Consider the following 57,671-nt stretch of genomic DNA (forward strand, 5'->3'; position numbering starts at 1 on the left):
CCGGGAAATTCCAGAGGGCTTAACCTACGAAGATTTGCTGTACACAACAGCAAATTATTCTTGATTATAGCTATACCTTGGGGCTAATGTTTACTCGTTTTCAGGACATTTTCCCTTTTCCTTGACACACTATCCGCTGCCTCTCATAACCCGGCCATGATTTGCCCGAACAAAGCAAACAGTTGTATAAACAACTTGGATAATATATCATTGATGATGAAAACAAAAGGCAACAGCGGATGATATTGACGCCAGGTACCTTGATTCATGGTATCTCCATATTGCCGATCATCCCCTCCGGGCCAACCTGGAAAATCGAAAACCCGCGGGACTGTGTCGAAGCATTCCCGGGAACCCGGACGGAGCAGAACTGATGCCGCAACCATCAGGATACAACTTCGCACAGGGTTCAGAATAATACAATATCGAAGGAGGAAGACCCGTGAAAGAAAACAAGACGAAGGTTTTACCGCTGTTGAACCAGATATGTTATTCCCTGGGCAGCCTGGCCTTCACCCTGCTGGAAAGAATGATCATTCTTTATGCCGTATTTTATTTCCTGCCGCCAAAAGAACTGGGACTACATAACCTCGTTTCCGACAGAACTTTTTTCGGCGTGATCACCATTACCGGAGCGGCCCTTCTGTTGGGACGGATCCTCGATGGCCTGGCCGACCCGGTCATCGCCACCCTGAGCGATAACAGCCGCTCGCGCATTGGTCGGCGCAAGGTATTCCTTCTTTACAGCGCTCTACCTCTTGCCCTGACAACGTTTCTGGTTTTTACACCGCCTCAACCGGGCCAGGAGTCGCTTTTGAACGGGATCTGGTTGGCATTGATGATGGGACTCTTCTACATCGCCTTCACCGCTTACGTGAACCCTTACCTGGCACTCATGTCCGAGCTGGGCCATACCCCCGAACTGCGCATCAACATCTCCACTTTCATGGCTCTGTTCGGTTTGTTGGGGATGGTCTGCATCACCATCCTGTTCCCCCAGATCACCACTTTTCTGGAAAACAGCGGCATGGGTATGCGCAGAGCCTACCAGTTTGCCATATGCGGGTTTTCCATCTTCTCCTGTATCATTCTTTATCTGATTACCCTTTCTTTTGATGAAAAAAAACACTGCCTGCCCAGCAGGCCTTCCGATATGGGCGTCTTGAAATCCTTTGCGAAGACTTTCGCCGTGCGGCCTTTCCGTATCTTTCTTGCCGGCGAGGTGTTCCTGCAATTTGCCCTGAACATCGTAACCCTCGGCCTGATGTACTATGCCGTGGTCATCTTCAAACAACCTCAAAGTTTCATGACCGTACTGGCCGGACTGACCATCGGGGTAGCTCTGCTAAGCTTCCCCCTGGTAAACATAGTATCGAAAAAGATCGGCAAGAAGAAGGTCATCATGGGTGGGCTGCTCGTTCTCGGAATAGCCACCATCGTGATTTTTCCGTTGAGTTTCAACATGACCCCTGTCGCCCATTACATTGCGCTGGCCATGATCGGTCTTTGTGGCCTACCTCTGGCCATCCTTTCCATACTCATCAACCCCACCGTCGGTGATCTGGCCCGTGCAGATCATGCCCGCACCGGTGAGAGCCGCGAAGCAATGTTCTTCGGCGCCCGCGCCATCCCGCTGAAGATAACCATTGCCCTGGCCGGCGTTACCTTCACCTACCTGCTTTCCGCTTTTGGCAAGGATATCGCCAACCCCCTGGGAGTTCAGCTCAGCATCCTGGTGATCGCACTGGCCAGCCTGGCCGGCTTTATTGCCTTTTCCCGTTACCCGGAGAAGCAAGTCCAGGAATGGCTGGAACAGGCCCCGGACACCCCTGACGCCCGGACGTCGGCGGAAAAATGATGGACGCCACAAAATGGACGCCGAAAACCGAAGCGCCTTTCAGCATGGGCCAATATATACAGGGGACCGCACTGCACCGTCAACGTGTCAATGGTTTCAGTTTCACGGCCATGATCAGCCCGAAAACCACGCACCAGAGATTGATGCCCCCGTTCAGCAGCAGCTCCGTCGTGGAAAGGGCGTAGACGCCGTTCTGGAAATTGAAGCTGAAATCCAGCAGTCCCAGAAACACCAGACTGCCCGAACAAACAAGTCCCAGCCACTTGCCGGTAGAATTCTCCTTCAACATCAGAATGCCGGCGATGATCAGAACCAGGGCCAGTATTATATCCGGCAGCGGGAAAGAATGCTCATACTCAAAATAACCCGGCGGCGGGTCTGCAGGTGCAAGCCCGATGGTGAAAAACCCAACCCAGAAAAGAAGAAGCCCGATCCCGGTCAGGATAGCCAGAACGGAAATCCAACTATTTTTGCCATTGCTCATCTTATTTGTCTCCTTCCACGATATTATGTTTTTTCTGGTAAGCAACCTTGTTCTTCTCCGCGCTTTTTTCAAGGATAGGCCATAGCTTGATGACTGTCTTCGGTGCATTCATCAATATTTTCGACATGATTCCCGAGGAATAAGGCACATATTGCTCGAGTTTCCGTGCCGTGATCGCCCGCAGCACCGCACGGGCAATATCTTCCGGTTTCTGCGGGGTGCTCAGGAAGGTGAGCGGCGAACCGCCATGGGCCGCTTCATAGCGCAACATCGGCGTATCTGTGGAATCGGGGAAAATGGTCGATACGGCAATGTTATGCTCCTCCAGTTCGAGCGCCAGGGTAAGATTGAGCCCGCGCAATGCAAATTTGGTGGCACAATATATGGAACTGAATGTCTCCGGAACGATCCCCGCCATCGAGGATATGGTCACGATGTTCCCGCCACCACCTTTTACAAGTTTGGGAACAACCTCGCGCGTAGCGTAGATTGCCCCCATCAGATTGATAGCCACCTGTTTTTCAATATTCTCATAGCTACTGTCCACAAACTCCTCGGGAATGATTATGCCCGCATTGTTGACCAGGACATCAATTTTGTTAAATCGCTTCTCCGCACGGGCAACGAGCTCAACAACATCTTCCCGCTTTGTAATATCACATTCAACCAGCAGCTTCCTGGAAAAACCCGCGGCAACCTTTTCCAATCCGGGAAAATCAATATCTGCCAGCACCAGGTTTGCACCGTGAGAATCCAGCAAAGCCGCCGTTGCCGTTCCGATACCCCCGGCTGCTCCGGTTATTATGACGGTCTTGCCCTGCAATTTGTTATTTTTCATCATTTCCCCTCCGCATGCAATCTTTTCTGCACCTTTTTGATTTGCGAATTGAGTACTGCATCAACAAGTGATGGTAAAACACGTTTGAGAAGCCACGTGAATTTCCCTTCCGTACCGGGGATGATCATTTCTTTTCCTTTTTTCAGCCCATCGATCAACTGGGAGGCCACCTCATCCGGAGACATCAGCTTCGCCCCCTTGGAAGCTTCTTTCGTTTCTTCCGGTTTGGTCCTGTTTTCGGTTGCAAAACCGGGCGTATCCGTATCCGGCGGGCAGAGCACCGCCACTTTGATCCCGTAACGGCGAAGCTCGCTGCGCAGCGCTTCGGAAAATCCGATCACCCCGAATTTTGAAGCGCTGTAGGCAGTATATCCAAAAATTCCTATGAACCCTGCCATGGAAGAAACATTTACAATGTACCCCTTTCCCCTTTTCATCATCGCCGGAACGAGCGCTGCGCAGGTATTCCAGATACCGTAAAGATTGGTTTTCATCGTCCCGTCAAATTCCTCATAGCTGATTTTTTCAAAGTATTGCGGGTATGCCCTGCCGGCACAGTTGATCAACAGATCGGGGGCACCGAATTCCTCGAGCGCTCCCGACATCACCCTGAAAACATCATCATGATTGCCCACATCAATTTGCCTTGAAGACACTCGTTGCGCCTCGGAAGCTCGCTTCGATCCGATCTCCGCCACCGCCGCCTTCAAACGTTCCTCATTGCGCGCAAAGATCATAACATCTGCACCCCGTGCCGCCAGCTGCTTTGCCGACGACAATCCGATACCGCTTGAACCCCCAGTGATATATACGTTTTTGCCTTTGAAAGAAGTTTCCATACCTTGCCCCCATTTCATCGGTATTATGTAACGGATACAGAACGCACAGAGAAAGTTGCTCCGGATACTTGTATTATATAACAGGAAAAAAGAAACCGGAAATCCGATTTGCTCGCGAGCAATGGCAATTCATTCCATCCGGGAACCTTCCGCAAAACAAGGCGACAACTTCAGGATATTGTTAAAAACATTCCATTTGGAAACAACCGTCAATGCAGCTATTCACCCATCATCGTGACCAGCACATCCGTATCGGCAAGGTTTATACACTTTGAAACGATCGAAGTCCTGACCACGGGTTTTCCCTTGCTGTCAATAAAAACGTCTTGCGGATCAAAGCGCCCGTAAGAACAGGTCACGATCATTCCATCATCAAGGACGACATTTCCGCAATAGCCCGTATCGGCATTGGCCGCCATCGCGGGAACTTCCTGGCCATCCAGATACGTATGAGCTATCTTGATGCGATACTGCCCCTCCGTTCCCTCCTTGAGGTCTTCGTAGGTACCCACCCAGGCAACCCAGCCTTCGCTGTACCAGTTGCTTTTCTTTTTCCCTTCTGCATACCTTTCAAGTTTCTCCGGGGCACGTTCTATCGAACGAAAGGTGATAAAGAGACGCCCATCCTTGGTATAGACCGCCTTGTGGCGCTCACCATTGAGCGCGGCCGGAACCTCCTGCGGCACGGACCAGGTTTCCCCTTCATCCTGTGAAAATGACACGAGCGAGTTGTTATTCTTGCGGCCATGCTTTCCGTTACTTCTGGCTATGAGGCAGAGCTCGTCCCCTTGCCCGCCATCGGAGCGGATGACCTCCACCTCACACATGGCTGCCTGTTTTTCGATATTGCGGAATTCGCCGAAATAGGGGCAAGGTTCACTCCATTGCATCCTTCCGTTTTCATCAAAAGACAGCACTGTCCTGTAATTGATAAAATTCCGGTCATGGAAAAGCCCCATCCATTTATCCACAAACTCCCCGTCCTCTTTAAGCCTGGTCAGCGAGGCCATGGCCACGATCGGCACAACCTTCCTGGAACTGGAATGGTCGTAAAACAGTTCAAACTCCGACCAACTCTGTCCTTCATTTTCCGATATGGAGCAGTTGAACCCACCTTCTGTGGACTCGCGCGGCCATTTGGGGTTCCCGGAGATCATGATCAACCTGTCCGTTGCCCGCTCATCGGAAAACTCCAAACGATAGACGGTGGGGGTTTCACGCGAGCCCACCCACGACCCGGGAGTTTTCCCCGGGCCATCTTTCCATGTTTTGCCCCCATCCGTGCTGATCCTGGTCCGAACAGGCCCCTTGCCATGACCCTCCGGGTACATGGTCAAAATATCACCGTTCTCGAGCAGTACACTGTCTGGATGCCCGAGATAATCACCGGAATTGTCGACGATCACGTTCTCGAAAAGGTAATCATATCGGGGATGCAGGTCATCGGGCCTCTGGCTCAGGTCAAGCTGGGGAATGGTATAGTCCTCTCCCGTCATGGCCCGGCTGGAATCGCAGGCAGCAATGAATACAAGCAAAAAAAAGACCATGAATAAAAATCCGACCGACATCGATCTATTTACTTTCAACAGAATTACCCCTGCTTTCGCTTTGAAAATTCATGATCAGGTACTTGTAAAACTTGACGCTGTCGCCAAGAGCCTTGATAAATATATTTTCATTTATGCCATGTGTGGAATTCAGCTGTTGCTGGTTCATGCGTATGGGGCTGAAGCGGATAGCGTTCTCCGAAACGGCCGTATAGAAACGGCAATCTGTCCCCCCCATCAGTATATAGGGAACAACCCCCAGATCGGGGAAACATCTGGCAATGCTCTCTTCAAGTTGTTTGTACACCATGCCCCCGGTGTCAACCTTGGGTGAAGCATTGCGTTTTTCAAGTATGGTATGCCGAAGATCGTATTTGCGAGCAATTTTATTCAGCACAGCCAGTGATTCATCGGCATCCTGATGATCACATACACGCAGATTGGCCGTAACATGAGCTTCCTTGGGGATCACATTGGGTGCATCGCTTCCTTTGCACATGGTAAATGCACATGTGGTGGAAATGAAAGCTAGGGCCTGTGCCGAAGCCAGGGGCAACACCACTTTTACCAGGGGTTTGAACAACCACATATTGCCCACCACCAGGCGCAAAGGAAATATCAGATCGGGAGCCATCTTCTTGAACATTTCCAGAACCTCGGGTGCAAACTGCTTCTTGAATGGTTTTTTCTTGCTCACCCTGGTAACGAAAGCGGCTATCCGCTCCAGTGGCGTATTGCGAGGTGGTGCACTGGAATGCCCCCCCTTCCCCGAAGCAGTGAAGGTTACGTCCACATACCCCTTCTCCATGATACCGATCACCGCCAGGGGGCGTTTCAGTCCGGGGAAAACATTCTCCACGATGGCTCCTCCCTCGTCCATGACCAGTGCACATTCCACGCCCTTGCTTTTCAGGTAATCGACCGTGTCCGGCGCACCAGTGCCCGAAATTTCCTCATCCGTGGAAGCGGCAAGATAAACATCAAAGTCCGGCTGGAACCCCTCGGCAAGGAGCTCCTCAACCGCTTGAAATTCTGAATAAACCGTGCACTTGCAATCCAGCGACCCACGGCCGTAAATTCGTCCGTCAACCTGCTGCCCGGAAAAAGCAGGATAGTCCCACCCTTCATCCGAAGCCGGAACCACATCCTGATGCCCCATCAACACGATCGGTTTCAACGAAGCATCACGGCCCTTCCATTTAAACAGAAGATTGCCGTTCAGATCGATCTTCTCCAGATTCTGGTGAACAAGGGGAAAAAGCTCCTCCATGCACCTGTGCAACCTGTAAAATTCGGTCAGGTCTTCGGGGGAAGAGACAGTGGGTATCTGCACCATCTTCGACAGGCCATCGGCATAGTGTGCCAGTTCCGACTCGGTCACCCCTATGGCCGGGCGCTGTTCACCCTGCGTTTTTTTCAGACCGATCCTGATGGTATTGATAACAGCAACAATTATCAGTCCTGCCAGAACTCCCAGCAAGAACAACAGAATATCAATGTAAGAGGGCATCTTCGATCATATCCTTTTCAAGTATTTTTGTAATCCGGCGGCAACCGTTTGGATCTTACCTCATCGTGCAAATCCCGGACAAAATCATCCACCTCCACCACCCCCAGATCGCCTTTCCGGCGGTGTCTCAAAGCCGCCTTCCCTGTTTCCACCTCTCTGGGGCCGATAACCAGCATGTAAGGTATTTTCTTCAGCTGCGCTTCACGGATCTTGTAGCCCAATTTCTCATTGCGACCGTCAACCTCCACACGGAATCCTTCCTTCTTTAACAGTTCTCCCAGGGAAAAAGCGTTTTCATACTGATTCTCGGTCAGGGGCAGAACAACAACCTGCAGGGGCGCCAACCAGGTCGGGAAAGCACCTCCATAATGCTCGATCAACAGAGCGATAAAACGTTCCATGGCTCCGTAGACGACGCGATGTATCATCACCGGCCTGTGTTTCTGGCCATCTTTACCGATATAGGTCAGGTCAAACCTTTCCGGCATCTGAAAATCAAGTTGAACCGTGCCGCATTGCCATGATCTACCCAGGCAGTCACGAAGATGGAAATCTATCTTGGGCCCGTAAAAAGCGCCCTCCCCCTCGCTGATCATGAAATTGCTTTTTCTTTTTTCCAGGACACGTTTCAAAATTGTCGTCGCCTTCTCCCAGTCCTCGGAGGAACCCATCGCTTTTTCGGGGCGGGTGCTCAATTCCACCCTGTAGTCGAAACCAAAAACGCGATACATGCGGTCAATCATATCGATGATGCCATCGACTTCCGCCTCGATCTGCTCGGGAAGCATGAAAAGATGGGCATCATCCTGTGTGAATGTCCTGACTCTCATCAAACCGTGCAACGTACCCGAAAGTTCATGGCGATGTACCTGGCCCAACTCGGCAATGCGCAGGGGGAGATCCCGGTAGCTGTGCCGGTGCGAAAGATAGATCAACATCGCCCCCGGGCAATTCATCGGCTTGATGGCGAATTCCCTTTCGTCTATCTCCGAAAAATACATGTTTTCACGATAATGATCCCAGTGGCCCGAACGCTTCCAGAGTTCGCAGTCCAGAACCAGCGGTGTCTTGATTTCCTGATAACCGCCGCGCACATGTTCCTCACGCCAGTAATTTTCCAGCTCATGCCAGATGATCAGGCCTCTGGGGTGGAAAAAGGGAAAACCCGGGGCCTCCTCGTGCAGGCTGAAAAGATCCAGCTCGCGGCCAAGCTTGCGATGATCTCTTTTTTTGGCCTCTTCAAGAAGTTCCAGATAATCCGCAAGCAACTGTTTGGTAGGAAAAGAAACGCCGTAGATACGCTGCAGCATCGGGTTCCTTTCACTGCCCCTCCAGTAAGCCCCGGCCAACCCGGTCAACTTGAAAGCCTTCAGGCGCCCCGTGGAAAGCAGATGAGGGCCTGTGCACAGATCCATGAAATCACCCTGGCGGTAAAAAGTAATTTTTTCATCTTCGGGCAAGTCCCTGATCAATTCAAGCTTGTAGGGCTCATCCTTCTCCCGAAAATATTTTTCGGCCTCCTGGCGATCCATCTCCATCTTCTCCAGGAAAAGATTTTCTTTGACAATCTTCTTCATCTCCGCTTCAATGGCTTCCAGATCTTCCATGGAGATAGGTTCGGGGAATTCAAAATCATAATAAAAACCATTTTCAATGGCCGGGCCAATACCCAACCTTGCCCCGGGGTAAAGACGCTTGACGGCTTGGGCAAGAACATGACTGGTGGTATGCCAGTAAATCTTTGCGCCCTCGTTGTCCTCGAAAGAAAGAAATTTGATATTCACCGGTTCATCGATCGAAAAAAAGAGATCTCTGGGACGATCATTCACAACCGCGGCAATGGCCGCCGGGGCATTTTGCGGTTGAACTTTCTGCCATATTTCCTTGAGCGAAGTGCCCTTTTTACATCTGTGTCCCCCGAATCTATCGATTTCGATGTCAATGTTGATGCGTTTATCAGGCAATCTCTATACATCCCCATTCTGCAAGTATTGTATTTACCTTATAATGCCATGCCGAACAATATGGTACCAACATCTAATAATATTCGCATCATGATCAATATTTCCTGCCTTCAAGGATTACTTCCGGGCTGGAAGTTCCGGCATACCGACATCCTCCGCCTTCAAACCGCCGTCGGCCACCACATTGCCCGGGAGATGAAATTTCAAGGACAGGAAGTTTTCACTGCACCTGCATGATCGAACGCTCACGTTTGCAGTTCGACAATATCCCTGTCATGTAAAATATAATCCCGGGAGACGGGTTGCCCCTCGTACCTTGACGAGCCCCAGACAAGGGCATTTTTCAGGTTCCGGGTAAAATCTTTGTGGATCCCTTCCGCAAAATCAATCACCGTGCTGCCTTTTTTCAAGATAAAGGGACGATCCATATCGGCAGGCCGCCCCGAAGCCTTGCCATAGACGCGGATAATATTCATTGTTTTGAAAATGTCCTCCTTCAGCTCCGCCAGTCCTTCTCCCTCCGTGGAGACACCACGGATGGCCAGTTCCGGCTTGAACTCACGCAACAACTGCAAATTATCGGATGCGCCATGAACATCAAGCTTTGAAGCCACAACCATGAAAGGCTGCGGCGCAATAAATTCTCCTTCCTCGGAGAGGTCAATAACCTGTTTTTCCTGTAAAATGGAAAGTGTACCCTCGTACTGCTCCAGGCAATCGTCGGACGAAGCATCGACAAGAAGAATGAGTGCATCGGCTTCACGAATCGTTCCCAGAAAACCTGTGGGAATATTGTCCGCAGTTATGGGAGGACCGTCGACAAGCTGTATATAGATATCCTCGTAGGGCATCATTCCCGATAATGGCAAGGTGGTCGTGTAGGGGTAATCGGCAACCTTCGGCCTGGCTCTGGAAAGGGCTCCCAGGAGAGCCGATTTGCCGGTGTTGGGATATCCAACCAGCACGATCTGGCCGCCTCCTTGCTTGTCCACATTGAAGGGGTTGTAAACTTTCGCCTGTTTTTTCTTGCCTTTCTCCTCCCGCAGCCGTGCCAGGCGGCTCTTGATATCGGCCTGCAGTTTCTCCGTTCCCTTGTGCTTGGGAATTGTGGCCAGCATCTCCCTCAGTGCAGCAATCTTTTCTGCAGAGGTTTTTGCTTTTTTGTATGCTTCCTCCGCCGAATGATACTGTGGTGTAAGGTTGGCCGGCATAAAACAACACCCCATTCATGATTTGAAGAAGTCCGTGACTCAAGCAAACCCGTCTGAAACAAGTTGCGGCCCTGGCAAGCAGGAAAAGCTATCTTGGTAAAATGTGCGTTTTATTTTTCTGAAGCCCCCTGAAACAGAATATAACAAAATATGATTGTATAGTAAAGTACAGGAAAAACTCTTTCCCCCATGTGGAACCCTTTTCATCACCCCTTTCCACCTCTCATCCCGGGCTTTCCCTCACTCATTCCGACCGCCACATGCAACGAGGAATCCTGAGTGAAGCGAACGAAACATCGGGTACAATGGAGAGCGGCATGATTTCCACCCCGTATTCACGCGTCGGGGGAGGCAGCAAGGGGCCAACCTGATGCAAATCCCCCGTCGGCAGCTGTTTGACAGTGATATGGACAGCTGCTAATATTATTTTGAGAGTGCAATACTGACAGGCGATCACAAAAACGGAGGAGAAAATATGCCCGGGTTACCCCTCGATTTTTTTGTTGTACTGGCCGTAACCATCGCAGCCGTCCTTCTGATCATCAATACCGCCGTTCCCAAAAAGAAAACAGACCATGACTGGGAAAATCAGCATGTCTTTCAAATAAACCGCCTTCCGGCCAGAACTACCGGAGTGCCGTACAGCAGTATCGAAACGGCTACAGGTACAATCGAGGATTCGGAATTCGTCATCATGCTCAACGGGAGCTGGAAATTCAATTATGCCTCCAGCGTCTCCCGGAAACCCGATCAATTTTTCGCTATTGACTTTGACGATTCATCATGGGATACGATGGAGGTTCCATCCAACTGGCAGCTCAAGGGATATGATGTCCCCATCTACTCCAACATCGTCTATCCATTTCCCAAAGACCGCCCCTATATCCGGCGCGACAACCCCGTGGGTTCCTACCGGCATACATTCGATATCCCCCCAAACTGGAAAGACAGAAGGATCGTGATCCATTTTGCGGGAGTGGAGAGCGCATTTTACCTCTGGGTGAATGGAATCAAGGTTGGTTACAGCCAGGACAGTTACACCCCGGCTGAATTTGATATCACCGACCTTGTTCACGAGGGAGAAAATTCTCTGGCGGTCGAGGTTTACCGCTGGTGCGACGGGAGTTATCTGGAAGATCAAGATTTCTGGAGGCTTTCGGGAATTTTCCGTGACGTTTTCGTCTTTTCCACCCCCGGGACATTCATCGAGGATTACTTTGTTACCAGCTCGCTGATCAATGATTACCAGGATGCGGAGATCGATGCCTCCATCAAAATCAAAAATTGCCACAAGGATGACATCGCCACCGGTTACACCGTTGAACTTCACATGAAAAAACCTGACGGAAGCGATTTGTTCATAAAATCATACCCCGTGCCGGCCATCGCCCCGCAAGGGGAAACAGAATTACAGTTTTCCGCCCTGGAAGGGAAGGCCCATGTACAAAACCCCGACAAATGGACTGCCGAAACACCGCACCTCTACCCTTCCTACGTGATCCTGAAAAATGAAGACGGGGAACCTATCGACATTCGCAGATTCAATTTTGGTTTTCGTCAAATCGAGATAAAAAATGGACAGATGCTGGTAAATGGGAAAGCCATCTACATCAAAGGGGTCAACCGCCATGAACACGACCAGCATACGGGAAGGGCAATAACCCTTGAAAGCATGGTCAGGGATATCGAGATCATGAAGCAGAACAACATCAACACCGTACGCACCAGCCATTACCCCAACAATCCGCAATGGTATGCTCTCTGCGACCTTTATGGCCTCTATGTTATTGATGAAGCCAACATCGAAAGCCACGGTTATGGATACGGCCTTCAATCTCTGGCCAGGGATGAAAGTTGGTCCGAAGCCCACCTGGACCGCATCAAGAATATGCTCGAAAGGGACAAAAATTTTCCCAGTATCATCATCTGGTCCATGGGCAATGAAGGCGGCGATGGCGTGAATTTCGTTCGCTGCAGTAACTGGATAAGGCAAAGAGATCCTACCCGTCCCATACATTACGAACGTGCTTACGACAGGAAACATGTTGATATCTACAGCACCATGTATCCCACCTTCAAAAAGATCCTCTACAGAGCCAACAGGAGCAAACCGTGTATCATATGCGAATATGCCCATTCCATGGGCAACAGTACCGGCAACCTTCAGGATTACTGGGACATAATCGAAGCCCCGGAAAATAGATCGCTGCAGGGAGGCTGCATCTGGGATTTCGTGGACCAGGGCCTGAGGAAACCGGGGCAGAGCGAAAGTGATCCCAACTGGTACTACGGCGGTGATTTCGGCGACACCCCCAACGATGGCAACTTCTGCTGCAACGGTATCGTCCGCCCGGACAGGACCCCGAGTCCCGCCATGCACGAAGTCAAGAAAGTCTATCAGAATATCTCCGTCCGGCCCAAAAACGGCCACGAAAACCTCCCCCCCGGGAAAGCAGAAAAATTCGTCATCAGGAACAAGAATTACTTCAAAGACCTGGGCGATGTGGATGCCCACTGGGAATTGCTTGAAAACGGGAAAATTATCCGCACGGGGCCAATCGATATCTCCGGAATTGCCCCCCAGCAGGAAAAATCCTTTCACATCCCTTACAATGAACCGGAAATTTTGATGTCCTTCGATGAATATCATCTCCGCTTCATATTCAAACTGACTCATGATACCCTTTGGGCCAAAGCAGGGCATGAAATTGCCTTCGCCGAATTTTCCCTCGAAACCATGGAAGGCAAAACTGAATCAACCGGAACCGGCCCGGGATTCGCCCTGAAAGATCAACCGGCCATGTTGCAGGCCAGCGGAGCCAATTTCAAAATGGCCTTCTCGAAGAATGATGGATACCTTGAAAGCTATGTCGTTGATGGAAAGGAAATGCTGCAAGGCAAACTGAAACCCAACTTCTGGAGGGTTCCCACGGACAATGACATCGGCAACAGAATGCCCCGGCGGCTCAAAAGGTGGGAGAAAGCTGCCGACGTGATGAAACTGAAGCATTTGAAAATAATAGAAGACCGCAGGACAATGAAGAAAATAGAAACGTTGTACAGGTTGCGGCAAATGATGGGTACCGTCTCCTTGGTCTATACAATATGGGGCAACGGAAGGCTGGACGTGGAAATGACCTTCAGCAGTGCCGGTGGCCACCGACAGATCCCCCGCATAGGTATGGAAACACGAATCAACGGTAAACTCAACAATGTTCAATGGTACGGCCTGGGTGAACATGAAACCTACTGGGACCGGAAAACAGGAGCAAAAATTGGCATCTACAGGAGCAAGGCCGATCAGATGACACATGATTATGTCCGGCCGCAGGAAAACGGAAATCGCAGCGATGCCCGCTGGTTGACTTTGACCGATGAGCAAAACTCGGGACTTAAAATCATCGGCAGGCCCACTTTCGACTTCTCGATATGGAAATATACTCGCCAGGATCTTCAGAAAGCCCGCCATATCGGCGATCTGCCCCGGGAAAAATTTTCAGTATTGAACATTGATTACAGGCAGATGGGTGTGGGAGGAGATGATTCCTGGGGAGCCAGGACACACCCCGAATATACGCTTCCTTCCGGCAGGGAATACACCCATGAATTCACCCTGGAGCCTTTCCATGAACCCGCGGAATCCCGATGATGGCTACGGCCGTTCACAGGAAAATGTACGGATCGGAAAATCCGGTTGCAAGCCATCTTTCCAGCAAATAAAACAGATACAGCGGTGGAAATATACCCACCGCTGTATCTGTTGATGGTGCGCCCGGGAGGTTTTGAACCTCCGACCTCCTGCGTGTCAAGCAGGCACTCTCCCCCTGAGCTACAGGCGCAACTATGCCTCTCGCCAACCATTTTAGCATTTACCGCTTGATGATGTCAATCGATTCAGGAAAGCCTTTTTGGGTCCACATCGTAATCAAACCGGTGTCGGCCCGGGAACCCTGTTCTCCAGAGCAAGCCTTTTCGGTACAACCAAAGAATCCCGGCCATGACATAATATATTGGCAAAACAACCTCTACCTTCCCTACCGAAAGTCCAATCTTCAATGAACAAAAATTGCTACATCGATCACAAAACCCAACAAGATAGCCAATCAAAATTCAACGTACATTACTTCCTGCCCTTCTTTTGCACGTAATACTTCCCGATCAGAAGGTCCAATTCCCTGCTTGTTCCCAGCATACCCCGATCCGTAAAGGTACTTTTTTCCTTCATACTGTACAATTCTTTCCTCTTCTTTTCGATGTCGGCAAACAATCTGAAGGACAAGGCTCCATCACACCTTTTCATGAAAAAATCTTTTCATTATCTGTATGCCCCGTTTGCAGACAGTATTAACGAATAATTTTGTCGGCATGAAAACATCCATCTCTTAAACAACCACTACCATCAAAATCTTTATAAATTTGTTACCACAGATCCCGGTCCGTTCCCGATGTGAGCATGTCTGTTGCTCAACACCAACTGATCTGGCCATCCTTGTTCGGGTCCGCTTTCCACGGGCCTCGACAAGATATATTCTTGTTACCAATATTTTCACCGTCCTGTAACTTTCCTTAACTCACGGTGGGGCACATCTGATACGAGTGTATGCTCATCGGGTGAGTATGTCAACCCCTTTTACTGATATTGTTAGTAATTATTTTTTTATACTATTGCGCATAGTATAATCAACGAGGGAGGTGCTTGCTACGCTTGGGAAACGTTTAAAATCACTTAGAGAAAACAAGGGGTTAACGCAAAGAGAGTTGGCAGAGTTGGTAAATCTGTCTCAGCAAACCATTGGTCATTACGAGGTTGGCCGTGCAAAACCTGATATCGAAACCTTGCAAAAATTTGCCGACATTTTCAACTGCTCGGTTGACTATATTCTCAACCGTAGCGATGACCCCCGCCCCCCCGCCGCTCCCGCCTCCTACCTCCAGGACGCACCCCTCACCTTCATGGTCAACACGGAAGGCCTGGACTGGAAAGAGTTGGAGAGAATCATAAACAGGGCCATAAATAAAGCGTTGGATGAGAGGTGGAAAAAACAAAGTTGAGCCGATCATTGAAATTGGAATTAAACTTTATAACGCAGTTTTGCAAGTCTCCCTCTCGCAATTATGAAAATTGCAAGCTCCTTTGGCGCCATTTGCCCGATAATTCCCGGATGATACTTCAACCAGATTGAACCTGATTTCAATGACTTCGAATATGACTACAAAAATGTTCTGCACCTGGGGGAATTGATTTCCAGATGTAAAACCATCGGTATATTCATCAACGGACAGAAAATTGATTTTCATCTTTCCAGGTTCCATTATGATGGCATATTCCGCTCCTAAAAAGCGCGAAAAAGATCAAATATGGCATAAAAACTTACATCTCGCCGAATAACCCCTATCGTCAAAATCTGTATATATCAATAAAAGAGTCAAATCCAGCCCTGTTCAATTCCGCCTGACGGCGTTCGGCGTTTTTCCGCTCCATGAAAGAACCGGCAATAACGCGATAGAATGTTTTTTTCTGCGGTGTTTTGTCCGCTTTGGGCAGACCGAGGGCCGTGGCTATCCCCCGGGCCATTCCGGCTGCCAGAGCCTTCTGAAATGCGGCATCTTTCAGCAGCCGTGCATCTTCCGCATTATCCACAAAACCATTTTCCACCAACATTGCCGCCATCTTTGTTTCTCGCAGGAGATAAAAGTTGGCTCTTTTTTTCCCCCGATCCGGTCGCCCCGCCCCTGTCCATACCCCGGCAACAAAGGGGTGAATCCTGTCCCGGGCAACGATAGTTTCCTGTGGAACCCTGCCCGAGTAGATAAAATCCTCGTAGCCGCTTCCACCACCGGCGTTGGAATGTAACGCCAGAAAAAAATCCGCTCCCCAGCGGTTGGCCATCCCGGCCCTTTCCGCAAGCGAAAGACTCAAGTCGTTTTCCCTGGTAAGACGCACCTCGCAGATGTAATCTTCAACCAGCCTGGTTCTCAACAGAATTCCCAGTTGCAAATTGATAACCTTCTCCTCCAGATACCCCACTGCCCCGGGATCCTTCCCCCCATGTCCCGGATCCAAAACGATTTTCCTGGTCATATTTATTCCCCTTTCCCTCTTTACTGATCAATACAAAATACCTCCGGCGCCTGCCTATTAATCATTAGATGCCTGAACCCTGAAAAAGGGGACAAATATTTGGGATTTGACAGAAGAACTAGATATAAAAATAGTTTCCGGCGGGGAGTTTCCTTGACAGCAAAATCAACGAACAAGAAAGTACCGTGAAAAGACGAAAAATGCGGCCAGGGTGATAGCCATAAAAATGGTGCCGGGGACCGGACTCGAACCGGTACAGGTATTGCATACCCGAGGGATTTTAAGTCCCTTGCGTCTGCCTGTTCCGCCACCCCGGCAAAAAAAATGGAGGCGACACCCGGATTCGAACCGGGGATAAAGGATTTGCAGTCCTCTGCCTTACCGCTTGGCTATGTCGCCTGAAAAATGGAGCGGAAGACGGGATTCGAACCCGCGACCCTCGCCTTGGCAAGGCGATGCTCTACCACTGAGCCACTTCCGCTTATATTATTGTATGGTGCCGAGACCCAGAATCGAACTGGGGACACGCGGATTTTCAGTCCGCTGCTCTACCTACTGAGCTATCTCGGCAGCTGGCGGAGCTGACGGGAATTGAACCCGCGATCTCCGGCTTGACAGGCCGGCATGTTAACCGCTACACCACAGCTCCGGACTCTAAAGGATTATATCTGATAATGTAAATAAAGTCAATCGGGACAGGGGCAAATCTTTGATCGTGTCCACTGTATGCTCGCGGTGTATTTCGATACCCCCGGTTCCGGCTCCGTTCTGAAAATTGCCATGGGCCGCCACTGCAAACACCATGGAAGGCGATGCACACATCGTTCATTTTATTTTTTCAAATTACTGTTCTCCCTGCTATCGGCAGTGCTGTAATAAACCAGGCTCTGCAACTCATTGGTCAAATCCACGTTATGCACGAATACGTTCTCCGGCACACTGATATTCAACGGCGCAAAATTCAATATGGCTTTTATTCCATACCCAACTACCAGATCAATTACCTCCTGGGCGACATCGACGGGAACGCTTATGATAGCCACTTTGACATCCCTTGTTTCTATGGTCTGTTCAATCTTTTCCATGGGTTGAATGCGGATACCAACCACTGTCTGGCCAATTACTTCAGGGTCGTTGTCGAAGATACCTGCAATATCGATATAAGGGTTTTTTGTTATGATATATCTCGCAAAAGCAATTCCCAGATGCCCGGCCCCGATCAAAACGGCATTTCTTACTTTTTCCAGACCGGTTATTTTCAACAATTTTTCCCTCAGATAGCCCGTTCTGTATCCTACTCCCCTCGTTCCAAAAGCGCCATAATAAGCCAGATCCTTTCTGATCTGTTCAGCGGAAAAACCGGTTTCCCGGCTCAGTTGATGCGAGGATATAATGGTAATATCCCGCTTTTTCAGGTCATCGAGGATACGCAAATAAATGGGTAGTCTTTTTATGATCCACTTTGGAGGCAACTGGCGAAGCATGGAATCCCCCCTTGACACCATTCTGGCTGTTATTTTAAATCAGAACAAAAACAGATATTTGTGTATAAATAATATCATCTTTTGTTTGCTTTTACAAATCATACAGAATGCCGGACGGGAAAATGGAAATGATTTGAAAACTCGGGTACTTTCACCCCTATCCGGCGGTCCAACAACTGCTCACGGCAAATAGCATGATCATAATTTCTGAATGGCAAACAACCGGGGAGGATGGTTTTTTTGATTGATGATGGAATAATGCAAGACCTGATATTGCTTCTGGTCCAGATTCTCAAGCATCCCGGCCAGCTGCTCTCTTTCCTCCATGCCGCCGGGATGCCCGCTGTAGGACACTATGGTAATGATGCCACCCCTGTTGATCAATCGGAGTGATATATCAACTGCTTTCAATGTTGAGGCAGGTCTGGTAACCAGATTGTGATTGCCACCGGGGAGATATCCCAGGTTGAACATCACGGCATCAAGCCGTCCGGAGACATGTTTGTCCATATTTTCATGCCCATCATTTATCAGCAACACGTGATCAGCAAGATTTTCATTGACCAGTTTGCTCCTGGTAATGTTCAGGGCTTCCCTCTGTATATCAAAAGCATAGACGCGGCCTTCCCTGCCCACTATTCTGGCCAGCAACAAGGTGTCATTTCCGTTGCCGGCGGTAGCATCGACGGCAGAACCCCCGGGGCCAAGTGTCGCCCCAACAAGATGTTTTGCAAATTCGATCGCCTTGAGGACAACCATGCCAGGATGCCATCCCTTTCCTTCTTCCACATCAATAATAGCATGACCCGTAGTTTATTATTTCCACCCGGCCGTCGGCTTCCGCGAACTTGATGATTTCTTGCAGCACTTTTTCTGCCCCGGCCCTGTCTGTTGCCGATGTGGCAACTTCTATTTCCGAAATCTGCCACAGATCATGGCTGCCGATTTCATTCACGGTAGCATTGAATCTTTGCCTTACGCGCTGCAAAAGGCTCTTGACAATCCTTCGTTTGTCTTTCAGTGAAGTAGATTCTGCGATATAGATCTCCAGTCTGCAAACCCCGATCATGAACATCGTTCCCCATTTTTTTTGCTATAGCCAAAGAGTGGAAGATGATATTTCAATGAAGATGTGGACCGCCCTCATCGGAATCCTCAAAATCAAAAACGCCCTTTTCCTCTACCAGATCATCAATCGAGATCGTGTAAGCGGCAACTTTATCGGTAATATAAATAGGGGACCCGACGGTCAGTGCCAACGCTATGGCATCACTTGGACGAGCATCGACAATTATCTCACTGTCGTCTTTGGTGAAATACAATTCTGCAAAAAATGTATCATCTTTTATATCGTTAATAATTACTTTGCTTAAACTTGCCCCAAGATGGCTACAGATCGAACTCATAAGGTCGTGGGTCATGGGGCGGGGCAGCAAATTACCCTGCAGTTTCATAATTATTGCTTGCGCTTCCCAGAAACCAATTCCCACGGGCAGAACAATCGCCTCATCGAAATCTACCAGTAGTAGCAGAGGGCTATGCGACTGATCCAGAACAACCTCTTTCACCTTCACGGGAATCATACCTGTCACTCCTTTACAAATGTTTTCAGAGATAGTTGGTGACAATATCGCTGATAAACTCATCCACAGATAGGCCTTTCCCCTTGACTTGCATGAGCAACACTTCTGCTCTTCTCCTCAGTAATGGATTTTCCCTGTCTCCGAGGCAGCGGAACACCCCCGTCCGACGCCCCAGGCGGAACAGCTCTCTTTCTTCTTCCGGGAGGGACATGTAAGCATCTATCGTATCTAGCATGGCCTTTTTACCCTCCGGAAACACCCCTTCGACTTCCTGCAAGAGGTTGAGGATATGATCACTGTGCAATTCACTGCTGATGCCTTCCAGTTTTTCCAGCAATATTCTTTCTTCACGCAAAACCTGTTCATCCGCCAATGGGGTAAATGAACCATCCTGCAACGCTTCTATCAAGGGCGAAAAGGGGTGAACGGCCAGCGTGCGCAGCCTGATATAATCGGGATCAATCTGGTTCAACACTTCCGCTGTTTGCAGAGCATGATCCATCCAGTATTTTTCTCCCCCCAGGCCCAAAATAACATATTCACTGAGAATCAACCCGGCTTCCCTGGCTTTCCGTCCTGCCTCCACATGTTCCTCGGCTGTTACCCCTTTTCTCATGAAGCTCAGGACCTCGTTGCAACCCGACTCGAGCCCCACATGGACTCGTGTCAATCCGGCCTCCTTTATTGATTTCAATTCTTTCAGGCTTCTTTTCGCCAGAGACTTGGCGCGGGCATAGGTTGTTATCCTCGTGACACCTCTGATTTTTTCCTTGATATATGTAATTATCTCACCGAGAGTATCGCCATTGTACACCAGGTTATCGGCATCCTGCAGAAACACGGTTCCTTCTGCATTCAACAGCCAGTTGGCCACGGACAACAGTTCCGGCCGCTGATTGTAGATGGTGTTTACTCCCTTTGCTATACCTTGCCCCCCGCCGCCGCTATCTATTGACAGCAGTTCAGCAGCCTCTTCAACGTGTCTGGCTATGACATCAATATCTTTTTTTATATCCTCCATGGAACGTCGGCTGAATTTATCGAATTTGTACACCGGGCAGAACAAACAGCGATTCCAGGGGCAATTGCGGCTTATACGGATCAACAAACTTCCTGCTTCGTTTGGCGGCCTTATCGGCCCCTGCTCGTAATCATGGGCATGATCAGACATTTCATCCTCCCGAAAATACTTCTACTAAAGTATAACTGATGGTCATCATATGCACAACAGCTATCGTTCATGTCAAGAACCGATGTTTCCCATTAAAATCATCGACCCGATGACCACCAACCCCATGTTGGCAAGGTTTGGGGTATTCGCAGCAGCCATGAAGGGTCACCGATTGAATTGACCTCGAATGTTTAATATAAAAAGGATATTCAGCAAAATATAACGAAATATTAAGCCAGGATAATATTACAAGCAACCGAGGAGAACATATGCCGGAGAAACCTTACGTCATCAACCCCGACCATATCATTTTTGCGCTGGACATCGGAACCCGTACCGTGGTAGGGCTGGTCTGCTATCCCGAGGAAGACAACCTGCGCATACTGGGCATCGAGCTTCAGGAACATCCCGAAAGAGACATGCTCGATGGCCAGATACACAACATTGCGGGGGTAGCCGAAACCGCCAAACAGGTCAAAGAACGGCTGGAAAAGAAACTGCAGGTGGAATTGAACCGGGTTTCAGTTTCTGTCGCCGGAAGAACCTTGACCACATTGCAGAAAAAGGCCGGAAAAATCCTGCCCCCGGAGCACCGTATCCTTCCGGAAGAAATACTGAGCCTGGAGCTGGAAGCAGTCAAAAAAGCGCAGGATGATCTTTCCAACAACAGCGTTGAATCGCCCCATTACTGCGTTGGATACACCACCGTTCAGTACCTTCTTGACGGCTACCCGATCTCGAACCTCGTTTCGCAAAAAGGTCAAAAGATGGAAACGGATGTCCTGGCCACTTTTCTTCCCAATGCGGTCGTCGACAGCCTGCTCACGGTTATCGAAATGATCGGGCTCTCCTTGCACAGCCTTACCCTGGAACCCATTGCCGCCATGCATGCCCTTATCCCCCCCGAATACCGCCTTCTGAATATCGCCCTGCTGGACATCGGGGCCGGCACATCCGACATCGCCATCACAAACGATGGTTCTATAATAGCTTACGCCATGGTACCCATGGCCGGTGATGAAATTACCGAAAAATTGTCCGCGCATTACCTGCTCGACTTTCAAAGCGCTGAAAAACTGAAACTTCAGGCATCCTCCCCCAAAGAACAGTATTCCTTCAGGGATATAATCGGCAACACCATCCGGGCCACCCATGAAGAAATTGTTCAGGTAATAGAACCGGTCGTGGATGAAATTACCGAACAGATATACAGGGCCGTTTTGAAATACAACAAAAAGGAACCGAGTGCCCTCTTCTGTATCGGCGGGGGCAGTAAAACACCCATGCTGCGTGAAAAATTTGCCGAAAAATTTGGTTTGCCCCGGGAAAGAGTTGCCATCCGGGATTTTGGATCCCTGAAAAATATTGTTTACAGCGGTGAAAAATTGAAAGGGCCGGAATGTATTACCCCGATGGGCATAGCCCTCTCGTCCCGGGGAAAAAAATATTTTGGTTTCTCGTATGTGACCGTGAACGGCAAAGTTGTCCGCCTGCTGGAAACAGAGGCAACCTCCATCGGCAGGGTATTGATTGTCGCCGGTTACAGCCCCCGTTCCCTGATCGCCCTGCGCGGTGCATCGAAAACAATACTCGTCGGCGGCCGGGAGAAGATCTATCCGGGCAAACCCGGCAAAAATGCCATCATCAGATTGAATGGCGAACCGGCAAGCCTGGACGCCATCGTTCAGTCCAACGATGAAATCATGGTGGAGCCGGCTACCCCCGGAGAGGAAGCTGTCATCACCATGCAAGATGTCATCAATCACGATCACTATTATGTTTTTGTCAAACAAAATAAAATTAAAATCAGACCCCACGTGACGGTCAATGGAGAACTCGCGGACAAACACCGGGAGTTGGCAGATGGTGATGTGATCGAGATTGAAGGCTTTGGCACGCTGGCCGATCTGAAAAACCGCATGGATGCAGGAATACCCACGCCAACCGAAGAAATAACGATAAACGGAAAACCGGCGAACGATAAATATCGTATCAAGCCGCTTGATCGTATTGACTGGAATCAACGGAAGACAACACCGCCGTCGCGACTGTAAACAGTTTTTACCCGGAGAGGAAGGCTACTCCCCCTCCCCCTTGTCGGGTAGATAATGCTTTATTTTATCCCATAGCTCCTGTGGACGGAACGGCTTGGTCATGTACGACTCCGCCCCCAATTCCGCCACCCTTTGACGGTCCTCCATGCCCGTTCTGGCCGTAAGAACGATAATCGGAATATCTTTTGTTTCTTCATTGCTTTTCAAGGTGCGGCACACTTCAAAACCATCCACCTTGGGAAGCATCAAATCAAGCAAGATCAGATCAGGCTTCCGCTCGTTAACATAATCCAGGGCCTCCTCGCCATCTTCAACCACGTGCACATCGTACCCCACTGCCTCCAGACAGGTACGAACACCCAGTATGATATTTTTCTCATCTTCCACCAACAGGATTTCACCCATATCAATACCTCCAGTAAATTTGGTTACAGTTTTTCCTTCGCGCTCAAAGGCAATGAAAAAGTAAAGGTACTTCCCTGTCCTTCAACGCTTTCCACCCAGATACGCCCGCCATGAGCTTCCACGACCTCCTGGCAGATAGCAAGCCCGAGCCCCGATCCCCCGGCAGGAGCCTCGCCGTTTTTCACCTGAACGAATTTCTTGAAAATCTTTTTTTGGTAAAGCCTCGGTATTCCGCACCCGGTATCTATAACTGAAATAAACATACGGTTGCCCGATGGTTTTTTGGCTTTTATCTTTATATTACCCCCTTCCGGTGTGTAACGGAGAGCATTCCCGATCAAGTTTGTCAACAGCCATATTATTTTGTTGAAGTCCGCCTCGACAGGGGGCAACTGCGAAGGCAGGTCGGCTGTAATGGTGATTTTTTTTGCTTCCGCCTGTAAAGCCAGCAGACGTATCGCCTCCTCCACCAGTTCCCTCGGGTCCACCGCTTCCTTCTCTATGTTGATACGGCCGGACTCCATCCTGGAAAGTTCCAGCAGGTTGTTGACAAGGTTGTCGAGCCTGTCACAATCTTCCTCGATAGCCCCGACGATCTGCCGGCCCTTTTCGTTCAATTCCCCCAGCAGGCCTTCCTTCAACATGCCTACCCCGATGGCAATTGAAGCAAGCGGCGTCCTGAATTCATGCGACACGATACTCACAAAATTGGCTTTGATTTTTTCCAGCTCGCCAAACCTGGACACATCGGACAGCAGAACCAGAGCACCGGACAGTTTCCCATTTTCAAAGACCGGATTCACGCTTATTTTGAAGAAATATTCGATGTTGCGGTCCTCCAACCTTATTGTAGCCGTCTCGTACGAGCTTCCGGAAGGTTCCCCGCTTATCAAAACTTCTTCAACAAGATTCGCTATCTTGTAAATTTTGATAGCCTCGTTGAATTTTGTTCCCTGAACCTCGGTCCGTGAAAGATGAAAGACTTTCTCGGCTTTCCGGTTGAGCCATTCAATACAACCTTTACTGTCGGTCAAAATCAACGGATCCGGTAGAATATCCAGTATTGCTTTTCCGTGAATATCGTCTTTGCTTTCGTTTAACATTCAAACCGCCCCTTTTTATCGACAAGAAAGAGCAAATAAATTATGATTTTCTCCCCGCCTGCCTCTGCCTTCAAGAAAAAAACAGAAAGGCTCCCGTCTGGCCGGGATCAGAACCCCAGCTCTTCCCCGACCAACACTACCTTCAAATTCGTATGCAGGGGTTTCCCTTCAATGATGGTCACCACGTTGCAAATACGCAGATCATGGTTGCAATCGGTGCATCTCCCCAGGCGGGCACAGGGAAGGTCCAGATTCAACCTGCGGGCATTCAACGGAGAAACTACATTTTTTATCCTGTCAAGTGCAGAATCAAGATCGGGGACGATCTTGTTGATTCCGGCCACAACAAACACCGTTTCCGGGCCAAAGGCCATGGCCGAGACCCGATTCCCGATACCATCAATATTGACCAGCCGCCCATCTTCGGTCAATGCGTTCGTTCCCGTGAGAAAAAATCTGGCCCGTGATGCCCTTCTTCTTACAATTTCGGCCTCTTCCGCCGGGCAGTTCCAGTGCCAGAGGACATCGCATCTTTTGTGCCGCAACCCATCGATGAGACCGATCTCCTGTATGCTCACGGACCCTCCTACACCCACGGTCTCACCATCGGGAATGGCTCTGAGGATCTCTTCCCGCGCCCCCTGTTTGTTTTCCGTAAAACAAACATCAATTCTTCTTCTCTTCAAAGATTCGATCACATCTGCAACAACCATATCGGAGAAAACCCGGACCCGTCGGTTCCCGTTCAAGGCCTGGCCTTGTTGTTCCTTTCATTATCCACTAGAAATTCGAACTGATCGTTGTCGATGATCTTTTTCTCCAGGAACAGGTCGGGCTTCAACTCACACCCCTCTCCCACAATGCAATCCATGAGCTGGCTCCCATGGCCAACACTCACATTTTCCCAGAAGATGCCTCTTTTGATGATCACATCCTCGTTGATCGTGGTCTTCTTGCCAAGAGTTACCGGTCCGTATATCTGGGCCCCCTTGCCGATAAAACAGTCATCTCCAATAACAACAGGGCCAACAATCACCGTTTCGGGATGGATAACCGGCCTTTCGCCAATCCATATATTCGATTCAAAGCGCTTGCCCGGTATATCGACCTCCACCAACCCGGTCAACATATCATAATGAGCTTCCCGGTAAACTTCCAGAGTACCTATATCACACCAGTAATTCCTCATCGCGTAACCGGCGATCTTTTCGCCTTTTCCCAGAAGCTCGGGAAAAACATTGACACCAAAATCAAAAAATTGATCTTCAGGTATGTATGAAAATATCTCGTTTTCGAAGAGGTATATCCCCGTGTTGGCCAGGGTGCTGATCGCCTCTTTCAACGTCGGTTTCTCCTGAAATTGTGTAATATAACCTTCGCTGTCCCTCGTAACCACCCCGTAGTATGTGGGGTCCGGCACTTTTTTCAGTGCAAGGGTAGCTATTCCCCCATGAGATCGATGATATTCGTGAAACAAATCAAGATTGATATCGGTAAGAGCATCCCCGCTGACTACCAGGAAGGAATCTTCCCCGAAATAACTTTCAACATTCTTGACTCCGCCTGCAGTACCCAGAAGCTCCTCCTCGTATGAATAGGTAATATTGACCCCGAAAGGCTCCCCCCCGGCAAAATGCTGGCGTATCGGTTTGGGCATGTAGTGGAGATTGATAATTATGTCGGTAATGCCATATCTTCTCAGCAACCTGATCGTATGCTCGAGGCAAGGCCTGCCGGCAAGCTGCACCATGGGCTTTGATACCAGATTGGTCAACGGCCGTAGGCGGGTTCCCAGCCCCGCTGCCAGAATCATCGCTTTCATACAGATAATCATCCTTTCAAACAGATGTTCTCCATACAAGAGTATTGCCTAGTATACCACAACGGCATTTCGCGAAATGAATTGCGGCCAAAAAATAAGGGCTTTCTCCCTGCAACCAGGAATCAATGCAGAAAGAACGGTGCCCGGCAATCTTTCCAAAATATAATGTACAAAGTATAACCCGATACATTTGCTTCAAACAGCAGGTTCCCGGTTCATATATCGAGTAAAATATCTCGACCCCGGTTACGATTGCTTTTGAAAAGGACCTACTTTTGCAATATATGACGGCATTTGTATAAAATACTTTTGACAAAAGGTTGAACTCTCATGGACGATACACCCCGCAAGGGGCACATGGACAGAACCCCTCTATCAAATTGATGGTAATATCCAAAATCAGGTCCGGCCTTTCAATCTTTTTCTTTTTTTTGCTCTTCTCCTTTTTTTGCGCTGTCTCTTCAATTGTTTTCTGGATAATGTGGTCTTAGCTATTGTAAAGCCCTCCCTTTGCAACTTCTTTCAAAGACAACATATATTTTAACCGCAAAATGGTATTAAAGCAACAATATTAACAAACTCGGCCATATCAACCTCTCTCCAAAAAATTGGAATACCCACACAAATTCAAACCATTTGTTTATTTGTGAAACCTCTGCCTCCGTCCGGGGGCCGCGGCCAACACCCCGCTATAAAAGAGTGCAGGACTGACAGGGCGGGGTTCCCTGTCCCATCCCCGGCAAGATTCGGGATCAAAGGAGGATTCTACAAACTTGCTGCAGAACTATGCTAGGACCGGAAACAGCCACTTCCCGGCAAGATTCTGGTGTATTTCAAAGAATAGTAAAAGAGTCCTTTGCAGATATGTTCAAGAAAGAACTACAACAGGGGTTGAAAGACGCATTTCCGATTGTTCTGGGATATCTCCCCTTGGGCTTTGCCTTCGGCATCATGGCCGGCGATGCAGGGCTTTCAGTTTTCCAGGCAGTCTCGATGTCAGCTCTCTGCCTCACCGGTGCCGGCCAATTCATTGCCATCGGAATGTTCAAGGCCGGTGGTTCAATTGTCGCTATCATCCTGACCAATATCCTTGTCAATCTGCGTTATACACTTTTTGCCGCATCGACAGTGCCCTGCTTGAAAAACAGGATCCCTCCGGCAACGGCCACCATCCTCTCTTACGGTCTGACAGATGAGGTTTATGCCGTTTCGATGAACCGTTACCGGACACACCCGGCCACAACATCTTATCTGGCCGCACTCGTTTTTGCCGCCCATCTATCCTGGATATTGAGTACCCTGATCGGTGCGCTGGCTGGCACTCTCGTCGTTGATATCAGCAAGCTGGGAATGAATTTTATTCTTCCGGCAATGTATATATCTTTGCTGATCCTGATGATCAAAAAAAAATCAGATCTGTACACTGCCCTTGCAGCGGCTCTGATTGCTTTGCTGGTGGGGCACTTTGTACCCTCTGCCATGTCCAACAATTTCAATATCGTTGCCGCAACATTTATCGGCGCGACCCTGGGGGTAGTCTTGAGCCATGAATAACCTTTATGTATGGTTTCTTATTTTTGGCGTTTCGGCCGTCAGCATGGCGCCGCGGATCATCCCGGTGGCTCTCTTTTCACGATTTAAAATGCCGCCATGGCTCGAAAAATGGCTTTCATTTGTTGCGCCCGCTGTTCTTGGCGCCCTCACTTCCGTAAGCATCCTGGCACCCCGGGGCAAAATCGATCTTGGCACGGGCAATCTTTACATCTGGGCCTTTATCCCCACGCTGGCAGCAGGGTTGAAAACAAAAAGCCCCTTCATCACATTGGCCGTGGGTGCCATCTCCATGGCTCTGTTGATTTATTTTGCGGGATGACAAAAACTGCGATGGATCATCCCTCGTATTCTCTCCAGGCCCTCTTCCTTGCATCAACCACCATTGCACAACACCATCCGCCCCGCTCTGTATTCCTCGCTGCCCCAAAGTATGTTATCATGGATTGAGAAGGCAAATCCACGAACCGTACCCGGGGACATTGTTGAAATAATCACACCCCAAAAATGAAATAATAACAAATAAGCAAAGGGCAGATGAAATTATGGCAAAAATGGATTTCATGTTCAACCCCAAAGAATTGGCAGTGGTCGGCGCTTCAAACACCCCCGGTAAAATTGGCCATGCTGTTTTGAAGAACATTATTGATAGCGGCTACAAGGGTACAATAGTACCACTCAACCCCGGGGAAAATGAGATACAGGGGCTAAAATGTTACAAATCAATCGGCGAATACGGCCCGGTCGATCTGGCCATTCTCTGTATCCCGGAAAAGTTGGTAGCCGGTATTGCACGCGATTGCGGCGAAGCAGGTGTAAAAGGGCTCATCGTCATCACTGCAGGTTTCAAAGAAACAGGACCGGAGGGACTTCAACGGGAGAGGGAACTGGTGCAGATATGCGAAAAATACAACATGTCCATGCTGGGGCCCAACTGCGTTGGCCTCATAGATACGCACACCCCGTTGAATGCCTCCTTTGCTACAGGGAACCCCCCGCCCGGAAATATTTCATTCATCTCCCAGAGCGGTGCGATGCTCGTCTCCATTATCGACTGGAGTTTTTCTACCACCCTGGGGTTCTCCCGTTTCATCAGCCTCGGCAACAAGGCCAACCTGAGTGAAGTCGATTTTATCGAAAGTTCGGTTGCCGACCCCAATACAAAAGTTATTCTATGCTATATAGAAGATGTCGTTGATGGCAAAAACTTCATCGATGTCGTGACCAGAGCCAGCATGGAGAAGCCGGTCATTATTCTAAAATCCGGAACCAGTGAATCAGGAGCCAAGGCGGCCAGCTCACACACAGGCGCCCTTGCGGGCAGCGATCAGGCCTACGATATTTCCTTTTTGCATAGCGGGGTCATTCGTGTCAAGAGAATGGAAGAACTCTTTGATCTGGCTGCCGCTTTCTCCATGTTGCCCCTCCCCGCCAATGACCGGATCGGCGTGGTAACCAACTCGGGCGGCCCGGGCATCATTACCGCCGATTGTGTTGAAAAATCCGGCTTGAGGATGGCTCGTTTTGACAAGAACACCCTGGATATTCTCAGATCCGCACTCCCCAAGGAAGCAAGTATCTACAACCCCGTCGACATTCTAGGTGATGCGACGGTGGAACGCTATGAATTGGCATTGGAAAAAGTCCTCGCCGACGAGAATACCGATAGCGCCATCCTGCTGCTGACCCCCACCGCGGTTACCGATCCCGAAGCTGTCGCTGATGCCGTGATCAAAGTCAGAAAGAAATTTGCCCACAAGCCCCTCTTCGCCATCCTCATGGGTGGAAAGACACTGGAAAAAGCAAAACAGAAGATAGCCAGCAACAACATACCGGTCTACACTTTCCCGGAACCGGCAGTAAAAGCAATCAAGGGTATGGCCTCTTACACGAGATTCAAACAGGAATACAGGGAAAAAGAAGAAATGTTCAAACCGGAAGGTGACCAGAATGCAGTTAAGGCCATATTCTATGATGTTCTGAAAGACAGGAGACTGGTACTGCTGGGAGACGAGACATCCCGCGTTGCTTCCGCCTATGGAATACCGGTCAGCCCCATCCTCAGAGCCCGAACAAAAGATGAAGCCATCAACATCAGTGAAAGGCTGGGTTATCCCGTGGCCATGAAAATAGCCTCCCATCATATCATTCACAAAACCGATGTCGGAGGAGTAAAATTGAACCTTTATAACAAAACAGAGGTTGGAAAAGCCTACGGGGACATGCTGAGACGTGTCAAACACTTTCTACCCGATGCACCCATCTACGGAGTGGAAATCCAGAAGATGGTTGGCGAGGGGATAGAACTCATCATTGGCATGACCAGGGACATCCAGTTTGGCCCCCTCATTGCCTTTGGTCTTGGTGGCATCTATGTAAACCTTATGGAAGACGTCGCTTTCAGCCTGGCAGCGGTTTTGAAGGATCCGGACGAGATCGAAAACCTGATTCGTAAAACCAAGGTATACTCCCTTCTGCGGGGATACAGGGGCAGCAAACCGGCAGACATCGCGGCGGTCGTGGATACCATTGCCAGGGTAGCTTCCCTGGCCATGGACTTCGAGGAAATCGTGGAGATGGATATCAACCCCCTGCGGGCGTTCAACAAAGGGGTTTCGGCACTGGATATAAAAATAACGATCAATCCCCACTGGGATTGATGATGTTGGCGGACATGTTTGTCTTGTTCAAACCTGCCCGCGGATAGCACATCGGGGTCCATCCGTAATGGGAATGGATCAATGGAGCAAATACCATCAGAAAGGAGCCATTGTAGATGCGCGCAATCTACCTTTCCGGAAGAGCCGGCAGCGGAAAAACGGCATTGGCTCTGCCTATTGCCCTGAAGATCAAAGAAGAGGGATACAGTGTATCCTATTTCAAACCACTTGGCACACACCGGGGGCCAACCAAACAGGTTGATGATGACAGCAAGTTCATGAAAGAAATATTGCAACTGAAACATTCAAGCAAGACCATATCGCCCCTTACCATTACCGAGTACTATCTCTCCTCGGAAAAATTGGAACGCGAGGAAGCCCTGCTGAAAGATCTGGATAGGTGCTTCGGTAAAGTATCTCATGGTACAGACGTTGTCCTCATAGAAGGCGGGATCACTCCTTTCATGGGAGGCAGCAATGCCATGGATGACTTCAACCTGGCCCTGCGTTGGAACGCTTCCATGCTACACATAATCAGGGCCGATGACGATTTCGAGTTTGACAATTCCTTGATATACCTCGAATATGCACAAAAAATGGGCCTGCCTGCCCTCGGATGCATTTTCAACAACACCTCGGATGCACAGTGGAATGTCACTTCCGGCATCTACAGGGATATTGTTGAAAGAAAAAATGTAGAGGTGATCGGGATCATGCCGCGGCGCAGGGCCATTGCCGCCCCCACCGTCAACGAATTTCTTGATGTCCTTGGTGGTGAACTGCTGACCGAACGATCCGACCTGAACCGCCCGGTGGAAAACATCACCATAGGAACGATGACCCCCGAGAGTGCTTTGAGCTACCTGCGACGTTCCCCCAACAAGGCCGTGATCACCGGCGGGGACCGCATCGACATGGCCCTGTCGGCCCTGGAAACCAGCACTTCCGTGCTCATCCTCACCGGAGGCCTCTACCCCGATCTGAAAGTTATCTTCCGAGCCGAGGAAAAAGGTGTACCCGTCGTTCTTGTTCATCAGGACACCTTTTCCACGGTGGAAAATTTGCATGACATTTGCCGGACCATCAACCCGAAAAATGAAGAGGCAATCCGCATCCTGAAAGAAGATGCTGCGCAGTTCATCGACTTCAGGCCGATCATGACATTGCTCAAAGAAAAATAAAAGGGGAAATTAAAATCGGGGTTCAATCTTGCCTCATCGTGGAAGGGGTATCCCCTTCCACGATGGATACATGACCATTATTTTTTGCCGTTACTGCTAGCTGCATTTCTTGATTATCAACGATAATTCAATTATAATATCATCAATAGAAAATACATGCGCCTGTAGCTCAGGGGATAGAGCAATGGATTCCTAATCCATGTGTCGGGGGTTCAAGTCCTCCCAGGCGTACCATTTCAAATGGAGGTCGCAAACGCTTGTGGCACAAGGGTTTACATGACTTCCATTTTTTTATGCACACGTCCCGGAAATGAGTATCGGATGCATTGTCCGTCACCCCTGGGCTTGGTTTTTCCGTATTTTTTGCCAAACTGTTGCGCAAGTTTTGCCATTTTGAGGTTTTCCAAGAGGTCAACCATGCAGTGTTCATCGGCATCTACGGGATATTTTAGCCCCGTCGAAACAGCTTTTTCTTTGGTCAAATTTTCCAAACTTTTGCCAAAAAGTTTGCGTATTTTCTGCAAATTTGGCAAATAATTGACGTTTTGACCGTTTTATGCCCGTTTTTGCATTTTTGTTGCAGACCAACAATGCAGTGTTCATCGCTGTTTACAGCGTTTTTTCGGAAACGATCACATGGATTTTTAGTCCCATACTCAATTACCGTCGATTGTAGTTCAGTAATTGAGTTATTTTGGAACGTTTTGTGATCGGCGGTTCTCCGGATAATATATTGGCCTCGGCTGCCCCGGTTTGGTGTTCTGCATCGGGATGAATATAGACATCGGCCGTAAAACTGGTGCTGCTGTGACCCAGCCTGTCCGATACGATTTTAATGGGAATGTTGCTGTCTGCCAACCTACATAGGCGTCCCCTATTGTAGCGCCAGTATAGCTTCCTAGGTTTTTCTCAGAGAAGGTATATCCTTCTGCAAAAGCATCCATCTATTATCCCTCCAAGAATTTCTGTAAACCATCAAGATACAAGGCCATTGTCAAACATCTATACTGCTGTTCTCTAATCTCCTTACGTAACATGTTTGTAGCAACCGAGCTTGATGTAATAAGTCCTTTGGGGTGAGCTAAAAGTGGATTATATTTATAAGGATAATTCGCAAACGTCCATTTTAAAGAATTAACAGCATTTGCAGTCAAATCTTCAAACTCTTGCTGGTAATTCTTGCTAAACTCTAAAAAGTCTTTATACTCATCCTTCTTAAGCAAAGAATCCTCCACATACATAACTGCTCTTTTACCAAGCCAGCCATATTTCATACCATATTTATTAAACATGATATTGACATTTTTTCTCTGTTCATTAGCTTCCTTAAAATTCCCCATAAATAAGATATTGGTGTTAGATGTTATTTTAGGTAAAGTATCCTTATATTGCTTAGGAGTGTACATGACTGCCGAAATACTACCATCCTTTGTACCAATAACTTTCCCATCCTTATCATCATTCTGCCCGATTAATGCCATAAGGTAATTTGCATACTCTCTCGTCTTCACATCGTATACAATAATCAACGAGATTTTCTTATTCTGATTATCGAACATAACTATTTCCTCCCACAATTTTGATTTGTTTTGCTATCATATATTTTTTGCTTAATTTCCAGCATAACTTTCTTCATTACTCTGTTTCCAATTCCCTTTAATCACAATACCAATGCTTTGACATCTATATTTCTTTCTCTTCTACTTTTTGTCTTTTATTGCCTTTTGTAACCATGCACTTGTTCCTCCAACCAAAGCCATTTCAGGGATAATAACAGGAATTGTTGCTAACGCCGTAGCTAATCCAAGTGCTCCTACAGCACTCACAAATTCCTTCGACACATCCTTTCGTGTTGTTGTACCTGCTAAAATTGATGGAGTAAGCATATTTGCTTTAGCAAGTAATGCTTTTCTATCTGCACTGTTATATTTATCAGGGTTATCGATAAACACATCTAACAGGCACTTTAACATTTCTGTATCTTCTGGAAATCCTACCATTTCAGCATCCAATACAGTTCTTATGGCAATATATTGAGTTTTATTCAATTTGTTTCTCTTTGCTTCAAGATTATTGATAGTTTGTCGAGTAACACCAATTCGTTCACCAAACTCCTCTGCAGTCCAACCAGCAGCCCTACGAATTAAAAGCAAGTGTTCTTGTAATCTTTCTATTTCTTTCATAATGCTACCTCCTTGTATATATCATATACCTGGACAAATATTTTGTCAAAAGTAAAATCATTTTTCACTCCCCCATATACGATGGCTTTGCCTGAAGCATACGGGCAGCGGCTGCGCAGCACCAACATTTTGGAGCGTTTGAATCAAGAAGTGCGCCGGCGAGAAAGGGTGATCCGTATTTTCCCCAACACGGATTCGGCTATGAGTTTGCTAGGAGCCCTGCTGATGGAACAAGATGAACTCCGGTCTACCGGAAGATTGTACTTCAAGATGGAGCAGTACCAAGGGCGGAAAGAAGAAAACCGTGGAAAAGGGAATGTCGAGACAAAAGATGATAAGGTGGCTTAGACAATGAAAAAAGTCCAGAGGGGAATTTAAACCACAAAATGGACTTGACCTTTGTCATGGGCCCTGTCCGGCAAGAATTTGCACAAAACAACTATTCTATGCGCGCATCTTTTTCATTTTCAAGCAAGACTCCAAAATATTTAAAAGGCACCGGTCCTATTTTGCACTGTTCCCACATCGGGAAAAACCCTTCCATGGGCAAATCATATTTTTGCTTTGCGGCTTTGCGATTCAGGGTTGGCGGCGCAGCATCCTGCCCGGGAGTGCCTCCCCGTTGAATCTGCCTTCCGACACCACGGATACGCCATTGATAAAGACATGATCGATACCCGTGGGGTGAATAGACGGGTTGTTAAAGGTTGCGGCTGTTCCGAGCCGCGGCAGGTCCATAACCACGATGTCCCCGTGGTATCCCTTCTTTATAGTGCCGCGTTCCCGTATGTTCATCGCCGCTGCAGGTACGGAAGTGCATTTTTTTATGGCCTCCTCGATAGGAAGAAGCTTCTTCTGTTTCACGAAAAAATCGATGAACCGCGGGAAGCCGTCGTAGAAGACGTGTGAAGGCCTGCCCACGGGGCGCAGTATCGTATCGGTGGAAGGCATCGAGAGGGGGTGAGTAAACCCCGACCACATGGAGCGGAAGGCAAAGGGATCGTCCGGGCCGGTAGGCGTATGGAAAACCATGACCTGCCCCTTTTCCTCGATCAGCAGATCGCAGATAACGTCGAAGGCATGCTTCCCTTCTTTCTTCCCTATTTCGGGAAATGTTCTGCCTTCCATCCAGCGGTTGTGCTCGCTGGCCACAGCCATCACCCTGAGGCCGTTCCAGCCGGTTATCTTGAGATAATTGAAGGACCATGTAGCACCATCGCGATGTGGCCACACGGGTTCGACATTGTTGATATCTGAAAGCACCCTTCGGCGAAAAGAGCGGTCTTTCAAGCGTTCCAGAGCCTGTTGCCTGCTCCCTTCGAAAGCATAGGGTGGCAGGAAGGCAGTTAACTCCGTGAACCCCTGGGATGTGGGAACCATATCGAAGCTGACCTGAAGCCCCTCCTCCCGCTTCTTCTCGATAAGACTCAACTTGGATTCGAGCCCCTTTTCAATGGGGATGGGGATTTTCAGCCTATTGTACAGGAATGAACCTGCCTGTATAACCGCCTTGGTAATGGCCGTAAGGCCCCTGGTATACGGCTGCCAGTACAGGTGGGAAACCTGAACGGGGATCTCGCTGCGCTGCCCTACCTGGAAAACCTCGTCGAGGGCCTGATCCAATGTGTGGGAATAGCTGCGCAGGTGCGAGGTGAAGACCCCGCCATACTTTTTCAGCATCTTGCCGCAGCCAAGAAGTTCGTCAAGATCACTCTGAAGGCCCGGAAAATACTGGAGGCCGGTGCTCATTCCGAAACATCCCATGGACAAGCATTCCTCGAGGTAACGCTCCAGAAATTTTTGTTCATCACCGGTGAGCAATCGCGTTACCAGGCCGGAAGCAGCAATGCGCAATGTTCCATGCCCGGCAAGTATCCCGGCGTTCAGCAACATGCCTTTTTTCTCGACATGCTCCATGTATTCCGCAGGCGTTTTCCAGCAGGCTGTTTTTTCCATGGACTGGCCGTTCAGTGTTTCAAGGTGAGCAAGTATATCCCCGCGCCTCTCGGGAAGGATGAAACTGCAGGAGAAACCGCAATTGCCTCCGATGAATGTGGTTACCCCCTGCATCACCAGGGGACTCAAAATCACGTTATGGTCATCCAGCGGAAGGACAAAATCGGCATGGGAATGGATATCGATAAAACCGGGCACCACCATTTTACCCTCGGCATCGACAACCGTCCCGGCGCTGGCATCACCCAGCTTGCCGATAGCAGCGATCTTTCCGTCCCGCAGTCCGATATCCGCCCTGTAACAGGGCTTGCCGGAACCGTCTGCTACGTTTCCATTCAAGATAAGTACGTCGAACATGGCGATCATCCTTTGCTACATATTTTCTTCTTGTTCGGCATCAGCGATCTTTATTTTTTTCGGGATACATGGAATTCAGGGAAATGATCGGAACCCGCACCGTGTCTGCCTGCGGAAAGAATTTTCCCGCTGCCATCTGTCTGGCTGCAGGCGTAGTCCGCAAGGAAAGCAATTTGTTTTATGTAAAGTAATTATAATAACATTCTGTCTCTGGTGTCAACCTGCATCACCCCTCCGACAGATAGGGGCAGGAGCAAGAAGTCTTGAACCATGCTCGGGGTAAAAAAGAATATAGAGAGGCAATACCGGAATCTTCCGGCCCGAGGCCATGAAAAGACCTGTGGGTGGTTATGTAAAGGATTGCCAAGCCGGGCGGTACCCGGCTCATTGGTAGCAGATCTTGCCATCAAGGAATCATTCGATGGTTCGCCCCTGGTTGAACCGAACAGCAAGGATGACAGATTCAAACCATGAATGGCAGGGCAAGGTTGGGCGGATGCAAAGAAGGCCGCCCAACCCCTGCTGCATGGTTCAACCCTGTTTTTTACTCTTTGCCAGTTTCAAGGCGCTGAAGAGACCCCGCTGCTTGATAGTTTTCAGTGCCAGGCCCCGGGGGGTCATCTCGAAAAATTTGCGCCCGTAGCGTTTCAAAGCCTGCTCATCGATCTCGAAACCGAGTCCCGGTTTATCCGGTATTTTCACATACCCCTCATCGTCAACCATGAAATGTTCTTTCAGGATGCCATCACGATATTTGGGGATCCAGGACGGCGGTTCGTAAGGGAATTCAATGGGCTCCCGGACAGGATTGGCTGCGGCGATCTGCAAATTGATTGCGAAACCCACGCCGTTGCTCCAGGTGTGGGGCTTGAAGCGCAGGCCACGCCGGGTAGCTTCATGCATGATCTTTACCGCGGTGTCGATTCCGCAGAAAGTAGCATCGGGCTGATAGATGTCCAGGGATTCTTTCTCGAACAGGACCTGATGTTCATGCCATCCCGGGGTCAGTTCCCCGCCGGCGATGGGAACCTTCGTGCGGCGCCGCAGCTCGGCCATCTCGTCAAATGCATACATATCCAGCGGCTCCTCCAGCCATTCTATATCATATTCTTCACAGGCCGTGGCAAATTCGGCCGCCCGTTCGAGGTCCCAGATAGCCGGTTTGTGAATAATGGTCACCGGCCACCCCTGGTTGGCGTCCACCCCGATTTCCATGGTATCGCCCACCGCTTTACGCACCGCCTCGATCTGCTTGATATCATCCTTGATGTCATCATCGTGAACGCGCAGTTTCACGATCTTGAACCCCATTTCCCTTATTTTCAGCACTTCCTCGGCCCGGCGATCCGGCTCGTGCACCTCACCCGTGGAGCAGTATGTCGGCATGCGCCCTCCCTTTCCGCCCAGCAGCTCGTAAACCGGCTTGCCTTCTTTTTTGCCGATCAGGTCCCAGAAAGCAGCCTCGATCCAGTGGTTGCGCCAGCCCAGGTAAGATGCCTCGCGGAGAAGTTGCCGGACTTCGTCCATTTTTTCCACTTCCTGCCCGATCAGGTACTGCCCGATCAGGGTTCCCAGACCTTCACGCTCTTCTTCCATGGCCATTCCGGCACTGTAGCCCACCAGACCATCGTCGGTGGTAATCTTCAGGAGTGTGCTGCGGTTAAATCTTTGCGGATAGCCAGGAATCCAGGCCGGATAGAAATCCACGGCCAGGGGAATTGAAATGTGGTAAAGCTCGATCTTGTTTACTTTCATTTGCTTTTCCCTCCTTTGATATCTTCATTCTGTCCTTTCTGATCTATTTTTATTGCTATTCAACCAATCTGGCCCGACTGTATCTTTCTTGTCTGGAATCAACCTTCTACTGTATTTACTTTTGTATTTACTTTATTCAACCAGGTTTTTTATTAATCCTTCAAATAGCCGGGAAATAACGAAAATAATGCCCTGAAAAAAACAATGATGCCTGCTGAATGACAGACAGAGGACATCAGGGGCTGCAATGAATTTTTCCTGCAAGAGGGGGAAGAAATTTGATGGGGGAATTCTTCGGTAGCGGCAGAAACCGCCGCTCCCTCTGAATTGCAATATAATATGAACGGCGCCCTCTGAATTTCAGGTACCATGCTTTGACTTTGCTGACAAGCAGGGCAGCTTTTACGTCGTCATTGCTATGGAAGTAAATGAACTCCAGCAAAAATATGCACCCGGAAGAAACAATTTCCGTTTATCGTGGTGCGGGTAACGCGTGGAAATTCAGAGCAAGCATCTTTTCATGGAAAGGCAAATTCTTTTAACGAGGAAAATGCTTGCAGGATGCCTAGCTTTATCGCCGGATATGGCGCCGCGAAGAATTATGTGGCACTGTCATTCAGGAAAGATGCGCCGGTTTTCTACCGGCGCATCCGTATTCAACTACTCTGGTTTGGCAATTCATGCAAGGCAAGGTGCGGCCGCACGAACAGCTGAACGGGACACCGCAATCTTCCCTCAGGCCTCCTCCACCGGAAACTTATCTATCAAGCCGACGATGCGACGAAGAATCAAAATCGCGTCCTGCACGTCTACTTTGCCATCCCCGTTAACGTCGGCAGCAATTATCTGTTCAGGTGTCAAATTCGCCAATCCCACGATGTCTCTCAATACAAATATGGCATCTTTTACAGTTACTGTCCCATCACCTGACGGGTTTCCATATATTATGGATTGCAGAACGCCTTCCACGATCTCGTAGGCACCTTTGTTATTGGGGACAAGTGTAACCTTCATGTTGGATGAAAGATTCAAAGCCGGACGAACACCAAAGGAGCTAGTAGGTGCTTGTGTTCCGTAATTGTTTCCGGAAACTCCAACGACACACATATAATATTCGGAACACTCATCGGCTTGACGGGTCCAGTACCATTCATAATCCATGCCCCCCAAACCCGACCCCTGGAAACGCGGCAAATATGCCTTCAGTCTTTCGGCATGCGCATATGATAGCGACGGCAGATCAAAATAGGGCAAAACGGTACCGGCCGGGCGGTTTCCGGCAAGGCCCATCTCGGCCAGGGAGAGGGCAAAAACACGATCGTCGGTGAAATAGGTGCTACCCGTATCCCAGGTCTTGTTGGGCAGTTTGGTGGTCAACACCCCGCTGCGGAACATTTGCGAGAAAGCATTATAAAAACCGTCTCCCGCATAGGCATAATCTTTCTTATCCAGACTGTTCAGGAAGGGGCGCAGGCCATGGTCAGCATTGGGCTTTCCGCTATCGCCCCAGTTGTTGCTGCCAAACTCCCATTTGATGCCCCTGTTGGTGCTGTCGTCAAAGGGATGCCGGGCAATCAATTCTTCCGAGACCAGGGTGACATGCGGGCGGTCTCCCTCGACATCATAGTGATCCTTTGCCGCCACAATCCAGGTCACCTCTTTCTTGACTCCTTTCGGAACGGTATTTCCGGCACGGTCTTTATTGCTGTAAGATGATCCCATCCTGTGTTCCCAGACCCACGAAGGATCCACAACCCTGTCGCCGATTTCCAGATCCCCCAGAAGCTGGCTACCCTGGATTTCGGTGAAAATCGCCCGGAGTACGGCATCGCCTGTCAGTTTTATGGTAGTTTCGGCAGCATTGATATCGTCAATGGTAATGTTTTCAACAGGAGCCAAGCTCCATCTTACAAATTCGTATCCCTCGGCAGGCACGGCCTTGACAGGTATCGAAACATGGGCATCAACCATTGGTAAGGGCCAACCGAGTTCCACCGTGCCCACCTCATCGCCATACATCCCGCCGGACTCGCTTTTCCAGATAAAGATTTCCAGTCTTACCTTGTTTGGTGGCTTGACAACCAGGCGGAACTTGGCTTCCGCCCAGGCGTTATATGGGTCCTTTGCGGTAAGATATATATCAAACTCCCCTTCCTGGTTGGCCGTCCAGACAATATTGCCGCTGTTGTTGCCGCCCTCATCCATGACCAGCTCGAGGCCATGTTCGCAAAGGGGACTGTCCAGTGTAAAATCCAGCAGATCGCCATCGGGATCCTCCGCCTGGAAGGGAATGGAGATGGTCTCTCCCCTATTCACCTCCCGATCGCTTTCATACTCTTCCGGTTCCTGAAAAGAGGGAACGCAGTTGGGCACATACAAACTGAAAGAAAAATCGTAACCGTCAACTTCTCTTTCCAGCTCAGTGACCGGATCGCTGAGATGAATGCGCACTCCGTAATCGCCTGCTTCTATATCGTTTTCAGCAGGATTCCAGCTCAAAATATAGGAACCGGGTATATGAGGGTAGGGTTCCATCGGTATTGCCTCGGCTACCATTTCACCATCCGGAATCGATTCAACAGAAACCACGGCATCAAGTCCCCGCCGAGCGCCGTCGGCATAGGCAACAATGACGAAAGGCGTATCCACTGGCCAATCTCCCCCATCCAGAAGGCCGGATGGATCCGTCAGGCAAGAAGCCAACCCCGGCGCCGCGGCTTCCTCCACAAAATCGACCGTCAATCTGACCACGGCAGAAGTCTTTTCGGGATCATTGGTTTTGACATTCAGGTTGCACACCAGGGGTCCCTCGGGTGCTTCCGTGGGCAAATCCAGCGGCACTATTTCCACATGCTTCTCACCGGGCCAGATGGCTATTTCCCCGGAATCGGGGGAAACCCAATCCGGCACCCCCGCCTCGGTGTCAAATTCCACCACCAGTTTTTCACTGCCGATGTTGCGCATGGGAATAACCGCCGATGCATCATGCATTCCTTCGGTAACACTGACCGTTATATCATCCGGCATTTCCAGTGCCGGTGAGGTCCTGTAACCCTCCACCTTGTAAGTTTCTGCGGTGATCTTCTCGGCAAAACGCAGGCCGTCGCTGACAACCACCTTGAATTTGTACTCTTCCCCGGCAGGAAGTTCGTTGGCATTTACAGTCCGGGAGAAATTTCCGGGTCCTTCATGTGCTATATCCATGGCGATGAGACGCCAGTTCTGGCCACCATCACCGCTGGCCATCAATGTGGAAGAAAGGGGAGCCCCGGCCTCATGCGTTGCCCTCCATGAGATCTGGAATTCCCCGGATAGCGTCCCCCCGCCCGTTGGAGCAGTTATGGTAACTTGCGGTGCAGACTCGGAAAATTCATAACGTTTCCAAACGTGCATCATCTCGCCTTCGGTAGGGTGGGTAACAAGGTGGCCAATTTCTATGGCTGCTATGTCGTCACGACGGGGAAAACTCAACTGGAAAGGAGCAAAAGTTCTGCCTTCGTATTTAAAGGTTTCGAAGAACCCATGGTCCAGAACTTCTCCCTGGCTATCGACCAGCTGCAACATGTAGGAGTTACTGCCCATATCCACGCCCCTGTCCACCGCACCCCTGTACGGAAGCACCGGATCCAGAAAAACACTTTCTATTTTGTCGATGGCTCCCACCACCTCTCCGGAAAGAAGAAGAACATCGGTATCCTCCTCCGCCAGTAACAATTCAGCTCCTGTTCCTGTGACGGGTTGCGTGGCATATTCGAGCAGTTTTGTGTATTCCTGCCCCGTGGGCCAGGGAAAATGGGTATGATCATACATTATGGCCTCACAAAAAGGCGTAATATATTTTCCATCGCGGAGTAGATTGTTGATGGGACCCTTTCCGTCATGACCATTGGCGGAGAGCGGCGGCACTTCATTTTTGGGGTATACATCCTTCAAACCCAGCGTATGGAGGAATTCATGCAAGGTATGATGTGCAAGCGCCTCACCGGGATCAAGGAGCACCGCACCGTGTGCCGCCCCGAGGAATTCCCAGTTCAGGCCGAAAGTACCGGCCTGCTGCAGGCCGGATGCTCCCAGAAAACCCGGCGGGGTCAGGCCCACAACAAGATCTGCCCCGCCAGCGTGACCAGATTTTTGTATGCGGTTCAGCGTGCGGAATATGCGACGCAGATAACTGTCATGCGATTCCTTGCCCCAGAGCCACCCGTTCGCCCGGGCCACATGGAAGGGAAGCGCCTTGCTAAAACTGATGGGAGCCGGGAATACCTTGCGGATAAATTCCTCCTGCCTCATTATGGTGGATGCCGGGTAAGAAATGGCGGAGGATTCCCAGGCGCCCACTTGCAAAGGGACAAAAATAAAATTGAATTCCTTGCGTGCCTTGTAAAGTTCATGCGGTACATATTCGTTCCCACTGCTGCCCGAACCTCTATCCTCGCAAGTTCCAAGAATCACCCTTGATTCGCGCCGCCCCCGATCAGTATCCTTCATTACGGCCCTGACAGCCAAGCGTTTGGGGGGCAATAAATCAGCAGGATTTATCTGGATATAGGCCCGGTGTTTACCCTGTATGACCACTTCATTGTTGGTATAGTTTCCCACACCTGCATAGGTATCATTAGCATACCGCCGGTAGCCTGAAGGCGGAGATTGGTTGATAACTACATCGGGATTTTTGGAATCATAAACCTCGATACCAACGCCCTGCAATTTCTTGTCCGATGGATATTTTTGTTTTACAAATACATAAGGTGAAACAAACAGGGGGGCTTTGTGATCAACGACAATACGCGAGGGGTTATCCACAACCTGTGTCAGGTACCAATACAGATCCATTAATGGAAATACCGTCATCTCCAGTGAAACCGAATCCGTACCGTCCGTTCCGGGAGGATAGTTTATTTCCAGCTCGCCGTTTTTATCCGTTGTTTTTTCAGAAAGGTGTCCCAGATTTGCTCCACCCCAGAACTGAACTCGCATATCGGGAAGCGGATCGCCATCGGGCGTAACCACGTTGACCTTTATGCTGCCTTCGAAATTTCCAAGGTCGTCATAAGTAAAATACTTATCTTTAAAAAAGGGATGATAATCGCCATGCTGCGGGATAATCCGTGCAAACAATGCCGGGGCGGGAACCCTGATCGGGGACAGTTCAAACGTTGCACCATTTCCCCGTCCCGTAAAAAGTGTTTCTCCTTCCACATTGCTCCTTTCCCACAAACCATTGGCCATATACCAGGTTACAGTATGACCATAGCCATGAGCAGTCACCCACCTGAAGAATATGCGGCTTTCCTGCCCTGCACGGGGCACAGATTTACCGGGATCATCCTCATCGCCATAGCATTCGAAATCCACCCGTATATCGTGAATGAAGGGATCTTTTCCCAAAATTTCATGGAGATGCAAATTCCGTTCATCCGCCTCGTTGCCCGCTTCATCGCGGGTTATCAGGCCAACTTTCATTATCTCATTTTCATAGAAGCTAACCTCTACTTCAACAGACACATAGATATGATGTTTGTATTTTACCCTTGCAGTCCCGGTGCCGATATACTCACTGGGAACGTAATCCAAACCTGCAGGGCGTATGATGTTCTTGATTTCCCAGTTGGGGACAGCCCCGTATCCCATAAAAATATGATGTTCCACGCTTCCGCTCGGTACGGGAGCATCATCCGTCGCTACAAGGAAATAACCGCCATCTTTAAGAGTCACTTCCAGATCAAAACCTACCTCGTGAGATTCCTCCTGCCCCAAACCGGAGTTATAAAACAGCTTCCATTCCCGGATCTCGAAGGTATGGGAAGTTACAACTTCCCAACCCACACTCCCGTCAGACACTTCGAAACCCCTTTCTTGCAATTCGGGCTGGCCCTGTTCCACTATCTCACCCGATGACGCCTCTTCCCACGGCCCATCATCGCCGCCAAGAAGCCACCCGGTAGTGAAGCCCCGCTCAAAAGCTTCCCCGGTTCCGGACAACGCCAGCAGCATTACCAGCAATAACAGCAACATATAATTTTTTTTCAAGACAAGTCACCCTCCTTTATACCAACTGATAAAATTTTCTTGTTATTTCCTGTATCCAGTTTTAAATAATACAGCAATAAATTCCCGCCCGAAACCGAGAGAAGACAGTTTTTTGCCAATTATGGAATGAATCTCCCGCCCGTCTGGCCTGCAATGACCTCTTCTGATGAAGACGATCGAACCATCCCATTTTTCATGTTGTCAATCACCTCTTGATGTTTTTTTTACCAAACCAAGATTTCAAGGATAGAACAGAGCTTCCCATCTGCTGTCAAGGCCTTGATTGCCCATGATGGCCTGATAGCTCTCCGCTCCAGTAAAATAGGGGACATAATTCTATTATTCATACAAACACAACCATAACCATGATAATAATATCATAAAAATGTCACTTTTGCCTACATTTTTTATAATATGTTCAGTTTTGATTGATGACAATGCTATTTGTACCTGTTGCGGTAATTATTTGAAGGGATGGGTATAGATTGGGGGATTCTTCGGTCGCGGCAAAAACCGCTGCTCCCTCCGAATTTTCACGCGTTACCCGCACCACGATAAACGGAAATTATTTCTTCCGGGTGCATATTTTTGCTGGCGGCACCCCATGAATGACAGCCTGAAGGCAAGGGGCACCCCTCCCAGGACAAATTTCAAACCTTCGACACAGAAACTACTTCTTCAATATGTTGTCGTCAACAACCCTGGTGCTCTTGCACCTGGGGCAGATGTATATTATCTTTTTTTCATGAATGAAGAAGCGGTGGTTACAATTTTTGCACAACAGCAGACGTGTGGGGCTAGGGATAAAATCCTTCATCGGTCCGTCACCTCTTTTCTGATCCAAAATATCTAGCTGATTACTGATATATATATATTAACAGGTTAACATGGTCATTTACTGTCCATTCCGTATTCAGCGGCATTTCACGGTGTTCAGCCCCGAAAAGATACGTTCAATGTTCAAATGGATTCATTGTAAAAAATTGCTATCAGCGCCTGACCCCAACTTGTCGTACAACAATTTTTTGGCAAGATCAAACGCTTCCCGGCGGGTAGATATTTTGCCGTCCAACTGTGCTTCACGCACACTATCTTTCAAATAACCAACCAGCTCGCTGGCCGGCAAACCGAAACGGGCCATGATATCCCATCCATCCAGCAATGATGGCTCTTCGAACCGGGGACTCACCCTCTCCCTCCATTTCTTTAAAAACGCAGGAGCCCTGACAGACAACACCTCTTTAACCCTGCCTTCCGATAACCTTTCGCCCTTTTTGGAAAGCAAATCGGCACAACCCAGCAGAAACAGTCCGGCAGTATCCTCCCCGTGTTCACGCCAGAACTTTTCCTGCGTCTTGCTGCTGGACCGTTCAACAATATCCTGTATCTGAAAATGTCTTTTCACCAGAAACAGCAACAAAGCTTTGTCCCTGGCGGACAATTTCAGCTCACCGGCAATTTCTTTGATCAACCCAAGACCGGCCCTCTCGTGATCAAAAAACCTGACCCTGTTTTTATCATCAATTTCGCGAACCAGCGGTTTCCCGATATCATGAAGTAATGCCGCCAGTTTCAAAACAGGCAAATTGTTGCCCCGGGAAAGCCAATCGCCAAACAGCGCATCATCATCAGGAAAAAAATCATTTACCCGTTCGATCAAATTGTCCAACTCCAGAACAACCTGAAAACTGTGACCCCATACGTCCTGATGGTGATACCCCCCCTGTATGCAGTCGATCATGGGAATCATCTGCGGAAACTGATTTTCTACCAGACCATATTTTCCCGCTTCCAGCAGCCAGGTGCCTGCGTCGGGTTGCGCCAGCAGGCAGAAAATCTCGGCCCGGGTTCTTTCACCCGCTACTTTTCTACACAGATGAGCATTTTTTGAAACCAACTGTTTCAAGTTTTCGGCGGGTAAGAATCCCAGCTGAGCGGAGAATCTCCATACCCTCCACAACCTCAGAGGGTCATCCAAAAAAATGGAGCCGGAAACTTCCCTCAAAATGCCCCTCTTCAGATCAGCCAGGCCGCCAAAAGGGTCGATGACCATTTCTTCCACGCAGTCCCTGGCCGGTTTATTGCGGGCAAGAACCGGTAATATTTCTTCAAGGGGAACGGCCAGGGCGTTGACCGTGAAATCTCTCCTTCCCAGATCTTCGACAATGTCGCCCTCCAGCTCCGTGATATCGAGCCAGGCCTGCCGGGACGTATTGCCCCCTGTCCTCCCTTCGGCGGCCATGGTGCTTTTGCGAGGGAACACGAAGCGAAAACATACCCCCCTGTCCTTGTCGCCCCATCTGACCAGAGTGCCATCCACACTTTTAGCCACAGCGAGAGCTGCTTTTTCTGCGCCTTCAACAACAAGGTCCATGTCATGTGAAAAACGGCCTGTCAAAAGATCGCGCAATCCGCCGCCGACAAAGAATACACCGGGAAAACCCGACAATACCTCCAACGCTTTCTTGATTTCTGGAACATTCATATTACAGTAACCGACCGTCCATTATTCACTCCTCCGGGATGGCTGTTTCCGAAACCGACCGTCCATTATTCACTCCTTCGGGATGGCTGTTTCCCAGCTTCAAGGCAATCCTTTCACATGAGAAATTGTCAATGCCCTCAACATCGCAGAAAAATTGCAGCAGACCTTCAACCATGTTTTTGAATATTTTGTAATCCCTTTGCGTGACAAAGGAAATCCCGTGTGCCAGAATACTGTAGTTGCGATTATTCAATTGCTGGTTCAATCTGGAAAGGCTTATGGTATTATTTTTGTTTCTCCCCTCGTTGTACGCCTTCAATGAAAACCGATCATTGATAGCATTGAGGAGAATATAACCATTAAAAAGGCTGATCGGCGTAGGCAATTCAGATGTGGGGAAAAAATCAAGAGTCTTTCTTTCACGATTTACTGCCTCGATCAGACGCTTCTGGAAATCATCCAGTCCGGGGCCATTCAAGGGCAAACCATTGAAGTTCTGCTTTCCGAGGCTGGAATATAATTCATCGTAATCCGGTTTGGCTGTATCCACGCCATGGATTGCAAAACGTCTCTGCTCCATAACTTCCAGGATGCGGTAAAGATACAGGGAAGCCGTGTCCCACTTGCCCCATTTTTCCCGCCGGAGTGCATTGCCGTAAAGAACATTTATGAGCATGATCACGGCTTCTTTATTCTGAAGAAGTGGCAAGGTAGTGTTTCCGGGGCCCGATGGTATCAAATCCGCCAACTCACAAAGGAGCCTGCCATGCTTTTCAATGACGATCAGTTCCTCCTCGTTGAGAAAGCTGACACCCCTGTAGCGGCGAGCTTTCGCTGCTGCATCCGTAAGGTTATTCCCCGCAGTTTTGAAATCCAGAAGATCCCAGGCTTCGTAGCCGGAAGCAATATGGTACAAAATCTCATAACGACGCGGGTCGGGTGCTTTCTCCTTGAGCTCCTCGAAGAGGAGCAACGCACCATGATAATCCTGCCGGGACATCAGTTGATTTGCTTCCATCTCCTGAATACAACCATAAGCTTCATAGGGATTTTGCAGCAATTCAAGATATTCCGAACCGGGAATCGGCCTCCTTTTTACATTGCAGTAATTGTCATTGTTAACATAGAGTAGCTGAAAAGATAACAGGGCTCCTACCATGGCCAGCCCGCCGGTCATGGACTTCGTGCCACCAGTAATGTCAACTGCCACATTTTGTGGATTTCCCCAGCGTTTCCAGGCATCCACCACTTCATCATATATGGCCAGGGCATAAGGTTTCCCAATCAGGCGTTTCTCTACCCCTGAAAATGGCACTATATCGCCCGTATATTTATAAATGACATCGAGCTGTTTTTTTGTTTCCTTCGTATACAGAAAAAGCACCCGTTCAGGTTCAATCGCATTGATGGAGAATATGAGTGGTTCAGGAGATTGTCCCACGGTTAGTATCATTCCGCGGTATCTTCCTGCAAGCTTTTGTTTTTCTTTCCCCACAAAGACGCGGATAGAACAAGGCAGTATTTTTTTCCAATAAAACTCGTCAGCAGCCTTTTGCTCCTCCTCACTCTCGGATGGCATGGCATCCCATTCGTCAACCAGTTCCTTTAAAATAGTAGATTCATCGCGGTTCCCCTCGTTCATCACAGTTCCTCCCTGTTCAAAATCGGGCACATCCAGGAGATTGTGAAATCAAGTTGTGATTCATGGCCCACCATTTATTATTCTTTACATCACATGCCATTTCCTTTTGCTGGCAAACATTTTACTGCCGATTCAAACATATTCTTCCTTCTTTTATGTATCCCCGAACCATACGGTTGACGGTGCGTCGAGTACATCCCAGCTTAAGCGCAGCACTAATTTGTTGCCCTTGGTCTCGACAAGTTTCTTGATCACGACATACCTGAATTCTTCCGTCATATTTAGCTAAACCTTCCTCATCAGATTCACCTCGTTTTAATAAAATCAATACGAGGTAACTTTAAAAAACCGGGACATTTTCCCTTGTCTTCTGATGAGACATTATCGCATGTGAATCACTGTCAACCATCGTGACCACGGGGGAGCTGTCAACCATCGTGACCACGGGGGAGCTTGACATTGTGCAATTTTAAGAGTACTCTGATTCAGGTAAAAACATTCATTATATTGACAGAGAGTGGATTGCATTGAACAAACAAATGCTTGTTTTTAATTTAATCAGATATGGTGCCGGCATGAAATTACGTGCTTTGTTGAAAATAAAATCTTCCAAGCATATATACGAAAACTATTATGATACTATAAATCAATTTTCCAGAATTGGCTCGGATGAATTTGTCTGTATGAATTATGGATTTGCTGCCGATAAAAACTTGGAACTCGATGTGACGGATGAAGCCGAAAGGTTCCCCCTTCAATTGTATGATCATGTGGCCACAGGAGCCGGCACCCTGATTTTAAAAGACCTTGATGTTTTGGAAGTGGGAAGCGGCAGGGGCGGTGGGGCTTCATATATTGCACGCTACTTGAAACCCAAAAAAATAAGGGGCATGGATATATCCCCCATAGCTACGCAATTTTGCACAAAACGTTACAAGGACATAGAAAATCTTTCTTTCATTTGCGGTGATGCGGAGGCAATTCCTTTTTCGGATTCAAGTCTAGACGCCGTTGTCAATATAGAAAGCTCCCATTGCTATCCCAATTTTCATAATTTCGTTGCAGAGGTCAAGAGGGTACTGAAACCAAACGGACATTTTCTATTTGCCGATTTCAGAAAAACATCTGAAACAAATATCTTCCAGGATACTTTTGAAAAAATCGGGTTCAACCAGCTATATGAACAGGATATTTCCAATCAGATAGTAGATTCTTTAACAGAGGACACCGAACGAAGGCAAGGCTTGATAAAAAATATCAAACTGCCATGCTTTATCAATTATCTGATAAAGGATTTTGCAGGCTGTGTGGACAGTATTACCTACAATGCCTATGCCAGCGGGAAAAGAAAATATATGTACTATATCCTGCAGAAGCCTTGAATAAAGACATTCACGCCATTGGTGGAACAAAATATTTCAAGGTAGAAGCCCTCTTTTTTGTATGGCAAATCAATAAATGTTTTCCGGTTATTCCGGAAACCGTTTCATAATCCGGCGATCCCAATTCTGTTTTGCCTGGCTTGGGTTCTTCCCGAAAACAAATTTATTATCAAACAGGGCCATTTTACAATTGCTATACATAATAAAACAGGCGGGAGAAGGGATTGGGATAGCGGAACAGCATTTCCATGTAGTTTAATTTTTAATGCCTTTATATTGTTACACACCGTTCGGGAAATTTTTCTTTTCTAGCAACTATTATGGAAGAAGTCCGCCCACTGCCCATTACCGGGGATAGCCGGAAATCTTAATAGTAATCTTTGTACTCGTCGGCCGGGTATTTTGTGCGCACGTGCACTTCATCTATCAGGTCCGAGCCTACAGTGTAACAGAATATATTGATCACCATGTCGTTTTTTTCGATGCTGTATAGCAGCAGCGGCTCCCCGTACTTGTCACAGACCCCTTCGTACTCCGGCGGGCCAAATTCTTCTTTCGCCTCGCTCATCGTTTTTCCTAGAAAATCCTGTTCAGCGAACAGTATCAACTTGCAGCCGCTGAACATATCAAAAGCAACCACTTCCTTGCGCTGGCTGTACAGGTTGCAGTAAAAAGTGATAAGGTGATCCGGATAATGCATGGCCACGGAACCCTCGAAAAGCTCCTCCAGATCGGGTTCCCCCAGCGCCTGGACGACTTTGTGCCTGGAAGAACCGATAAAATCCGCCGCTATCAGTCGGTCGTCCCGATGGGGAACGATAGCGGAGGGGGCACCATCTTCTTCTGCAAGAAAGGCATCTGCCGCATCGATATCCCCTTGATCAACTTCGGTAACTCTTTCCGCCGCTTTCGGTTCCGGGGAAGACGCCCTCTCTTTTGTTTTCAAATAATCGGTGTAAACCATATAGCTGCCGACCGAAAGAAAGATCACGGCAAGGGCTATCCCGACAAACCATTTCTTGATTTTCTCCCCGGAATCAGTTTGCATCACCGGGCTTTTTATTTCCTCGAAGCGCCCATCATGGCTGTATCCCTGTACCATTTCATTTTTGCAGATTTCCAGTTCCGGCAACGGCGAACGGCAGTATGTGCATTCGGTTGCATCAAGCGGTACCGTTGCCGTACAGTACGGACAAACCCTTTCTTTTCTTATACCGTGATCATCATGCTGCATGGCAGTTACTCCTCTCAACATAATTTTGTCCTTTCCGTCTGCCCCACCCAGCAAAACCTGGCCATACTCATGTTCGATTGAAAGTCAAATCCCGGCCCCAGCCGGATCCAGTCCTTCATAATCATGCAGGCAGTCCGCTTCAACATCGATCAAATCACCCGCCCCTCGGGTCAGTAACAAAATATTCTATTAAAGGTCAATAATTTCCTTCCATTGAACTATTTTGCATAACGGAGCAGGATTCATGATTGATTGTGCAAAGAACAGACAGTATAATTTTGCAGGTCTATATCCACGGAATCCTTTTCCCCGAACTCCATCGAGCCCACCTCATCTGCCCCTTTCCCCAACCAGCCCATTCCCGGTGGCCGGATCATACCGTTTGGCAAATAATCAAGCCGCCACCCCGGGCAGTTGCATCCTTTTCCAATCCTCCCGCCCATCCATCAACGCCCCTTTCCCGCCCCGGGCAGGCCCAATCAAAAAAGCACCCAAAAAAACGGGTGCTTTTATATTTTGTTATCTGTCCAATCCGTCATCTACCTTGCTCGATCAATTATTTCTCTTTGCTGCAATAACCCGCCGCCCGGAATCAGTGTTTTACAAATTTGGACGGAATCAGCATATCCTGAATATCCATCATCCTGTCGTTGAAGGTGATCGCATAGCTATCGCCGGCACCGATTATTTCCACGTTGCCATCGACGACGGCCTGGACAAAGGGCTTGCCACCCAGAACAGCAATGCATCCGTTCGGATCAGGAAAGCTCAGCAATACGAAAGGACTCTTCCTTTCGTAAATCCCCCTCCCCGCCTTGGTCTTGCCAAATTTCACCCTCAGATATGCGCCCATTTCCGGATATATTTCTTTCCCGTTGGCAATGGTGGGGCCGACCTTGAACTGGTAGATCCTGTCCGTCTGCTTCTCGGTCCATTTGACCATGGGTGCATAGCCGGATTTCGTGGCAACGGACATCGCCGTGGTTATCATGTACAGAGACATCTTCACCTTCAGGTACTGTTCAAATGGTTCATCGGCACCCGGAACAAAATCGGGCATCATTTTCATCAACGACAGCATCAGGAAGAGAAAACTGAAGAAACCTCTCTTGAACATGTTCTTCAATACGGAAGGTACAATACCCATCATATCCAGCGGTGTGTTGCCCTTGAACACGCCGAGCATACTCTTGATGCTCTTGAAATGCATTTTGATCACTTTCAGGTTGCCGAAAGCGCCGGTGTAGACCCCTTCGTATACCTTGAAACGTCTGCCCTCAGCTATCTTGTTCGCCTTTTCTTCGGTTAAAAAAACCATATGTGCAGCGAGAGGATTCTCATCGTCCTCGGCCTTGAACTCCACAACGACATTCAGATTTTTGAATTTTTTTACGAAATTGGGGTCCTCTGTCAGAGGGATATTCATCGCCGGGAAAGCTGCACGAAGAAACAAACGCGCCGCCAATATGTCCTGCGCAGTAGCTTTGTTCATCTTCTGCCTCCTTTATCGATCTTCGTCTGTCCTGATCGGCCAGCCTTCAAGGTCAGTCCTCATCAGTCCAGTCTTCGTCAGCTTCGATTTCTTTTCCTAGCAGTTCCCTGATGGTTTCTGCAATTCCTGTCGCGTCCAGCTTGTATCTCGCGTACAGGTCCTCCGGATATCCGATAACGCTGTACTCATCCGGAATCCCCACCTTGGTGAAAGCGCAGGCTTTTCCACTCTCTGCAATCACTGAAGCAACTGCATCCCCCAAACCGCCGATAACATTGTGCTCTTCCACAGTCAATATCCTTCTGGTTTCCATCAATGCTTTTACAATCGCATCCTTGTCGATCGGTTTGATGGTGTGCATGTTTATCACTCTTACGGAAATTCCGTCGTGTTCCAGTTCTTTCGAGGCTTCCTTGGCCTGAAGAACGGGAGTGCCGCAGGCGATGACCGTAATATCGGATCCATCCCTCACCGTCATTGCTTTTCCGATTTCAAAATCGAAGTCCTCGTTTTCATGCAAGGGGGGCTCGAACCCCCTGCCGACCCTCATGTAGAACGGCCCTGGTATATCGATACAGGCACGGACCGCTTTCGCAGTCTCCCATCCGTCGGCAGGCACGACGACGGTCATGTTTGCAAATGAACGAAGGACCGCCAGGTCCTCGGTGGCATGGTGTGTGGTTCCGGCAGTTCCGAAACTGACCCCGCTATGAGTGGCAATGATTTTCACGGGTAGATTCTGATAGGCAATATCGGTTCTTACCTGCTCGGCAGCACGCAGCGAAGCAAAAGTGGCAAAAGTTGATGCAAATGGTATCAACCCGGTCTTGGCCAACCCCGCAGCGATCCCGAACATATTCTGTTCGGCGACCCCCACGTTGAACATCCTGTCCGGATATTTCTCTCCGAATATTCCGATATTTGTTGATTTCGCCAGATCGGCGGTCAGCCCCACTATTTTCTCGTTTCTTTCGCCCAGGTCTGCAAGCACACGCCCGTAGATCTCTCTCGAAGTCATCTTGTTTGCATCATGGACGGTCCATACGGTTCCAACGTCTTTACCCATCGATCATATCCTCCTTGTCCTGAAAGATCTTATAAAGATTCAACATCGGCCAGAGCTTCATTGAACATTTCGATATCCATGGCACCGTAATGCCATTCCACCGTTCCCTGGAATCTCTTCACGCCGAATCCTTTTTGTGTATTGGCCACTATGCACACGGGCTTCTCCGTTTCCGCCCACGCTTCCTCAAGAGCCCTGTCTACCTCGGCCATGTCGTTGCCGTTGCATTCGATAACTTTGAAGCCGAAAGCTTCGTATTTCTTGCCCAACGGCTCGATCGACATGATATCATCGGTGCAGCCGTCGATACAAAATCTATTCTTGTCAACGATGGCTATCAGGTTGTTCAACTTGAAATGGCTTGCAGCCATGGCAGCTTCCCAGATGCTTCCCTCGTTCTGCTCGCCATCGCCCATGAGGACAACCACCTTGGTGTCCAGATTCTGATATCTGTCACCGAGCGCCATGCCCACTCCCAATGATAGCCCGTGGCCCAGGGACCCCGTGGAGGCATCGCAACCCTCGATTTTATTGGCATCGGGGTGCATCCCGTAGGCCGACTCGTAATGATTGAATGATTCAAGAGATTCCATGGGCACAAATCCTTTCATGGCCAAACAGGGAACATAGGCAAGCGCCGCATGCCCTTTGCTGAGAATGAATTTATCCCGTTCAGGCATGGACGGCTTTCCCGGATCGACATTCAAAAACTTGTAATACAAAGCCGTCAGAATATCTGCACTACTCAACGAACCACCAAAATGCCCACTTCCGGCAAATTTAGCTGTTTTAAGGATATTGATTCTTAGCTCTTTTGCCTTTGCTTTTAGCTCTTCCACTGATACATTTTTTGGCATTTACGACTCGTCCTCCTTTGGGGATACAACTAGCATTTGATGTTAAAATTTTATCATACAGCCCAATAATATGTCAATCACACCCCGATCATTCGTATGCCCCCCTCCCGGGCCATGCCATTTTGCAGATTTTGCAAGGTAAATTTTGTGAACTGCAGAAGTTGGTTTGTAAAACAGGGGCCGTAACTGCAAGATTGTGCGCCGTTAATCATGTTTGAATTGCATGAAGGATGCAATATCAGATTATGGAACTGGAGTAAAAAAGACTGGCGATGCAGTCCATTTTTCCGGAACTTCCTTCCTTCCCCTTTCATGATTCACCACATAGCAAAAGGGATAACAGGCAGACCGGATTCTGATCATTTATTGACACCCGGATATTTACAGGTTAAATTATGATCAGGTGACAGATGCTGGAATATTTTATGAAAGGTGGATAAAAATGGCCACTTGCCCCGAATGCAACAAACAACTTGCTGAAGATGCCAGATTCTGTGGCAGTTGCGGAGCTGAAATTAAAAAAACAATCGTCTGCCGCAGTTGCGGTGCGAAAGTTGAGGCGGAGTTCTTTTTCTGCCAGAATTGCGGAGCCTCGACACAGGCGGAAAGCAAACCCGCAAAACCTGAAAAAGCTGAACAACCTGAAATTCCCGGACAATCTGAAATTCCCGGACAACCTGAAATATCCGAAAGCCAAGCCAGGCCCGAAAGTCCCGCCAGATCTGAAAGTCCTGCCGGATCCGAAAGTCCCGCCAGATCCGAAAGCCAAGCTATACCTGGCAGCCCCGCCGGGTCTGGAAAAAAGACCCTTTCCAGGTGGCTCCTCTGGGGAGGAATTGCCCTCGTTGCCCTGTCTGCAGTCGCCTATATCCTGATCTCGATCATGGGCGATGGTCTTATCACTTCCGTATCATCAGGGAAAAAAGAAAAGATTACTTCCAATTACGCCCTCTATATCAAGGACGATGAAATCTACTATACAGAAGTGCCCGGAATCGAGCCACGGCAAATTACCACCAATTTTTTTCCTGACAATTTATCTGAATATCTTGGTAACGATTACATTCTTGGCAACTACTGTACCGTCAGCAGGGATGGCAAAAAACTGTTTTTCCCCGATAAAAATGATGGCCTTCCCGATTACGGCCTTCCTCTCTACTACTGCTACCTTGACAAGCCGGATCAGGATACAGTGAAAATCGATTCCGAAGTTTACTTCTACACGATCAATGACGCCGGGGATATCGTTACTTACCTGAAAAGCGAGGAGGGTGTTCTTTATCAATACCATCTGAAAGAGAATAAAAACAGGAAGATCGGTAACAACATATCCTATTTTCATGTTTCGGATGATGGTAAAAAGATCGCATACATGAGCAATGACAGCATATACCTTGAAAGCGATGGCGAGGACAGAAAAAAAATCACGGCAGATGCAAGAGTTCAGGGCGAGGGTTCAGGCCTGGAAGCTTTCAATTTTTATGTTACAGACGATTTCGAAACCGTTTATTATATCAAGGACGATTCCCTCTACAGGGATATTGCAGGAAAAGGTCGGGAGAAAATTGCTTCCGATGTCCATTCGATAATCAGATTTTACGACACCGAGGAGATATATTATTTGAAAAATGCAGCCCCGATAGACCTGATGGATTTTGTTCACGATGATATGAAAGCCTCCGACGACAACCTGATAGATCTTGAATCGTTCTGGTGGGACGACGATGACGATGCTTACTATCAGAAGCTTGAACGTGATGAACTGCGGGAAGAATTGGCCACATATTCATCGGAAATATCAATCCATCCCCTTTGCTATTATGATGGTTCCGAGGAGAAAGTCATCACGGATTCCTTCTTCTTTCGCTCGTACTATAGATTGGATGCCACTTACCTTTCTACTTTTACTGTTTCCGATGATCGCCCCATAATTGCCTTCAGAACCTATGACCAATCGACATTCACCAGGGTAAAACTATCCGAAATCGTCACCCGTTATGATGTAAATGAGCTGATCGAGGAGTCGTTCTATTCGTCATCCGACCAGTTGGTTGCCATCGGGGGAACAACAACCGTGATCGAACAGAATTCGGCGCAGGATTTCCACATCGACGGGAATGGCAAAACAATAATGTTCATAGATAATATGCCAGAACATGATTACCACGGGGATCTGTACAAAATGTCCATCTCCGGCAACACGGTGCAGGCCCCCGAATTGTATGATAGCGATGTTAGTAGCCATTGGGGATATTTCACGGAAACAGGCAAATTCATCTACTTCAAAAACGTCAAGACCCCGTATGGTTGCGATCTTTATATTGACCAGGAAAAAATAGATCATGACGTGGATTGCACTAATACCAGATACATCGAAGATTCCGACGAAATGATATATATCACCGATTGGGATCAGGTGTCCGAAGAAACGGGCAGGGGGACCCTGAAAATATACAAACAAGGCAAAACCGAAAGAATTGCCGATGATGTTTATGCCTTCGATCTGACACCGAAGAGGGAACTGTTGTATCTGAAAGATTACAGCCCCACTGGCTACAAGGGAGATCTTTATCTGTACAAAAACGGGAAAAACGAGAAAATTGATTATGACGTCGGCTCCATAATACCGATCAACCATGATAAAAGTAAAACGAGCATATGGTTATCAAACGGTTATATGTAATAAACAAAGCGGCCTCTCGAACAGACCGCCGGGAGTTGCAATCCGCCTGCCCGGCCGATGGTTCTTCGTCCCCGGACACATTGAAATGAGGATGGGCATGCTCTTTTCAATCCCCGGCCAGCTCTTCGGCCAGGTCATGCAACGCCTTGCCGCATTTTTCGCGGATGACAACTGCAGCAAAACGGTCATATTCCGTGGGTGTCAGGTTGATGATGATCAGCTGTTTCGCCAACCGGGGCAAAGACGCCACCGGGTAAACCACGAGGCTGCTGCCAGCCACCAACATCAGATCACAATCCTGGCGCAATACTTTCTCCGCTTCAAAGAACAGCGGCGGCATGGGATCGCCAAAGAGGACCACATCCGGACGCAGAACACCGGAACATTCATGGCAAACAGGTGGTATCCGCTTCAATTCTACCTGGTGAACCATTTCCTCGAAAGGATATTTCTTTTTGCAGTCCTGGCAGAAACCGGTGCGCAGGTGGCCGTGTACTTCCCAGACATTGCGTGAACCGGCCTTCACATGCAGACCATCGATATTTTGTGTCACCAGCCCCTTGAGAAAGCCCATCTCCTCCATCCTGGCCAGAGCATGATGTCCCTGATTCGGTTCGGCCATGGTGATACTGGCAAAACGTGTGAAACCCACCTCGTAAAAGAGCCGCGGGTCATTTTGCAGAACATCCACCGTGGAAGTCTTGATCGGGTCAACCTTCTCCCAGATCCCCTTGCCCGGTGTCCGGAAATCGGGGATACCGCTCTCCGTGGAGAGCCCCGCCCCGGTCAAACCGAAAAAACCATCAATACTTCTGATCAAGGATGCAGCGCGCGCAATCTGTTTCCGATAATCCATATCCATCTTCACCCTTTCCCCTGTTTCCTTACATCTTTCTACTAGCCCTTCGCCCTCATCCCTTTTGATTCCAGAAAATATGCACTTATCTATCTATTCTATACTTCCCGGTCCAATCCTGTTTTTGGAATGGCGGGACCGGACACCGATGAAAATGGTGCATCATTGTTGCGAAGCAAGGACACACATTGCCGGATCGGGAACGATGGCAACAATCGATGAGCAGCAATCCATTCCTGGCTGGAGGGGGAATGCCCTGCCCCCGTTTTCTCACTGTTCTTTTTTCACCACCCTGATGATTCCATGAAGGAGAAGCAGCCAGACCAGCAGGATCTCCAGGTAGAGA

The 57,671-nt window shown here is 48.8% G+C and carries 46 protein-coding genes and 7 tRNA genes (1 of these 53 running past the window's edge); 13 read left to right on the forward strand and 40 right to left on the reverse strand.

Translation table 11 applies throughout. The features are described from left to right. The first annotated feature begins 442 nt into the window (after window positions 1-442). On the forward strand, window positions 443-1,858 hold the full coding sequence (locus GX364_04165) for an MFS transporter (GenBank protein NLI70047.1): 1,416 nt from the start codon (window positions 443-445) through the stop codon (window positions 1,856-1,858). 79 nt (window positions 1,859-1,937) lie between these two features. On the opposite strand, the gene GX364_04170 is transcribed toward GX364_04165, so the two are convergent. The 7 genes from GX364_04170 to GX364_04200 form a co-directional block, all read right to left on the reverse strand. Further along, on the reverse strand, window positions 1,938-2,342 hold the full coding sequence (locus GX364_04170; protein NLI70048.1) for a hypothetical protein: 405 nt from the start codon (window positions 2,340-2,342) through the stop codon (window positions 1,938-1,940). Between the two features lies 1 nt (window position 2,343). Further along, window positions 2,344-3,183, reverse strand: a complete 840-nt coding sequence (locus GX364_04175) for an SDR family oxidoreductase (GenBank protein NLI70049.1) — start codon at window positions 3,181-3,183, stop codon at window positions 2,344-2,346. After that, complete coding sequence (locus tag GX364_04180) at window positions 3,180-4,019, reverse strand: SDR family oxidoreductase (protein NLI70050.1); 840 nt, start codon at window positions 4,017-4,019, stop codon at window positions 3,180-3,182. The genes GX364_04175 and GX364_04180 overlap by 4 nt, the downstream gene beginning before the upstream one ends. Before the next feature lie 218 nt (window positions 4,020-4,237). Continuing rightward, window positions 4,238-5,605 (reverse strand): exo-alpha-sialidase, encoded by a 1,368-nt coding sequence (locus GX364_04185; GenBank protein NLI70051.1) that lies wholly within the window; start codon window positions 5,603-5,605, stop codon window positions 4,238-4,240. Next, window positions 5,592-7,076: a M20/M25/M40 family metallo-hydrolase gene (locus tag GX364_04190; GenBank protein ID NLI70052.1), complete on the reverse strand. Its 1,485-nt coding sequence runs from the start codon at window positions 7,074-7,076 to the stop codon at window positions 5,592-5,594. The genes GX364_04185 and GX364_04190 overlap by 14 nt, the downstream gene beginning before the upstream one ends. Before the next feature lie 17 nt (window positions 7,077-7,093). Further along, on the reverse strand, window positions 7,094-9,019 hold the full coding sequence (gene thrS / locus GX364_04195; GenBank protein ID NLI70053.1) for a threonine--tRNA ligase: 1,926 nt from the start codon (window positions 9,017-9,019) through the stop codon (window positions 7,094-7,096). A gap of 266 nt (window positions 9,020-9,285) precedes the next feature. Continuing rightward, a complete protein-coding gene (locus GX364_04200) occupies window positions 9,286-10,251 on the reverse strand; it encodes a TGS domain-containing protein (GenBank protein ID NLI70054.1) in 966 nt (321 codons plus the stop codon). A gap of 475 nt (window positions 10,252-10,726) precedes the next feature. On the opposite strand from GX364_04200, the gene GX364_04205 reads away from it, so the two are divergent. Next, a complete protein-coding gene (locus GX364_04205; GenBank protein ID NLI70055.1) occupies window positions 10,727-13,900 on the forward strand; it encodes a DUF4981 domain-containing protein in 3,174 nt (1,057 codons plus the stop codon). A 115-nt stretch (window positions 13,901-14,015) separates the two neighbouring features. On the opposite strand, the gene GX364_04210 is transcribed toward GX364_04205, so the two are convergent. Both GX364_04210 and GX364_04215 read right to left on the reverse strand, forming a co-directional pair. Further along, window positions 14,016-14,090 (reverse strand) — tRNA-Val (locus GX364_04210). Between the two features lie 281 nt (window positions 14,091-14,371). Next, window positions 14,372-14,551, reverse strand: coding sequence for an aspartyl-phosphate phosphatase Spo0E family protein (locus tag GX364_04215; protein NLI70056.1), 180 nt, complete (start codon window positions 14,549-14,551; stop codon window positions 14,372-14,374). Window positions 14,552-14,943: 392 nt separating this feature from the next. On the opposite strand from GX364_04215, the gene GX364_04220 reads away from it, so the two are divergent. Next, entirely contained in the window at window positions 14,944-15,303 is a 360-nt protein-coding gene (locus GX364_04220; protein NLI70057.1) for a helix-turn-helix transcriptional regulator, read from the forward strand. 346 nt (window positions 15,304-15,649) lie between these two features. On the opposite strand, the gene GX364_04225 is transcribed toward GX364_04220, so the two are convergent. The 11 genes from GX364_04225 to GX364_04275 all read right to left on the reverse strand — a co-directional run bounded on the left by GX364_04225 (window position 15,650) and on the right by GX364_04275 (window position 20,571). Beyond that, window positions 15,650-16,333 (reverse strand): N-acetylmuramoyl-L-alanine amidase, encoded by a 684-nt coding sequence (locus tag GX364_04225; protein ID NLI70058.1) that lies wholly within the window; start codon window positions 16,331-16,333, stop codon window positions 15,650-15,652. Window positions 16,334-16,560: 227 nt separating this feature from the next. Beyond that, window positions 16,561-16,650 (reverse strand) — tRNA-Leu (locus GX364_04230). 8 nt (window positions 16,651-16,658) lie between these two features. Next, a tRNA-Cys gene (locus tag GX364_04235) sits at window positions 16,659-16,732 on the reverse strand. Window positions 16,733-16,739: 7 nt separating this feature from the next. After that, window positions 16,740-16,814: transfer RNA gene (locus GX364_04240), tRNA-Gly, on the reverse strand. Window positions 16,815-16,827: 13 nt separating this feature from the next. Then, window positions 16,828-16,903: transfer RNA gene (locus GX364_04245), tRNA-Phe, on the reverse strand. A 3-nt stretch (window positions 16,904-16,906) separates the two neighbouring features. Then, window positions 16,907-16,982 (reverse strand) — tRNA-Asp (locus GX364_04250). Between the two features lie 181 nt (window positions 16,983-17,163). Then, a complete protein-coding gene (locus tag GX364_04255) occupies window positions 17,164-17,817 on the reverse strand; it encodes a redox-sensing transcriptional repressor Rex (protein ID NLI70059.1) in 654 nt (217 codons plus the stop codon). A gap of 198 nt (window positions 17,818-18,015) precedes the next feature. Then, on the reverse strand, window positions 18,016-18,576 hold the full coding sequence (locus GX364_04260; protein ID NLI70060.1) for a methyltransferase domain-containing protein: 561 nt from the start codon (window positions 18,574-18,576) through the stop codon (window positions 18,016-18,018). 31 nt (window positions 18,577-18,607) lie between these two features. Then, window positions 18,608-18,886 (reverse strand): DUF503 domain-containing protein, encoded by a 279-nt coding sequence (locus GX364_04265; GenBank protein NLI70061.1) that lies wholly within the window; start codon window positions 18,884-18,886, stop codon window positions 18,608-18,610. Between the two features lie 52 nt (window positions 18,887-18,938). Further along, window positions 18,939-19,400 (reverse strand): bifunctional nuclease family protein, encoded by a 462-nt coding sequence (locus GX364_04270; protein NLI70062.1) that lies wholly within the window; start codon window positions 19,398-19,400, stop codon window positions 18,939-18,941. Window positions 19,401-19,425: 25 nt separating this feature from the next. Beyond that, window positions 19,426-20,571 carry a radical SAM protein gene (locus GX364_04275; protein ID NLI70063.1) on the reverse strand — a complete coding sequence of 382 codons (1,146 nt, stop codon included), beginning with the start codon at window positions 20,569-20,571 and terminating at the stop codon, window positions 19,426-19,428. A gap of 269 nt (window positions 20,572-20,840) precedes the next feature. Between GX364_04275 and GX364_04280 the strand changes: the two genes are divergently transcribed. Beyond that, entirely contained in the window at window positions 20,841-22,625 is a 1,785-nt protein-coding gene (locus tag GX364_04280) for a cell division protein FtsA (protein NLI70064.1), read from the forward strand. Between the two features lie 24 nt (window positions 22,626-22,649). Here GX364_04280 and GX364_04285 read toward each other — a convergent pair whose 3' ends face one another. From GX364_04285 to GX364_04300, 4 genes are all read right to left on the reverse strand, one after another. Next, complete coding sequence (locus GX364_04285) at window positions 22,650-23,030, reverse strand: response regulator (protein ID NLI70065.1); 381 nt, start codon at window positions 23,028-23,030, stop codon at window positions 22,650-22,652. A gap of 23 nt (window positions 23,031-23,053) precedes the next feature. After that, window positions 23,054-24,133: a cell wall metabolism sensor histidine kinase WalK gene (locus tag GX364_04290; GenBank protein NLI70066.1), complete on the reverse strand. Its 1,080-nt coding sequence runs from the start codon at window positions 24,131-24,133 to the stop codon at window positions 23,054-23,056. Between the two features lie 107 nt (window positions 24,134-24,240). Continuing rightward, window positions 24,241-24,846: an LUD domain-containing protein gene (locus tag GX364_04295; protein ID NLI70067.1), complete on the reverse strand. Its 606-nt coding sequence runs from the start codon at window positions 24,844-24,846 to the stop codon at window positions 24,241-24,243. 32 nt (window positions 24,847-24,878) lie between these two features. After that, complete coding sequence (locus GX364_04300; GenBank protein NLI70068.1) at window positions 24,879-25,955, reverse strand: NDP-sugar synthase; 1,077 nt, start codon at window positions 25,953-25,955, stop codon at window positions 24,879-24,881. Between the two features lie 864 nt (window positions 25,956-26,819). Between GX364_04300 and GX364_04305 the strand changes: the two genes are divergently transcribed. The 5 genes from GX364_04305 (at window position 26,820) to GX364_04325 (ending at window position 31,581) form a co-directional block, all read left to right on the forward strand. After that, entirely contained in the window at window positions 26,820-27,509 is a 690-nt protein-coding gene (locus GX364_04305; protein ID NLI70069.1) for an AzlC family ABC transporter permease, read from the forward strand. Beyond that, the gene (locus GX364_04310; GenBank protein NLI70070.1) at window positions 27,502-27,828 is read left to right on the forward strand and encodes an AzlD domain-containing protein; all 327 of its coding nucleotides are present in this window, start codon (window positions 27,502-27,504) and stop codon (window positions 27,826-27,828) included. The genes GX364_04305 and GX364_04310 overlap by 8 nt, the downstream gene beginning before the upstream one ends. Window positions 27,829-28,051: 223 nt before the next feature. Next, window positions 28,052-30,166 carry a CoA-binding protein gene (locus GX364_04315; protein NLI70071.1) on the forward strand — a complete coding sequence of 705 codons (2,115 nt, stop codon included), beginning with the start codon at window positions 28,052-28,054 and terminating at the stop codon, window positions 30,164-30,166. Between the two features lie 116 nt (window positions 30,167-30,282). Continuing rightward, the gene (locus GX364_04320) at window positions 30,283-31,347 is read left to right on the forward strand and encodes a phosphotransacetylase family protein (GenBank protein ID NLI70072.1); all 1,065 of its coding nucleotides are present in this window, start codon (window positions 30,283-30,285) and stop codon (window positions 31,345-31,347) included. Between the two features lie 158 nt (window positions 31,348-31,505). Further along, window positions 31,506-31,581 (forward strand) — tRNA-Arg (locus tag GX364_04325). Window positions 31,582-31,619: 38 nt separating this feature from the next. Here the strand turns inward: GX364_04325 and GX364_04330 are convergent. The 4 genes from GX364_04330 to GX364_04345 form a co-directional block, all read right to left on the reverse strand. Further along, window positions 31,620-31,829: a hypothetical protein gene (locus tag GX364_04330; protein ID NLI70073.1), complete on the reverse strand. Its 210-nt coding sequence runs from the start codon at window positions 31,827-31,829 to the stop codon at window positions 31,620-31,622. A 207-nt stretch (window positions 31,830-32,036) separates the two neighbouring features. Further along, window positions 32,037-32,291 (reverse strand): hypothetical protein, encoded by a 255-nt coding sequence (locus tag GX364_04335; protein NLI70074.1) that lies wholly within the window; start codon window positions 32,289-32,291, stop codon window positions 32,037-32,039. A gap of 3 nt (window positions 32,292-32,294) precedes the next feature. Then, entirely contained in the window at window positions 32,295-32,906 is a 612-nt protein-coding gene (locus GX364_04340) for a hypothetical protein (GenBank protein ID NLI70075.1), read from the reverse strand. A 141-nt stretch (window positions 32,907-33,047) separates the two neighbouring features. After that, window positions 33,048-33,530, reverse strand: coding sequence for a helix-turn-helix transcriptional regulator (locus tag GX364_04345; protein NLI70076.1), 483 nt, complete (start codon window positions 33,528-33,530; stop codon window positions 33,048-33,050). Between the two features lie 42 nt (window positions 33,531-33,572). On the opposite strand from GX364_04345, the gene GX364_04350 reads away from it, so the two are divergent. Continuing rightward, window positions 33,573-33,878, forward strand: a complete 306-nt coding sequence (locus tag GX364_04350) for a hypothetical protein (GenBank protein ID NLI70077.1) — start codon at window positions 33,573-33,575, stop codon at window positions 33,876-33,878. A gap of 231 nt (window positions 33,879-34,109) precedes the next feature. Here the strand turns inward: GX364_04350 and GX364_04355 are convergent, their stop codons facing one another. Beyond that, window positions 34,110-35,843 (reverse strand): amidohydrolase family protein, encoded by a 1,734-nt coding sequence (locus GX364_04355; protein NLI70078.1) that lies wholly within the window; start codon window positions 35,841-35,843, stop codon window positions 34,110-34,112. A gap of 270 nt (window positions 35,844-36,113) precedes the next feature. Between GX364_04355 and GX364_04360 the strand changes: the two genes are divergently transcribed. After that, complete coding sequence (locus GX364_04360; GenBank protein ID NLI70079.1) at window positions 36,114-36,317, forward strand: hypothetical protein; 204 nt, start codon at window positions 36,114-36,116, stop codon at window positions 36,315-36,317. A 57-nt stretch (window positions 36,318-36,374) separates the two neighbouring features. On the opposite strand, the gene GX364_04365 is transcribed toward GX364_04360, so the two are convergent. The 4 genes from GX364_04365 to GX364_04380 form a co-directional block, all read right to left on the reverse strand. Continuing rightward, a complete protein-coding gene (locus GX364_04365) occupies window positions 36,375-37,598 on the reverse strand; it encodes a mandelate racemase/muconate lactonizing enzyme family protein (GenBank protein NLI70080.1) in 1,224 nt (407 codons plus the stop codon). A gap of 735 nt (window positions 37,599-38,333) precedes the next feature. Next, window positions 38,334-43,628, reverse strand: a complete 5,295-nt coding sequence (locus tag GX364_04370) for a hypothetical protein (protein NLI70081.1) — start codon at window positions 43,626-43,628, stop codon at window positions 38,334-38,336. 970 nt (window positions 43,629-44,598) lie between these two features. Next, window positions 44,599-46,113, reverse strand: coding sequence for an HD domain-containing protein (locus GX364_04375; protein NLI70082.1), 1,515 nt, complete (start codon window positions 46,111-46,113; stop codon window positions 44,599-44,601). Window positions 46,114-46,138: 25 nt separating this feature from the next. Further along, window positions 46,139-47,755 carry a TIGR02710 family CRISPR-associated protein gene (locus GX364_04380; GenBank protein NLI70083.1) on the reverse strand — a complete coding sequence of 539 codons (1,617 nt, stop codon included), beginning with the start codon at window positions 47,753-47,755 and terminating at the stop codon, window positions 46,139-46,141. Between the two features lie 683 nt (window positions 47,756-48,438). Between GX364_04380 and GX364_04385 the strand changes: the two genes are divergently transcribed. Next, window positions 48,439-49,137, forward strand: a complete 699-nt coding sequence (locus GX364_04385; GenBank protein ID NLI70084.1) for a class I SAM-dependent methyltransferase — start codon at window positions 48,439-48,441, stop codon at window positions 49,135-49,137. 367 nt (window positions 49,138-49,504) lie between these two features. Here the strand turns inward: GX364_04385 and GX364_04390 are convergent, their stop codons facing one another. The 5 genes from GX364_04390 to GX364_04410 form a co-directional block, all read right to left on the reverse strand. Next, the gene (locus tag GX364_04390) at window positions 49,505-50,371 is read right to left on the reverse strand and encodes a hypothetical protein (GenBank protein NLI70085.1); all 867 of its coding nucleotides are present in this window, start codon (window positions 50,369-50,371) and stop codon (window positions 49,505-49,507) included. 242 nt (window positions 50,372-50,613) lie between these two features. Beyond that, complete coding sequence (locus tag GX364_04395; GenBank protein NLI70086.1) at window positions 50,614-50,814, reverse strand: hypothetical protein; 201 nt, start codon at window positions 50,812-50,814, stop codon at window positions 50,614-50,616. Window positions 50,815-50,963: 149 nt separating this feature from the next. Next, window positions 50,964-51,863, reverse strand: coding sequence for a hypothetical protein (locus GX364_04400; protein NLI70087.1), 900 nt, complete (start codon window positions 51,861-51,863; stop codon window positions 50,964-50,966). 52 nt (window positions 51,864-51,915) lie between these two features. Next, the gene (locus tag GX364_04405; protein ID NLI70088.1) at window positions 51,916-52,929 is read right to left on the reverse strand and encodes a transketolase family protein; all 1,014 of its coding nucleotides are present in this window, start codon (window positions 52,927-52,929) and stop codon (window positions 51,916-51,918) included. Between the two features lie 29 nt (window positions 52,930-52,958). Continuing rightward, window positions 52,959-53,786 (reverse strand): transketolase, encoded by an 828-nt coding sequence (locus GX364_04410; GenBank protein NLI70089.1) that lies wholly within the window; start codon window positions 53,784-53,786, stop codon window positions 52,959-52,961. A gap of 442 nt (window positions 53,787-54,228) precedes the next feature. Between GX364_04410 and GX364_04415 the strand changes: the two genes are divergently transcribed. Further along, window positions 54,229-56,469 carry a hypothetical protein gene (locus GX364_04415; protein NLI70090.1) on the forward strand — a complete coding sequence of 747 codons (2,241 nt, stop codon included), beginning with the start codon at window positions 54,229-54,231 and terminating at the stop codon, window positions 56,467-56,469. 106 nt (window positions 56,470-56,575) lie between these two features. Here the strand turns inward: GX364_04415 and GX364_04420 are convergent, their stop codons facing one another. Both GX364_04420 and GX364_04425 read right to left on the reverse strand, forming a co-directional pair. Further along, window positions 56,576-57,325 carry an NAD-dependent deacetylase gene (locus GX364_04420; protein NLI70091.1) on the reverse strand — a complete coding sequence of 250 codons (750 nt, stop codon included), beginning with the start codon at window positions 57,323-57,325 and terminating at the stop codon, window positions 56,576-56,578. Between the two features lie 270 nt (window positions 57,326-57,595). Then, window positions 57,596-57,671, reverse strand: the end of a protein-coding gene (locus GX364_04425; GenBank protein ID NLI70092.1) for a CDP-alcohol phosphatidyltransferase family protein. It continues 584 nt past the right edge of the window; the window shows 76 of its 660 coding nt (coding positions 585-660); its start codon lies beyond the right edge, outside the window — the gene reads right to left on this strand; it ends in the stop codon at window positions 57,596-57,598.

This window comes from Bacillota bacterium (assembly GCA_012518215.1).
Lineage (GTDB): Bacteria > Bacillota > Dethiobacteria > DTU022 > PWGO01 > JAAYSV01.

Excerpts from the sequence above, each read along its gene's own strand:
- GX364_04365 (NLI70080.1), bottom strand. The coding sequence starts at position 37,598 with ATGAAAGTAAACAAGATCGAGCTTTACCACATTTCAATTCCCCTGGCC.
- GX364_04205 (NLI70055.1), top strand. The coding sequence starts at position 10,727 with ATGCCCGGGTTACCCCTCGATTTTTTTGTTGTACTGGCCGTAACCATC.
- GX364_04335 (NLI70074.1), bottom strand. The coding sequence starts at position 32,291 with ATGGATGCTTTTGCAGAAGGATATACCTTCTCTGAGAAAAACCTAGGA.
- GX364_04190 (NLI70052.1), bottom strand. The coding sequence starts at position 7,076 with ATGCCCTCTTACATTGATATTCTGTTGTTCTTGCTGGGAGTTCTGGCA.
- GX364_04380 (NLI70083.1), bottom strand. The coding sequence starts at position 47,755 with ATGAACGAGGGGAACCGCGATGAATCTACTATTTTAAAGGAACTGGTT.
- GX364_04225 (NLI70058.1), bottom strand. The coding sequence starts at position 16,333 with ATGACCAGGAAAATCGTTTTGGATCCGGGACATGGGGGGAAGGATCCC.
- GX364_04295 (NLI70067.1), bottom strand. The coding sequence starts at position 24,846 with ATGGTTGTTGCAGATGTGATCGAATCTTTGAAGAGAAGAAGAATTGAT.
- GX364_04405 (NLI70088.1), bottom strand. The coding sequence starts at position 52,929 with ATGGGTAAAGACGTTGGAACCGTATGGACCGTCCATGATGCAAACAAG.
- GX364_04360 (NLI70079.1), top strand. The coding sequence starts at position 36,114 with ATGCTCGGGGTAAAAAAGAATATAGAGAGGCAATACCGGAATCTTCCG.
- GX364_04280 (NLI70064.1), top strand. The coding sequence starts at position 20,841 with ATGCCGGAGAAACCTTACGTCATCAACCCCGACCATATCATTTTTGCG.
- GX364_04285 (NLI70065.1), bottom strand. The coding sequence starts at position 23,030 with ATGGGTGAAATCCTGTTGGTGGAAGATGAGAAAAATATCATACTGGGT.
- GX364_04340 (NLI70075.1), bottom strand. The coding sequence starts at position 32,906 with ATGTTCGATAATCAGAATAAGAAAATCTCGTTGATTATTGTATACGAT.
- GX364_04170 (NLI70048.1), bottom strand. The coding sequence starts at position 2,342 with ATGAGCAATGGCAAAAATAGTTGGATTTCCGTTCTGGCTATCCTGACC.
- GX364_04305 (NLI70069.1), top strand. The coding sequence starts at position 26,820 with ATGTTCAAGAAAGAACTACAACAGGGGTTGAAAGACGCATTTCCGATT.
- GX364_04200 (NLI70054.1), bottom strand. The coding sequence starts at position 10,251 with ATGCCGGCCAACCTTACACCACAGTATCATTCGGCGGAGGAAGCATAC.
- GX364_04175 (NLI70049.1), bottom strand. The coding sequence starts at position 3,183 with ATGATGAAAAATAACAAATTGCAGGGCAAGACCGTCATAATAACCGGA.
- GX364_04265 (NLI70061.1), bottom strand. The coding sequence starts at position 18,886 with ATGATCGGGGTTTGCAGACTGGAGATCTATATCGCAGAATCTACTTCA.
- GX364_04255 (NLI70059.1), bottom strand. The coding sequence starts at position 17,817 with ATGCTTCGCCAGTTGCCTCCAAAGTGGATCATAAAAAGACTACCCATT.
- GX364_04395 (NLI70086.1), bottom strand. The coding sequence starts at position 50,814 with ATGGGCGGGAGGATTGGAAAAGGATGCAACTGCCCGGGGTGGCGGCTT.
- GX364_04180 (NLI70050.1), bottom strand. The coding sequence starts at position 4,019 with ATGGAAACTTCTTTCAAAGGCAAAAACGTATATATCACTGGGGGTTCA.
- GX364_04320 (NLI70072.1), top strand. The coding sequence starts at position 30,283 with ATGCGCGCAATCTACCTTTCCGGAAGAGCCGGCAGCGGAAAAACGGCA.
- GX364_04260 (NLI70060.1), bottom strand. The coding sequence starts at position 18,576 with ATGGTTGTCCTCAAGGCGATCGAATTTGCAAAACATCTTGTTGGGGCG.
- GX364_04270 (NLI70062.1), bottom strand. The coding sequence starts at position 19,400 with ATGATTCCCGTGAAGGTGAAAGAGGTTGTTCTGGATCAGTCGCATAGC.
- GX364_04310 (NLI70070.1), top strand. The coding sequence starts at position 27,502 with ATGAATAACCTTTATGTATGGTTTCTTATTTTTGGCGTTTCGGCCGTC.
- GX364_04415 (NLI70090.1), top strand. The coding sequence starts at position 54,229 with ATGGCCACTTGCCCCGAATGCAACAAACAACTTGCTGAAGATGCCAGA.
- GX364_04345 (NLI70076.1), bottom strand. The coding sequence starts at position 33,530 with ATGAAAGAAATAGAAAGATTACAAGAACACTTGCTTTTAATTCGTAGG.
- GX364_04400 (NLI70087.1), bottom strand. The coding sequence starts at position 51,863 with ATGAACAAAGCTACTGCGCAGGACATATTGGCGGCGCGTTTGTTTCTT.
- GX364_04385 (NLI70084.1), top strand. The coding sequence starts at position 48,439 with ATGAATTATGGATTTGCTGCCGATAAAAACTTGGAACTCGATGTGACG.
- GX364_04275 (NLI70063.1), bottom strand. The coding sequence starts at position 20,571 with ATGTCTGATCATGCCCATGATTACGAGCAGGGGCCGATAAGGCCGCCA.
- GX364_04300 (NLI70068.1), bottom strand. The coding sequence starts at position 25,955 with ATGAAAGCGATGATTCTGGCAGCGGGGCTGGGAACCCGCCTACGGCCG.
- GX364_04390 (NLI70085.1), bottom strand. The coding sequence starts at position 50,371 with ATGCAGCATGATGATCACGGTATAAGAAAAGAAAGGGTTTGTCCGTAC.
- GX364_04290 (NLI70066.1), bottom strand. The coding sequence starts at position 24,133 with ATGTTAAACGAAAGCAAAGACGATATTCACGGAAAAGCAATACTGGAT.
- GX364_04355 (NLI70078.1), bottom strand. The coding sequence starts at position 35,843 with ATGTTCGACGTACTTATCTTGAATGGAAACGTAGCAGACGGTTCCGGC.
- GX364_04410 (NLI70089.1), bottom strand. The coding sequence starts at position 53,786 with ATGCCAAAAAATGTATCAGTGGAAGAGCTAAAAGCAAAGGCAAAAGAG.
- GX364_04215 (NLI70056.1), bottom strand. The coding sequence starts at position 14,551 with ATGAAAAGGTGTGATGGAGCCTTGTCCTTCAGATTGTTTGCCGACATC.
- GX364_04315 (NLI70071.1), top strand. The coding sequence starts at position 28,052 with ATGGCAAAAATGGATTTCATGTTCAACCCCAAAGAATTGGCAGTGGTC.
- GX364_04375 (NLI70082.1), bottom strand. The coding sequence starts at position 46,113 with ATGAATGTTCCAGAAATCAAGAAAGCGTTGGAGGTATTGTCGGGTTTT.
- GX364_04420 (NLI70091.1), bottom strand. The coding sequence starts at position 57,325 with ATGGATTATCGGAAACAGATTGCGCGCGCTGCATCCTTGATCAGAAGT.